Genomic DNA, 57,026 nt, shown 5'->3' on the forward strand with positions numbered 1-57,026 from the left:
AGTCGTTGGGTCAGACCCGGCCGGGAGGCGCTCATCTACATCATCACTGTCAGTCGTCGTCTTGTGCCTCCCACTGCTCGTTGCGCTCGCGTGCGTGCTGGAGGGCGTTCGCGGCCTCGGTCTCGGTGGCGTACGGGCCCATCCGGTCGCGGTCGGGACATCCGGGGCCGTGCTCGACCCGCTTGTGCTTGAGACAGAAGAACCACTCGCCGTCGTCGCTCATCGTCGCCTCCTGATCGACTTGTCATCGTTCCCCTCAGAGGCCACTACACTCCAACACCATGACGACGCAACTCCGTCCTGGCCGCGTCTCGCCGATGCGCACGGTGCCCGCGAACATCCCCCGCCCGGAGTACGTCGGCAAGAAGTTCCCCCGCACCGGTGAGCCCGACGTGAAGACGCCGGAGATCATCGAGCGGATGCGGGTGGCCGGCCGGATCGCGGCGCAGGCGATGGCCGAGGTCGCCAAGCACATCGAGCCCGGCGTCACCACCGACGAGCTCGACCGCATCGGGCACGAGTTCATGCTCGACCACGGCGCCTACCCCTCGACGCTCGGCTACCGCGGGTTCCCCAAGTCGCTGTGCACCTCGCTGAACGAGGTGATCTGCCACGGCATCCCCGACGACACGGTCGTGCGCGACGGCGACATCATCAACATCGACATCACCGCGTTCAAGGACGGCGTGCACGGCGACACCGACGCGACGTACCTCGTCGGCGACGTGGACGAGGAGTCCCGGCTGCTCGTCGACCGCACCCGGGAGGCCCTGACCCGTGCCATCAAGGCGGTGCGCCCCGGCCGGCGGCTCAACGTCATCGGCCGGGTCATCGAGTCCTACGCCAAGCGGTTCGGGTACGGCGTGGTCCGCGACTTCACCGGCCACGGCATCGGCACGACGTTCCACTCCGGGCTGATCGTGCCGCACTACGACGACGCGAACGCCTCGACCGTCATCGAGCCGGGCATGACGTTCACCATCGAGCCGATGCTGACCCTCGGCACGATCGAGTACGAGATCTGGCCCGACAAGTGGACGGTCGTGACGAAGGACCGCAAGCGCACCGCCCAGTTCGAGCACACCCTTCTCGTCACCGACGACGGCGCGGAGATCCTCACCCTCCCGTGAGATAACGCCGCGACGCGGGGTACGCAACGCCGTATGGCGGAACTAGGGACCTACCGCAGCAAACGCGACGCGCGCCGTACGCCGGAGCCGGTCCCGGCGGAGGGTCCGCTGCCCGAGGGCAACGACGACACGTTCGTCATCCAGGAGCACCACGCGCGGCGGCTGCACTGGGACTTCCGGCTCGAACGCGACGGCGTGCTCGTCTCGTGGGCGCTGCCCAAGGGTGTGCCGGACGACCCGAAGGTCAACCACCTCGCCGTGCACACCGAGGACCACCCGCTGGAGTACGCCTCGTTCGCCGGAGAGATCCCGCAGGGCGAGTACGGCGGCGGCCAGGTGATGATCTGGGACCGCGGCACGTACGAGACCGAGAAGTGGACCGAGCGCGAGGTCAAGATCGTGCTGCACGGCGGCCGGGTCTCGGGCCGGTACGTCCTGTTCCCCACCAACGGCAAGAACTGGATGATCCACCGGCTGGATCCGCCGGTCTCCCCCGACGCCGACCCGATGCCCGAGGACGTACGCCCGATCGTGCCGGAGAAGCGCACGCGGCTGCCGCGGCGGCACGACGAGTACGGTTACGAGTTCGCCTGGGGCGGCCGGCGGCTGATCGCCTACGGCGAGCGCGGGCCGGCGCGTGTCGTCGCCGCGGACGGCAGGCCCGCGAAGGCGCCGCGCGGGCTCGGCGAGGCGCTCGGGTCCCACCGGGCGGTCCTCGACGGCGAGCTGACCGACGCCGGCGGCGAGACGTACATGATCTACGACCTGCTCTACCTGGACGGGCGGTCGCTGCTGGACGAGCCGTACGAGCGTCGTCGCGAGCTCCTCGGCGAGCTGGGTCTGTCCGGTCCGCACTGGGAGACCGCGCCCTGGTTCGACGACGGCGAGGCGGTCCGGGAGGCGGCGCGCGAGCAGCGCCTTCCCGGAATCGTCGCCAAGCGCCTCGACGCGCCGTACCGGCCGGGTAAGGCCGACTGGCGCCTGATCCCGATCGGCGGCTGACACCGCCCCAGCGCCCTCGCCCGGCCCCCGCTGCGACCGAAATCTGACGAATTCCGCTGACACACGGTGAACGTCCGCATGTGTTCCGGCGCGTCGCGCAGCGTGGAGGGCCTCCGGCCCGTTACAGTCCGCGCGTGGTTATTACGCGGGCAAAGCGAGTGATGTACGCATGATGGGGCATACCCACGCCCTAGCGGGGGCTGTCGCGTGGCTGGGCCTCGTGCCCTTCCTCGCGGACTACGGAATGAAGATGACGCCCGGCGAGATCGTCGCCGGCTCCGTCGTCTGCGCGGGGGCGGCGCTGCTGCCCGACATCGACCACCACTCCGGCTCGATCGCCAACGCGCTCGGGCCGGTCACGAAGGTCGTGTGCAAGGGCGTCGCGTGGATCTCCGGCGGGCACCGCCACGCGACGCACTCCCTGTTCTTCATCGTGTTGATGACGTTCGGCACCGACCTGCTCGCCCAGTACTTCCGGCCCGGCTGGTGGGTGGAGCTCTTCCTGCTCATCTGCCTCGGGCTGCGCGGGGTCGGCATCCACGTCCCCGAGCGCGAGCACTTCAACGTGATCATCAACGGCGCCCTCGCGCTGGGCCTGACCTTCCTCATGATCGGCATGCACTTCGCCGGCCCGGGGATCGACCTGTTCATGGGTCACTACTACCTGGGCTGGGCGGGCCTGTCGGTGGGGCTCGGCTGCTTCATGCACATGTTCACCGACTGCCTCACCCCGGAAGGCTGCCCGGTGTTCTGGCCGTGGAAGAAGCGGTTCGAGATCCCGATCGTGCCGCGCACCAACGGCGTCGTCGAGAAGTGGGTGGTCACCCCGATCCTCACCCTCGGCGTGGTCGTCCTGGCGATCCGCACGTCGGCGGGCGGCTTCGCGGTGAACTGGCTCCAGCACAACCGCGGCTGAGCGCGAAACCGGCCCATCTCCCTTCTCCGGCAAAGGATGGGCCGGTCCGGCGTGCCGTAGGGCTTGCCGCCCGAGGCTGCTGGGAACAGCAGTGTGCGTGACTCCTCCGCTTCCTGATGGGAGCGGCTTCTCGCTAAGCCGCTTGCGCAGCGTCGCGAAGGGCAAGCCCTGCCCTCAAGATGTTGATCGCCGCGTTGACGTCGGCGTGCGCGGTATGCCCGCACGCCGTACACCCGAACACGGCCTGGGTGATGCGGTTCTCCTTCGCGCAATGCCCGCATTCGGCGCACGTGCGGGAGGTGTTGGCAGGGTTCACCGCGATCAGCTCCCGACCGGCGCTTTCAGCCTTGTGCGACAAGATCGTCAGGAACACCCCCCAACCCGCATCCAAGATCGAACGGTTCAGCCCGGACTTCGCGGCGGCGCCGTTGGGCAGGTGGCCGCCGCCGCCGTCCGGCTTGGGTGCTGCCCGTTCGGTCATGTCGGTGACCTTGAGCGCTTCGTCCGCGATCACGTCGTGGTCGCGGACCAGCCTCAGCGCGGCCTTGTGCGCACTGTCGAGGCGTTGCCGCCGCACCTTCGCGTGCAGGGCGGCGACACGGGCGACGGCCTTACGCCGCCGCCCAGCGGGCACATCGTCACACGACAGCACGACGAACCAGCGGGCGCCTTCCCGCCTCACGCCGATCGTCTTGACGGTGCCCAGCACACGCCGGTGCCGATGGACCCGCACATGCCCGACGCCCTGCAACCGCACGTAGGTCACGGTCGGGTGGTGGGGCCGGGAGTCCCACCGAGCCTGCTGGGAAGAGAACGACCACCGGCCCTGACCATCAAGGTCGTCGGCGCGGATGTGCTTCAACTCCGCCGACTGATCGCCGTACCGCACCCTCACCCCGGCTTTGCGGCAGGCCGTACGGCGGTGTTCCAAAGCGGCGTTGCACAACTCCCGGTGGTCCTCCAGGCACTGCGTGAGCGCGACGGCCTGCTTGCCGGTGGGGCGCAGCAGGAACTTGAACGACCTGCGCACACCCACCCCCTCACGCTCGGTAACGACAACACCACGCTATCGACTCGCACCGACAAAAACCGCAAGGAAATCTATGATGCGCAGACCTGACAGGCCAAGACACACCCGGGCCCTGGCGGCCCGCCCGCTCCCGATCCCCCCGTCGCCCAAAGGCGACGGTCCCCTCAGAAGACTCTGATGATGGAGCGACACACGCGGTCCGTCCTGGCGGTGCTCGCCGGGCTGGCGCTGATCGCGGGCTGCGGCACCAGGGCGCGCCGGGACACCCGGCCCAGCGCGGCGAGCGCGGGCACGCCCGTCACCGGCACCGTGCTCGAGCAGCAGTTCGAGCAGGTCGTCAAGAAGGTGCTGCCCTCCGTCGTGCAGATCAACACGGACTCGGGCCTCGGGTCGGGGATCGTCTATGACAACAAGGGCGACATCGTCACCAACGACCACGTCGTGGCGGGCGCACGGCGACTGCAGGTGACCACGCCGAGCTCCAAGAGGCCGCTGCCCGCCACGCTCGTCGGGGAGTTCTCCGCGAACGACCTCGCCGTCGTCCGGGTCAAGAACGCCCCGCTGACGCCGGCGACGTTCGGTGACTCCGCGCGGCTGGCCGTGGGCCAGATCGTGCTGGCGATGGGCAACCCGCTGGGGCTGTCCGGGAGCGTCACCAACGGCATCATCTCCGCGCTGGGGCGTACGGTCAGCTCCCAGCGCGAGGGCGCCTTCCCCGGCGCGACGATCGCCGGCGCCGTGCAGACGAGCGCGCCGATCAACCCGGGCAACAGCGGCGGCGCGCTGGTGACCCTGGCCAACCAGGTGGTGGGCATCCCGACGCTGACCGTCTCGGACCCGCAGATCGGCGGGGCGGCGGCGGGCATCGGATTCGCCATTCCGAGCAACACCGTCAAGCTCATCGCCGACCAGCTCATCGCCTCGGGCCGGGTCAAGGAGTCCGGACGCGCCGCGATCGGCGCCAAGGTGCGCACGGTGGTCGACCTGCGGGGCGAAGTCGAGGGCGTCGGCGTCGTCTCGGTGACGCCGGGCGGCCCCGCGGAGAAGGCCGGTATCGCCGCGGACGACGTCATCCTCTCGATCAACGGCGTCCGCACGCCGACGACGACGGCCCTGGCCGAGGCGCTCGCCGCCCTGAAGCCCGGCCAGAAGGTGAAGGCCCAGATCATGCGCCCCGACGGCGCACGGGAGACGGTGACGATCACCCTCGGGCAGCTCCCCGGCTAGCGCTTGTGTGGTGTGCACCGGCCGCCATCGGAAATCCCACTGAGGTACAGAGGCTCTCGCCTCGATTCGCTCAGCGGGGCTGGATGACCAGCTTGTTGTGCCGGAAGTCCAGGATCACGTTGCCGAACCGGCACAGCTCGTCCGAGCCCAGCAGGCCGGCCACGCCGATGCCGAGGTCGACGACCGACAGCGACCTACCGTGCATGGGCAGGCCGCCGAGCGTCCAACGGTGGACGCGGACGACCGGCACCATGCCGCTGCCCGTCACTCCCTGCACGGGATGCTGTTGCCCGGTGCGCGGCAGGCCCAGCCGGCGCACCAGGCTGCGGTCCACCGAGGAGTTGGAGGAGCCGGTGTCCAGCACGAACTCGTACGGCCCGTGCCCGTTGACCTTCATCGGCACGTAGACGAGCGTGCCTCCGTTCCCGCGGACCACCCGCATCGGCAGCGTGACCTCGCCCGGACGCGCCGTCGGCGAGGACGTCGGTGCCCGTCCGGACGGTGACGCGGCCATCGGATGGCCGGCCGGACGCGGGCTCTGGACCGCGCCGACACGGGAGTGAGCGCAGCCGATGGCGATCTGCAACGCCGCCGTCAGCAGCAGACCGGTGATCACAGTGCGGGACACAGGACGGACGTTCCCGCGTGAGGCTTTCCTTACCCGTGATCGTCAGCCCTGGTCACGTTACCGACGGGGAGGGTCTTCGCTGGTCAGGACGGTTTCGCGAGGGCACGGACCCGTTCGATCACGGGCGCGAACGCGTCCATGAACGGGCCGTGGACGGTGTAGTAGGTGAACCCGAAGCGCTCCCGGTCGCGCAGGATCTGCTCGGCCATCTGCTCGACCGTGCCGATGAGCAGGAAGGGGGTGTCGAGGATCTCCTCGACGGTCATCGTGTGTCCGTACCGCTCCAGCAGGCCCTCGGCGGCGGCCTCGCGGTCGTCGGTCTCCAGGACCAGCTGAATCAGCACGTGCCACTCGACCTGCCCGGCGCGGTCGCCCGCCCGCTCACGGGCGTACCGGACGCGCTCGGCCGCCTCCTCGGCGGTGCCGAGCCGGAAGGTGCCCGGCGGCCGTCCCTTGATCTGGTACAGCCCGGCGACCGCGATGATGTCGGCGTGCTCGGCGGCGATCCGCAGGACCCGGTCGCCCGTACCGCCGACGATCAGCGGCGGCCCGGACCCGCCGAAGCCCTGCCGCTGGACGGGCCCGAACGTCGGCAGGCCCAGCGCCTCCCGCGTCGCCGCGTGCTGCGGGTACCCTTCCGAGGCGAACAGCCGCCCCAGCTCCTCGATCACCTGTTCCAGCCGGTCCGCGCGCGGGCCGAAGGACTCCCACGGGATGCCGGCCTCGTCGAACTCCCACTTCATGTGCCCGGAGCCGAGACCGACTTCCAGGCGCCCGCCGGTGAGCACGTCGGTCGTGACCACCTCGCGGGCCAGCAGGGCCGGATTCCAGAACGCCGCGTTCAGCACGAGCGTGCCGACCTTCAGCCGTTCGGTGGCCGCCGCCGCGGCGACCAGGGCCGGGAACGGCGCGGCGAACCCCAGGTGGTCGGCGGCGAACACCGTGTCGTACCCGTACGCCTCGCCGCGCCGGCAGGTCTCGATGAACCGTTCGCGGGAGCCGACGTCGAGAAGGTCGAACGAGAAACGATAGTCAGCCATGTCCGTTACGCTGCCGCACCCCGCGGCCCGGCGCCATGGCCGTACGCCGGGGGGCGGAATCGCCGGAAGCGGAAAGACCGCGGATGAGCCATCCGGGCTGAGATCGCGCTATTCCTGCGGCGGAGACGCGGAGGCCGATGGAGGGCGCTTGTCGAGCGAGGCGAGGTAGGCGTTGTACTCGGCCAGCTCGTCGTCGGTCTGCGCCGCCTCGGCCCGGTCGGCCCGCCGTTCGAGCCGCCGCGCCAGCCGCTGGTCGTCGGCGTACCACTGGAACACCATCGCGATCAGCACGATGAAGGTCGGGATCTCGCCGAACGCCCAGGCGATCGCGCCGCCGGTGTGCTGGTCGGCCACGATCGAGGTGCCCCACGGACGGTGCAGCGCGGTGTACCACCCGGCCGCGAGCGGCTTGCCGAGGTTCATCAGCGCGATGCCGAAGAACGCGTGGAACGGCATCGTGACGAACAGCAGGAGCATCTTGGCCACGTACGGCAGCTTGCGCGGCGTCGGGTCGACGCCGATCAGCACCCAGAAGAACAGGATGCCGGAGGCGAGGAAGTGCACGAGCATCGCCAGGTGCCCGATGTGGGCGCGCATGAGGTAGCCGAACAGCGGCGTGAAGTACACCGTGTACGTGCTGGCGATGAAGATGACCGTGGCCGTGGCGGGATGGCCGATGAACCGCAGCGTCCGGCTGTGCAGGACGATCGTCAGCCATTCGCGCGGCCCGCGGTCGCCGCGGATCGCGGCGGGCTTCAGCGCGCGCAGCGCGAGCGTCACCGGGGCGCCGAGCACGAGCAGGATCGGGCTCAGCATCGACAGGACCATGTGCTGGATCATGTGCGTGCTGAACAGCACCGGGGAGTACGTCGCCATCCCGGTCATCGTGACCGCGACGATCGTGACCAGGCCGAGTCCCCAGGAGATCGTCCGGCCGACCGGCCAGGCGTCGCCGCGTGCGCGCAGCCGCGCGACGCCCGCGGCGTACAGGCCGGCGAGCACGATGACGAGCACGGCGAAGAACAGGTCCGGCCGCCACATCGTCGCGAGCCGCCCGACCGTGATCGGCGGCGGCATCGGGAATCCGATGACGCTGGTGACCGCGTCCTCGTTGGTGGTCACGGCGGGCGGGGCCGTACGGGCGAGCGCGACGGCGACGCCGAGGGTCGCGGCCATGACCATGATCTCCACCCCGGCGAGGCGGACGAACGCCCACGGCGGGCGGGTCACGGCCGGACGGGCGTAGCCCTTGGGGTTGTGCGCCATGAGGGCCGGCAGGGTGCGCTCGCGGTGCAGGTAGCCGAAGACCCCCAAGACGACGAACAGGGCCAGCTTGACCAGGACCAGCCGCCCGTAGTCGGTGGTGTAGAGCAGCGACGGGTCGGGCAGCCGGGAGACGGCGTTGGCGGCCCCGCTGACGCCCACGGCGACGTAGCACCACAGGGCCATCCGGCTGAACCGCCCGGCGGCGACGCCGAGATGGTCCCCGTCGTGCGTGGCGTGCCAGACGAGCGCGATCAGGCCGCCCACCCAGGGCGACAGCGCCAGGATGTGCATCGCCAGGCCGCTGATGGCCAGCTCGTGGTTGGGCGAGGACGAGGAGTGCCCGGTGAGCGGGGGCGGCAGCAGCGCGACGAGCGCCACGACCAGCAGGCCCGCGGCGCTGCCCGGCGTGGCGGCGGTGCGGGCCAGCAGCGCGATGAGCGCGGCGAGCAGCACCACGAACATCAGCGCCGTGCCCTGCGGGATCTGCCCGACGTAGCTGGACAGCTCACTGCCGCCGACGATCTTTCCGGCGGGTATGCCGAGGATGTCGGACACCGTGAAGATCAGCGTGGCGGCGGCGCCGGCCGCCCAGGCCGCGGCGATCCACGAGGCGCCCCGCAGGTAGCGGACGGCGTGCGGGTCGAGCACGCCGCGCGTCGACGGGAGCAGCACCGCGGCGCCGAGCAGGACGCCGACGGTCAGGGTGCCGCCGGCCTCCATGACGAAGCGGGAGACGGGCAGCCCCCAGCGGGTCAGCGTGCCGGCGTCGCTCAGCCCGGGGATCACCTGCTCGCGCAGCGCGCCGCCGGCGAGCCCGGCGACGACCATGACGCCGATGCCGATGATCGCGGCCGCCGCCGCGATGGCCACGCCCGGCCTACGCATGGAACCCGGCCTCGGGAGCGCGGGGGGTGCGACGGGCCGGTTCGCCGGCCCCGTTCGTAGCGCGACCGGACGGCGGGCCGATGAGACGCCCCCGGGTCGCGGGCACGCGGCGCGGTCGGCGCTCGGGCCGGTGAAGGTTCGTCATGGAGGCGAGGTCGATCTCTCAGAGGTGGACGGGCACCACGGACGTTCCCACCTTATTCACCACCGGGCAACGGCCCGCGCCGACTGGCCTTTTCGACGCGAACACTTGGTGATTTCGCGCCCCGCGCGCCGCGCCGGCCACTGCCGGCCTCACCGGTCGCCGGCGGCGCACCGCGGGGTGTCCGGACCGTAGGTCACAGGCCCGCGCAGTTCAGTGCGTTCCGGTACGCCTCGGTGCGGCGTTCTTCGTCACCGGTCTGCGACAGCAGCTCGGCGAGGTTGAACCAGCCCTCGGCCGCCTCGCGGGAGGGCTCCATCCGCCGCAGGCACTCCATGGCCCGGTCGAGCACCTCGACCGCGGACTCCGCGCGGTCGAGGCGGATGCGGGCCTCCGCCAGCACGATGAGCGCGCCGGCGGTGGCCGGACGCGGCTCGTCGCCGAGCAGGTCGAGGGCCTCAGTGGCGCGGTCGGCCGCCTTGCGCGGCTGGCCGAGCGCGAGCTCGGCGCGGGCCAGCTCGGTCAGGCACCGGGCGATGTCGATTCCGCCGGCCGCCGTGGCGGTCATCTCCCGCGTCGCCCGCTGCAGCTCGTCGCGGGCGCGTTCGGCGTCGTCCGGACGGGCCAGGAGCATCAGCGTGCCGTACTCGCCGCGCAGACGGCTGAGGTTGCGCAGGTCGGCGGCCTCGCCGAGGAGCGCCAGGGCGCGCTCGCCGTACGTCACGGCCTTCTCGAAGTCGGCCTGGTAACGGGCGACGATGGCCGCCTCCCAGTAGGCGGCCATGCGGGCGGCCGGGCTGCCGATCGCGTCCGCCTGCTCGATCAGGCGCTCGGCGAGCTGCCCGCCGCTGACCAGGTCACCGCGTTCGAGGTAGGCGCCGACCAGCGTCGCGCCGAGCTTGACCGCCTCGTCGCTCCACGGACCGGACCGTCCGGTGACGCGCGCGAAGGCGCCCTCGGCCACGGCGACGCTGCGCGCGGCGTCGCCCTTCTCCCGGTGGCAGCGTGACATCGCGATGTTGAGCCGGATCCATTCCTCGGTGTCGTAGTCGGGTGACAGCACCGCGGCGAGGGCGGCGAACTCCCCGATCGCCTCGTCGAGCTCGCCCGTCGCCTCCAGCGCGAGCGCGTGCGCCCAGCGGGCCCGGCGGGCGTACTCCGGCAGTGAGGCGAGGTCGGGGTCGGCCAGCAGCTCGGTGAGCCGGTCACGGGCCTCCGCCGCCTCGCCGTTCTGCAGGGCGATCTCGGCGTACTCGAGCGTCACGCGCATCTGGTCCTGGACGTGCTCGTCGATGCCGCTGGACAGGTACGAGGGCGAACAGCCCAGCTTGCGGGCCAGCAACCGCACGACGTCGGGCGTCGGTATGCGCTTACCGCTCTCGATCAGGGAAACGTAACTATCGGACAGCTCCGGGAGGGCCAACTGCGCCTGTGACAGACCCTGACGAATCCGCGTCATCCGGATTCTTTGCCCGAGTGTTACTTGACTGTCCACATTTACCTGCTTTTACTCGAACGCTTAATGGAGGCCGTTCGCATGAACCGACTCATGAGAGCCGTGACCATGCTCGTGGTGGTAACCGGTATTTCGCTCGGCGCCGGGAGCACGCCCGCGACCGCCGCCGTCATCAGCGCCGGCCACTCCGGTCCACCCGGAGTGTTCCACTGCTGCTGACGTCCTTCTCTTAAAAGGATAGTTTTCTCCGGCTTCTTCCAGAAGCATCTGGCGAAAGATGGCGGAGGCGCGTCCGCGGGGCCCGCCGACATCGGCCCCGCGGACCGACTCATATGCGGCATATCGGGAGATCTCGCCAAAGAGCGCCGCCGGTTTCGTGAGATCGTCCCAGTCTCTTTCTCCTCCGCGCCTGCTCTACTGCGCTGAGTGGCGGGTAGAGACGGGAGGTGGGCGTCGTGACGCAGCAGGACGGTCCGTACGCACGAGAGGGCGCACCGGTCACCGGGCGCTCGTTCGCGGGCGGCGTCGGCGACAGCGCGGTCCGCCCGGACGGCGTGCTGAAGGTCCGGGGCGCCTTCGCCTACTCCTCCGACCTGTGGATGGACGGCATGCTGTGGGGCGCCACGCTGCGCAGCCCGCACCCCAGCGCCGCGATCCGCGGCATCGACGTCACCGAGGCGCTCCGGCTCCCCGGCGTGTACGCGGTGCTCACCCACGAGGACGTCCCCGGCGCCAAGCACTACGGCCTGGAGCTGAAGGACCAGCCCGTCCTCGCCATCGACCAGGTCCGCTACCAGGGCGAAGCCGTGGCGATCGTGGCCGCGGACCACCCCGAGACCGCCCGCCGGGCCTGCGACCTCATCGAGGTGGACTACGAGGTACGCGAGCCGGTGACCGACGCGCGGGCCGCCGCTCTCGACCCCGCCTGCCCGAAGGTGCACGAGCGCGGCAACGTCGTACGGCACCAGCCGGTGCGGACCGGCGAGGTGTTCACCGCCGACGTGGTCGTCACCGGCGAGTACGAGGTGGGCATGCAGGACCAGGCGTTCCTCGGCCCGGAGTCGGGGCTCGCCGTGCCGGCCGAGGACGGCGGCGTCGACCTGTTCATCGCCACCCAGTGGCTGCACGTCGACCAGGAGCAGATCGCCCCGGTGCTGGGCCTGCCGCCGGAGAAGGTCCGGCTCACCCTGTCGGGCGTGGGCGGCGCGTTCGGCGCGCGCGAGGACCTGTCGATGCAGGTCCACGCGTGCCTGCTCGCACTCCACACGGCCCGCCCGGTCAAGATCGTCTACGGCCGCGAGGAGTCCTTCTCCGGCCACGTCCACCGCCACCCGGCGACCCTGCGCTACGAGCACGGCGCCGATCGGGACGGCCGGCTGGTCTACGTCAAGGCCGAGATCATCCTCGACGGCGGGGCGTACTGCTCGTCCACGCCCGCGGTGGTCGGCAACGCCGCCTCGCTCGGCGCGGGCCCGTACGACGTGCCGAACGTCATGATCGACGCCTACGGCGTGTACACCAACAACCCGCCGTGCGGGGCGATGCGCGGCTTCGGCGCCGTGCAGGCCTGCTTCGCCTACGAGTCGCAGATGGACCGGCTCGCCGAGGCGTGCGGGCTGGACCCGGTCGAGATCCGGGTGCGCAACGCGCTGTCGGAGGGCTCACGCCTGCCGACCGGGCAGGTCGTCGACATGCCCGCGCCGCTCACCGCCATGCTGCGCCGCGTCCGTGACTTCCCGATGCCCCCGCCGCCCGACACCGGCGACCTGCGGAACCTCCCCGGCGGCGTGTCCAACACGACGCACGGCGAGGGCGTCGTCCGCGGCGTCGGGTACGGCATCGGCATCAAGAACATCTGCTACTCCGAGGGGTTCGACGACCTGTCCACCGCCCGGGTGCGGCTGGAGGTGTCCGGCGGCGAGCCGGTCGTGCTGGTGCACACCGCCGCCGCCGAGGTCGGGCAGGGCCTGGTCACCCTGCAGGCGCAGATCGCCCGGACCGAGCTGGGCGTCGACCGGGTGACCGTCGCGCCCGCGGACACGACCGTCGGCTCCGCGGGCTCCTCCAGCGCGTCGCGCCAGTCGTACATGACCGGGGGTGCCGTACGCGCCGCCTGCGAGGCCGTACGGGAGCGGGTGCTGCGTCTCGCCGGGATGCCCGGCGGCACGCTCCGCGGCGGGCACGTCGTCGCCGGCGACGCCGCGGTCCCGCTCGCCGAGGTGCTCGGCGGCCGGGTCGTCGAGGAGACGCGGGAGTTCCACCACCGGCCGACGGCGCCGCTGGACCCGCGCACCGGCCAGGGCGACTCGCACACGCAGTTCGCCTTCTGCGTGCACCGGGCGGTGGTCGACGTGGACGTCGAGCTGGGCCTGGTCAAGGTGGTCGAGCTGGCCGCCGTGCAGGACGTCGGCAAGATCCTCAACCCGGTCGCGCTGGAGGGCCAGATCCACGGCGGCACGGCCCAGGGGCTCGGCCTCGCGCTCATGGAGGAGATCCAGGTGCGGGAGGGGCGCATCCGCAACCCGTCCTTCACCGACTACCTCATCCCCACGATCCTCGACATGCCGCCGATGCGCCTGCGCGTCCTCGAACATCCCGACCCGCACGCGCCGTACGGGCTGCGGGGCGCCGGTGAGCCGCCCACGCTGTCCTCGACGCCGGCGATCGTGGCCGCCGTGCGCGACGCCTGCGGCGCGCCGCTCACGCGGGTGCCGGTGCGCCCGGAGCACATCGTGGGCGCCTACGGCGGCGTCCGCGAAGTCCTGGCCTGAGACGGCGCCGTCGGGGGATTCCTTTACTCTTCTCCGCGTCACCCCCCGATCGGAGGTTCGCAGTGCTCGTACACCCCTGGGATTCGGCCGAAGACGACGAATGGCGCGCCTGGCTCGCCGAGCGTGACTTCGGGCAGCTGATCGCGGGCGGGCGCGACCGCGACCTGCCGGTCGTGGTGCCCACCCACTTCGTCTTCGACGGCGAGCGGACGGTGTGGCTGCACCTCGCGCGGCCCAACCCGGTCTGGGAGCCGCTCGAAGAGCGTCCGCGCGCCCTGCTCACCGTGATCGACGACTACACCTACATCCCCTCGGACTGGAACACCGCGCCCGGCGGCGCGGTCGAGCGCGGGGTGCCGACGTCGTACTACGCGACCGTGCAGCTGGCCTGCGACGTCCGCGTCGTCGACGACCCCGCGGAGAAGGCCGCGATCCTCGACCGGCAGCTCGCCCACTTCGAGCCGGGTTCGGCGCGGCTCCCGGTCGCGGCCGAGGAGGACCCGGACCGGCGGCTGATGCCCGGCATCCGCGGGCTCCAGCTGACCGTCACCGGCGTGCGGGCCAAGTTCAAGTACGGCGGGAACAAGGACGCCGCCCATGTCCGGGAGATCGCCGACCGGCTCGAGGAGCGCGGGACCCGGGCCGACATCGCGGCCCGCCAGCACGCGCTGCGGCGCCGGTAAGAGCCCGTGTGGACAGGGGCGCGCAGGAGCGGAGTTCCCATCCGCGCGGGCTCTGAATACCGCCCGGAAGACATATTTAGGTAGCGTTAAGAACTGGTGTGCCGGGAAGTCTGGTCGGCGCTGTCCTTGGTGACCCTCGGGGAAGGCAGTGCCATGACCGACGTCGAACCCTTCGGCCGGGCCGTTCTGCTGGTCGCGCTGATCGGCACGATGGCCGTGCTGTCGAGCCGGTTCGGCGAACGCCTGCGGGTGCCGGGCCCGGCGATCTTCCTGGTGGGCGCGGCGGTCGCCTCCGCCCTGTGGCCCGGCCTCGGCACCGTCGGGATACCCGCCGTCGAGGAGATCGTCACCGTCGCGCTGACCGTGATCCTCTTCGACGGCGGCATGAACATCGGCCGCCGCCGGTTCCGCTCGGCGCCCGGCGCCACGCTGTGGCTCGGCGTGGCCGGCACGCTCGTCACCGCCGTGGCCACGGCGGTCCTGGCCCACGAGGCGTTCGGCCTCGACTGGCGCATCGCGATGCTGCTCGGCACCGCGCTCTCCCCCACCGACCCGGCCGTGGTCTTCTCCGTGCTGGGGAGGCGGGAGATCGCCGGGCGCACCGGCACGCTGCTGGAGGGCGAGTCGGGCGCGAACGACCCCGTCGGCATCGCGCTGATGGTGGCGCTGCTGGGCGCGGGTGGCGCGAGCTGGCACTCCGCCGGAGAGGTCGTCGTCGAGTTCTGCCGGCAGATGGTGATCGGGGCGGCCGTCGGCATCGCGGGCGGCCTGCTCCTGCTGGCCTTCATGCGGCGCGTGCCGCTCCCCGCCGCGGGCCTGTACGCGCTGCGGGTCCTCTTCGGCGCTCTGGTGATCTACGGCCTGGGGACCCTCGCGCACGGCTCGGGCTTCCTGGCGGTGTTCACGGCCGGCATCGTGCTGGGCGACGAGCGCGCGCCGTACAAGCGGGAGATCGAACGGTTCCACTCGTCGCTGGCGAGCCTCGGTGAGATCGTCGCGTTCATCATGCTCGGGCTGACCATCAGGGTCCGCGACCTGCCGCACGGCGGGGCGCTCTGGATCGGCCTGCTGCTCGCGCTGGCGCTGGCCTTCGTCATCCGCCCGGTCTTCGTCGGACTCGTCCTGCTGCCGGTCCGGCTCCGGCGGTCCGAACGGGTCTTCGTGCTCTGGACGGGGTTGAAGGGCGCGGTGCCCATCCTCCTCGGCACCTTCATCCTGCAGGCCGGGGTGCCGGACGCCGAGCGGGCGTACGCGATCATCTTCGTGGTCGTGGCGTTCTCGGTGATCGTGCAGGGCGGGACGGTGCCCACCCTCACGCACCGGCTCGGCATACCGCTGCGCGTGGTCGAACCCGAGCCCTGGAGCCTGGGCGTACGCTTTCAGGAGGAGCCGGAGGGGCTGCACCGCTACCAGGTCGCGCCGGGCTCCCCCGCCGACGGAGCGACCGTCGACGACCTTCCGTGCGGCGAGGACGCCTGGGTGAGCTTCGTGATCCGGGAGGGCCGCCTGGTCCCGGTACGCTCCGGCACCGAGATGCAGGCCGGCGACGAGGTGCTGGTCCTGGCGGACGACGCGCCGCATCTCGAAACCGTCTTCACGAAGGCGGACGACACGCCCAGGACGTGACAGTGTGTCAGCATCCTTGGGGATAGCAATACATGCTGCTCATCGCGATTCTGGTCGTCCTCGTCGCACCCTTGGTGAGGAACATAATTGAGGGAGGCATCGTGAGGGTCGGCGTACCGCGCGAGATCAAAAATAACGAGTACCGCGTCGCCATGACGCCGGCCGGCGCGCACGAGCTGGTGCGCCACGGCCACGACGTCTTCGTCGAGCGCGACGCCGGCGCGGGCTCGAACATCCCCGATGAGGACTACATCGGCGCCGGGGCCAAGATCCTTGAGACCGCCGACGACGTGTGGGAGACCGGCGAGCTGATCCTGAAGGTCAAGGAGCCGATCGAGCCGGAGTACCACCGGATGCGCCGGGGGCAGACGCTCTTCACCTACCTGCACCTCGCCGCGTCGCGCGCCTGCACCGACGCGCTCCTCGGCTCCGGGGTCACCTCGATCGCCTATGAGACCGTGCAGCTGCCGAACCGCTCGCTGCCGCTGCTCGCGCCCATGTCCGAGGTGGCCGGGCGGCTCGCCCCGCAGGTCGGCGCGTACAACCTGATGAAGTTCAACGGCGGGCGCGGCGTGCTGCCCGGCGGTGTCCCCGGCGTGGCTCCGGCCAAGGTCGTGGTCATCGGCGGCGGCGTCTCCGGCCTGAACGCCGCTCAGATCGCCGTCGGCATGGGCGCCGACGTCACGATCATGGACGTCAACATCGACCGGCTCCGCCACATCGACTCGATCTACCAGGGCCGCCTGAAGACCCTGATGTCCAACACGTACGCCATCGAGCGTGCCGTGCTCGACGCCGACCTGGTCATCGGCGCGGTGCTGATCCCCGGCGCGAAGGCGCCCACGCTGGTCTCCAACCACCTGGTCGCCCGGATGAAGCCCGGCTCGGTGCTGGTCGACATCGCCATCGACCAGGGCGGCTGCTTCGAGGACTCCCGTCCGACGACGCACGACGATCCGACCTACACGGTGCACGACTCGGTCTTCTACTGCGTCGCGAACATGCCGGGCTCGGTGCCCAACACCTCCACGTACGCGCTGACCAACGTCACCCTGCCGTACGCCATCGCGCTGGCCGGCAAGGGCTGGCGGCAGGCCGTGACCGACGACCGGGCGCTGGCGCAGGGCCTCAGCACGCACGAGGGACGCCTCACCAGCTACCCGGTCGCCGAGGCTCACGGGCTCGACCACGTGGAGCTGGACGAACTTCTCGTCTGACCGGCACTCCTCCCTGAAGGAGGACGTCCCGTAGTGTGCCGCATATGGGGGAATTGATCCTGCTGCGGCATGGTGAGACGGAATGGGCCCGTGAGGGCCGGCACACGGGCCGTACCGACGTGCCGCTGACGCCCAAGGGCGAGGAGCAGGCCCGCGCGCTCGCGCCCCTGCTCGCGGGCCGGCGGTTCGCGCTCGTCCTGACCAGCCCGGCCCAGCGGGCCCGGCGCACCGCGGAGCTCGCCGGGCTCACCGGGACGGAGACGGACGAACGCCTGTGGGAGTGGGACTACGGCGCGTACGAGGGCCGGAGCACGCCGGAGATCCGCGAGGAGCGGCCCGGCTGGTACCTGTGGCGCGACGGTGTGATCGACGGCGAGACGGTCGAACAGGTCGGCACCCGGACGGACGCGGTCCTGGAGCGCGTACGGCCGGCCCTGGCCGACGGCGACGTGGCACTCGCCGCGCACGGACACGTCCTGCGCGTCCTGACCGCCCGCCGCCTGGGCCTGCCCGCCGGCGACGGCCGGCTGTTCCGGCTCGACACGGGCACGCTCTCCGCGCTCGGCACCGAACACGACCAACCGGTGATCGCCTCCTGGAACGTCCCCCCGAGCTGACGATGGACGAACCGTTGATGATCGACGTCGGCGGCGTACGGCTCGCCTGCCGCGTGGCGGGCGTGGAGACGGCGCCTCCCGTCGTGCTGCTGCACGCGCTCGGCGAGGACGGGTCCGCGTGGGCCGGGCCGATGCGCCGTCTGGCCGAGAAACGCCGAGTGTACGCACCCGACCTGCGCGGACATGGGAAGAGCGACCGGTGCGCGGAGTACTCCTTCGAGCTGATGCGCGACGACGTCCTCGGCCTGCTCGACGCGCTCGGCCTGGACCGGGTGACCGTGGTGGGCCACTCGATGGGGGCCGTCGTGGCGTACCTGCTGGCGGGCGGGCGGCCGGAGCGGGTGGACCGGCTGGTGCTGGAGGAACCACCGCCGCCGGTGCCCGCCGATCCGCCGCGCACCGTCACCGACGAGGAGCGGGTCGAGCCGGCGCCGTTCGACTGGGAGATGGTCGCGGCGATCCGGCGGCAGCGCAACGACCCGGACCCGGCCCACTGGAACCTCCTGGCCGCGATCACCGCGCCGACCCTGATCGTCGCGGGCGGCGCGACGAGCCACCTCCCGCAGGAGGCGATCGCACGGATGGCACGCGTGATCCCGGACTGCCGCCTGGTCACGGTCGACGCGGGCCACCTGGTACACGAGGCGCGCCCGGAGGAATTCGCCGCACACATCGACGCCTTCCTGGCCTGAGACTTCCTGGCCTGAGACGCGAGCCCCGGCGAACCATGCCGGGGCGCTCACGCCCGGACCCGCCACCGCTCGGACACCCCGAACGCCGCCCGACCAGGAACACCCGCACCGGCGCTCCTGCCGCGACCGAGTCAGGCTCCATCGTCCAGCGCCGCCGCGGTGCCGCGGAAGGTGCGGGAACCGGCTGTGGACGACCGCGGTGCACGCACGGTCACATCGCCGGGGAGCGCTCCGCCGCCCATGCGTTCAGACCGTCCTCGGTGAGGACCTGGTCGAGCGCGGAGGCCGCCGCTCCGTGGAGGGCTCCGGTCTCGCCGAGCGCGGCGGCGACCACCGGAGGCGGGGCGGCGCGGCGGAACCGCATGAGCCCGTCCGTCAGCGCGGCGGTGAACCGCGGCTCGGCCGCGGCGCGGAGCGGCTCCGCGAGCCCCCCGAGTACGACGACGTCCGGGTCCAGCGCGTTGACCAGGCCGGCCAGCCCGCCGCCGAAGGCCTCGGCGGCCCGCCCCACCGCGGACCGTACGGCCGCCTCGCGCGGTGCCCTGCGGAGGGCCTCCAGGCCATAGCCGCGGGGGGCGCGAGGCGGAGGATCGCCCAGGTGGCGGGCGATGGCGCGGCCGTCGACCGTCAACTCCCAGCAGCCGCGGGCCCCGCACGGGCAGCGGAGCGCCGAGTCGCCGAACGGCAGGTGCCCGAACTCGCCGCCCGCGCCGGTCGCGCCGTCGACCGCCCGGCCGTCGACGACGAGGGTGCCGCCGACGCCGACCTCGATCGTGACGTACAGGGCCGCGGCGGCGCCCGCGGCGGCGCCCCGGCGTGCCTCGGCCACGCCCGCGAGCGTCGCGTCGTTGCCGATCAGCAGGGGAACCCTCAGGTCGGCCGTGAGCGCGCGCAGGTCGACCGCGTCCCCCCAGCCGAGCGTGGCGGACTGGACGACGCCGCCGTTCCGTACGGTCGCGGCGACCGCCACCGAGACCGCTCTGACGCGATCGCCGTGACGGTCGTGGACGCGGCGCACCGCCTGCGCGATGGCGGCGATCGAGGCGTCCGGGTCGCCGTGCGTGTGCGCCTCGGCCTCCGCGACGACCGGTGCGCCGTCGAGTGCCGCGACCGCGCACCGCCAGTCCTCCTGCCGGATGTCGACCGCGACGACCAGCGGGCCCTGCGGGTGCGGGCCGAGCACGGTCGTCGGACGGCCCCGTCCGGATGTCGCGGCCTGCGTCTCGGTGAGCAGCGCGAGGTCGCGCAGCCGGGCGGTGATCTCGGTGGCCGATCCGGTCGTCAGGCCGAGCCGGCGCGCCACCGCGGCGCGGGTCACTCCCGGTTCGCGGCGCATCTCCTCCAGCACGGCGAGCGCACCGCGCCAGCGGGCGTTGCGGGCACGGATCGCCCCCTGCCGAAACGCGGGGCTTGCCATCGATGCCACTCCCTCGTTTATGCTCGTCGCACGAGTTTATTACGGGGAGGCATGGTGGAACAGGGACGGCTGGACCTCGCGAGCGTCGAGGCCGTGCTCCTGGACATGGACGGCACTCTGGTCGACTCCGACGGCACGATCGAGCGCGCCTGGGCGGCCTGGGCCCGCGAGCACGAGTTGGACGTCGAGACGGTGCTCGCGGTCGCGCACGGCCATCCGGCGATCCGTACGATCCGAAACCTCCTGCCCGGACTCGGCGAGGAGGCGGTGACGGCCGCGGCGCGGCGCCAGGAGGACCTGGAGTACGACGACGCCGCCGACGTCACCGCGACCGCCGGCGCGCACGACCTGCTCGCGGCACTCGACCGGGCGGGCCTCGCCTGGGCGGTGGTGACGACCGCCGACGACCGGCTGGCCGAGCAGCGGCTCAAGGCGGCGGGCATCGAACCACCGGTGCTGGTCACGCTCGACGACGTACGCGCGGCCAAGCCCGACCCCGAGGGCTACCTGCGCGCCGCCACCCTGCTGGGCGTCGCGCCGTCCGCCTGCCTCGTCGTCGAGGACTCCGCGCCGGGCCTCGCCGCCGGGCGTTCCGCGGGAATGCGCACCGCGGCCCTGCGGGGGCTCGACGGCGACCTCCGGCTGCCCGATCTCGGCCGCCTGGCCCACCTGCTGGAGCGCTCGCGCGTGCGGCCGTGACGGACGGGAGTGTCAACGAATCCTTGACATCCGAACGGTGTCAATGAATCCTTGACACCATGACACGTCAAGCCTCCGGTACCCCGTTCTCCGGGATCGCGGCCACGTCCGGCCTGCTGCTCCTCACGGCGTTCCTGCTGGCGATGCAGAGCATGTACGACAGCCTGGCGTTGTGGATCCTCTTCGCCGTCAGCGCGTTCACGACCTTCGTCGTCGGGGTGGTGACGGCGGCCTCCACACTGCGCGCGCAGGCCAGGGACGCCGCCGACGCCGCCCGCCTCGACGAGCTGGAGCCGCTTCCTCCGGCCACCGGCGACGAGGGGGACACTCAGTGAGCCATCTCACGGACGACCAGGCGAACGCCATCCGCGAGGCCGTCGCCGAAGCCGTGCTGACCGCCTGCGAGCAGGGCCGTGAGGGGCTCGAGGACGACCCGGACGCCCACCTGCTCATGGTCGCCGCGTCCACCGTCGCCGCGGAGGAGACCAGCCGTCTGCTGCGCCAGTCGATCACCGGCGCCCGCACCGCAGGCCACAGCTGGGAGGCCCTCGGGCGGCTCCTGGGCATCAGCCGCCAGGCCGCCCAGCAGCGCTTCGGCCTCCCGGCCACCGAGCGCACGGACTCCGCCCCGGGCGACGGCCCCGCCCGCAGAGTGCTCAAGCCGCTGCACGCCTTCAACGAGATGGAGGCGCTGGAGAAGGAGGGCCGGCGCGGCTGGCACGTCGTCGACTACGGCTACCTCTTCCACCTCGTCGAGGCTTCGCCCCGGAAGTGGGAGCACCGGCGGCTGTGGTGGCCCTCGCGCCGCCGCCGGCGCCTCCTGGAAGAAGAAGGGTGGCAGCTCATCGTCCCGTCCGACTTCGACTCGCCCTGGGCCTACTACAAGCGCCGCCTGAACGAACCCGCCGAACAGTGAGAACTCAGGAGGCGGCGGCCAGGTCCGCGCCGCTCTCGCGGGTCAGCTCGCGCGCCCGGCGGGCGTCCGGGGAGTAGCGCCACGCCTCCGGGACGACCTGCGTGCCCCGGTACAGGGCCTTCAGCCAGGTCGTCGCCCACAGGTCCTCGAACGGCGTGGCCGGCAGGCCGTACATGCGGCGGGCCCAGCGCGGCAGGGTCGCCACGACGAGCGTCGCGATGCCCGGGGCGGCCAGCTTGAGCGGTAGCCACTGGCGGGGCACGGTCGGGTTGAACAGCCGCCGCAGCCCCTCCTTCGCCTCCCGGCAGGCATAGATCTTCGGCCGCATCTCCGCGTAGTAGTCACGCATCTCGGCGACCGACGCGGGGATGTCCGCCGGGTCCAGGCCGACGACCGCGCCGGACCGGCGCTGTTCGTCCACGAACATGTCGGCGTCCGCCCGCGACAGCGGGACGCCGGCGCGCAGCGCCACGTCGAGGTAGGAGTCGACCTCTCCCATGTGCACCCACAGGAGGTTCTCCGGCGCGTCGACCGGGAACACCTCGCCGGTGTCCATGTTGAGGCCGCTCAGCCGTGAGTGCAGGTTGCGCACCCGGCGGCCGACCCGCTCGACCTCGGCGTGCGTGCCGTACGTGCGGACGCGGACGAACTCGATCGTGCGGCCGAGGCGCGCCCAGGCGGCGTGCGGGTCCATGAGCTCGGAGTTCTGCGCGGTGCCCCACATGGACGGCGGGTGCAGCGCCTGCAGGATGAGGGCGCGGAAGCCGCCGATCATCTGTACGGGCTCGGCCATCACACGCCAGGTCACGGAGCCGGGACCGAACAGGCCGTAGTCCTCGCTCACCGCTCACCGTCCTCGAGGGCAGACGCCGACGAAACATTGATAAGTACTGACTTATTACCCTCTCATGGCAGGCGTCACACCCCGACCGGCCCCCAGAGGATCAGCTCACCCGGTCGTCTGCTCCCGCACCCAGGACAGGTATTCGGCACTGCCCGCCACGACCGGAGTCGCGATGATCTCGGGCGTGTCGTACGAGTGCTGTTCGGTGATCTGGGCGGCCAGGTCCGCGAAGCAGTCGGTGGTGGTCTTGAACAGCACCATCCATTCTTCGGCGGACTCGATCTCCCCCTCCCACCAGTACGTGCTGGCGATCGGGCCGACCAGCTGGGCGCAGGCCGCGAGACGCCCGGTGACCGCCGCCCTGGCGAGCTCGGCGGCCTCCTTGCGCGAATCGGTGGTCGTCGTCACCTGGACGTACGCCTCGGCCATACAGCGACTCCTTCCCCGCTGATCGTAGCTCCGTGACCAGGTCCGATCCCGCGGCGGGAGATCGCACGCGACGGCCTCACTCCCGGACGCCGGGCGGCCCCGGGGTCAGCGGGCGGGGACGGCGACCAGCGCGCTGCCGCCGTGGCGGCGGACCTTCTCGGCCACCGCCTCCACCTTGCCGCCGCCGAGGAACTCCAGGGCCGCGGCCGAGCCGATCACGCCCGCCGGCGGGCCGGGGAACAGCACGAAGTCCTGCCCCTTGGCCTTCAGCGCCGCGCCGTACTTGTCGATGAACGCCTGCTCGGCGGCGGTCTGGGCCGTGTTGCGCTGGGTGGCGCGCGGCGCCTCGACCGCCTCCGGAAGCGTCATGCCGAGGTCGATGCGGTTCATCAGGATCTGCAGCACCGTCGTGATGATCGTCGAGCCGCCCGGCGAGCCGACGGCCAGCAGCGGGCGGCCGTTCTTCAGCACGATCGTCGGCGCCATGCTGCTGCGCGGCCGCTTGCCGGCGGCGGGCAGGTTCGGATCGGGGAAGCCCGCCGGAGTCGACGACGTGAAGTCGAAGTCGGTCATCTCGTTGTTCAGCAGGAACCCGCGGTGCGGCACGGTGAGCCCGCTTCCGCCGAACTGCTCGATCGTCAGCGTGTAGGAGACGACGTTGCCCCACTTGTCCGTGGCGACCAGGTGCGTGGTCTGCGGACCCTCGTACGGCAGCCGCTGGCCGGAGCCCGACGGGGTCGTGCAGCCCTCCCCGTTCAGGTCACCGGGGGCGACCGGCGGCGTCAGCGCCTGGCCGGGCTTGATCAGGCAGGCGCGCGAGCGGGCGAACCGGTCCGACAGCAGCGTCTTGAGCGGGACGTCCTCGTACGCGGGGTCGCCGACGTACGCGCCGCGGTCGGCGTAGGCGAGCTTGGACGCCTCGAGGTAGACCTGCAGCGCGTCGACCGGGTCGGTGGGCTTGAACTGCTTCATGATGTTCAGCGCCTCGCCCACGGTCGAACCGCCCGAGGAGGAGGGCGCCATGCCGTAGACGTCCAGTCCGCGGTAGTCGACGTGCGTGGGGTCGCGCCGGACGACCTTGTAGCGCGCCAGGTCGGAGGTCTGCACCACGCCGGGCCGTACGTTCCGCGTGGCGTTCGGGTCGACGGGCGGGTGCTGGACCGTGTTCGCGATCTCCTTGCCCAGCTCGCCGCCGTAGAACCAGCCGAGCCCCTTCTTGGCGATCTGCTCGTACGTCGCGGCGAGGTCGGGGTTGCGGAACGTCGAGCCGACCGCGGGCGGTTCGCCGCCGGGCAGGAACAGCTCGCGCGTCGGCACGATGTCCTTGAACCGGTCTTCGTTGACCGTGGTCTGGTCGACGAACTCCTGGTCGACCGTGAAGCCGTTCTTCGCCACCTTGATCGCGGGCTGGAGCAGGTCGCCCAGGCGGCGGGAGCCGAAGCGGCGCAGGGCGGAGTCCCAGGTGGCGAGCGTGCCCGGCGTGCCCACGGACAGCCCGCTCGTGACGGCCTCGTCGAACGACAGCGGTTTGCCGGTCTTCGGGTCGATGAAGAAGTCCTTGGTCATCTTCGCCGGACCGGTCTCCCGGCCGTCGAAGGTGTAGACCTTGCGCGTGCGCGCGTCGTAGTAGGTGAAGTAGCCGCCTCCACCGATGGCCGAGACGTACGGCTCGGTGACGCCCAGCGTGGCCGCGGTGGCCACGGCGGCGTCGACGGCGTTGCCGCCGTGCCGGAGCACCTCGATGCCGCTCCTACTGGCGTCCAGGTCGACGCTGGAGACCGCTCCCCCGTACCCGACCGCGACCGCCTGTTTCTGGTCCTTGGGCGCGTGGGCGGCGGGCTGCCGCGCCTGGGCGGGCACCACCAGCGTCGCCAGTGCGGCGGTGGCGAGTGCGATGACGGCGGCGGGTCGGCGCATTGCGTCTCCTGATCGTCCGGCGCTTCTCGAGGAACGCGCCCCCCACTGTGCCATCCCGTGGGCCGGAGATCTACGAGATCACCGACCTACCCCTCGTCGCGGTCCGGAACAGGCCAAGAGCGGCGTTCCGCCGCCAACTACCGCAAAAACGGGCTCGACACACGATCTCCCTCTGACGTACGTTGTTCTCAGTTAGAGATTGACTCAGATTGAGAAGGACTCATGGGTGACGAGGAGTTCCTGGCGTCGTACGACCCGCGGGCCTACGACCCCGTCGCGGTCGCCATCGACGTGGTGGCGCTGACCATCCGCGACGGCGCGCTGCACGTGCTGCTCGTCCGGCGCGGCGTGCCGCCGCAGGAGGGCCGGTGGGCGCTGCCCGGCGGATTCGTCCGGAGCGGCGCGCACGCCGAAGGCCTCGACGCGGCCGCCGCGCGCGAGCTCGCCGAGGAGACCGGCGTCCACGCGGACGCCCTGGACCGGGTCCACCTGGAGCAGCTCGCGGCCTACGGCGCGCCGGAGCGCGACCCGCGCATGCGCGTCGTCTCCGTCGCCTACCTGGCCTTCGCCCCCGAGATGCCCGAGCCCCGGGCGGGCAGTGACGCCGCCGACGCGGCGTGGACGCCCGTGCCGTCCCTCGGGCTGACGGGGCACGGCTCACAGCGGCCCGGCACGACCCGGCGGCTGGCCTTCGACCACGCGGCCATCCTCACCGACGGGCTCGAGCGGGCCCGCTCGAAGCTGGAGTACACCGCGCTCGCGACCACCTTCTGCGCGCCGGAGTTCACCATCCCGGAGCTGCGGGCCGTCTACGAGACCGTCTGGGGCGAGGAGCTGCACGCCGGCAACTTCCACCGCAAGGTCCTGTCGGTGCCCGGGTTCGTCGAGAGCACGGGCGCGACCTCCGACCGCGGTGGCCGCCGCGGCGGCCCGCGCGCCCGGCTCTACCGCGCCGGCGACGCCCGCCTGCTCCACCCGGCCCTGCTGCGGCCCTCGCGCGAGGAGGAGATCCGATGATCCGGGCCGAGGCCGTGCGCCTCATCGAGACCGCGCGGACGCCCGCCGACCTCTTCGGCGCCGACGGCCCCCGCGCGTACCGGCGGCTGGTCCGGCTCGTCCACCCGGACGCCGGCGGCCCGCGTGAGGCCTTCGACCGGCTGACCGCGCTGTGGCGCGCGTACGGGCCGGTGACGATCCGCACGCGCCGCGCGTCGTACGCGCTGGGCGCCGCGCCGGTCCGCGGCGACCTGGCCAACCTGTACGACGCGGGCGACGCGATGGTCAAGATCCCGCGCGACCCGGGCGTGAACGACCTGCTCGAACGCGAGGCCGTCGCGCTGCGGCAGCTGCCCAAGGACGGCGACGGGCGGTTCCTGCCGTACGTCCCGCGCCTGCTGGAGAGCTTCCGGCACCGCGACGAGGCGACGGGCACCGAACGCCGCGTCAACGCCACCGCCCGCCTGGACGGCTTCCATCCGCTCACCGACGTGCGCGCCGCCCACCCCGGCGGCGTGGACCCTCGGGACGTCGCGTGGATGTGGCGGCGGCTGCTGGTCGGGCTCGGCTTCGCGCACCGGGCCGGCGTGCTGCACGGCGCGGTGCTGCCCGAGCACGTGCTGATCCACCCTGAGGAGCACGGCCTCGTGCTGGTCGACTGGTGCTACGCGGTGCCCGGCTGCCACCCGGACCGCAGCGGGCGGGTGCCGGCCATGGTCCCCCGCCGGGCCGGCTGGTATCCGCCGGAGGTCCCCGCGCGCGAGCCGGCCTGCCAGGGCACCGACATCTTCATGGCCACCCGCTGCATGACCTACCTCATGGCCGATCGCGCGCCCAGGGCGCTGCGGGCGTTCGCGCGCGGCTGCCTGCTCCCCGCGCCGCACCGTCGACCCCAGGACGCCTGGCGGCTGCTCGCCGAACTCGACGAACTGCTCGAACGGCTGTACGGCCCGCGCCGTTTCCGGCCGTTCCACCTGCCTGCCACCACCTCGACGGAAGGAACCTGAACCATGGGAAGCGGAAACTGGTCCACCGACGTCTTCAACGCCAACGCCCACTACCGGGCGGCCAACGGCATCAGCGCGTTCGCCTACAGCGACGGCGGCGCGCGCGCCGTGCACGAGGACCTCGACCCGTACGGCGTGACCGTGCGCGAGAGCCGCGACAGCGACGAGCACCCCGAGTCACTCGCGCTGGCCGTGCTGTTCGACGTCACCGGGTCGATGCTGACCGTGCCGCGCACCCTGCAGTCGAAGCTGCCGGACCTGCTCGGCCTGCTGATGCGCAAGGGGTACGTCGAGCACCCGCAGATCCTGTTCGGCGCCGTGGGCGACGCCACCTGCGACCGGGCGCCCCTGCAGGTCGGCCAGTTCGAGTCCGACAACCGGATGGAGGACGACCTCGGCAAGATCCTGCTCGAGGGCGGTGGCGGCGGCCAGATGACCGAGTCGTACGAGCTGGCCATGTACTTCATGGCGCGGCACACGGCCATGGACTGCCTGGAGAAGCGGGGGCGGCGCGGTTACCTGTTCCTCATCGGCGACGAGCTGGCCTACCCGAAGGTGAAGGCGCGGGAGATCGGACGCGTCATCGGCGGCGAGCCGGGCGAGGACGTCCCGCTGGCATCGATCATCGCCGAGCTGAAGCGCAAGTTCGAGGTGTACTTCATCATCCCCGAGGGCGCGAGCCACTCCCGCGACGGCCGCCTGCTCGACTTCTGGCGCGGCCACCTCGGCCAGAACGTCATCCGCCTGGACGACCTCGACGCCGTCTGCGAGACGATCGCGCTGACCGTCGGCCTCGCCGAGGACGCGGTCGACCTGGACGAGGGCCTGGATCACCTGCGCGAGTTCGGCTCCAGCGCCGGCGACTCGGTCTCCCGCGCCCTCGCCCCGCTGAGCGCCGGCCGCGGCGCGGTCGCGGTCGCGCCCGCCCCGACCGGCCTCGACCCGGCCGACACCGACGTCACGCGCCTGTGAGCGAGCGAGTCACCCGCCCGGTCCCTCCTCCGGCGAAGGAGGATTCGGGGGCCGAACATGTGATCGTCGTCGATCTGGGGTACGGGGACGCGGGCAAGGGCACGGTCGTCGACTGGCTCTGCGCCCGCGGCCCGTACGCCGCGGTGGTGCGGTTCAACGGCGGCGCGCAGGCGGCGCACAACGTCGTGACCCCCGACGGGCGGCACCACACGTTCGCCCAGTTCGGCTCGGGGACGTTCACGCCGGGCGTGGTGACGCACCTGTCCCGGTTCATGCTGGTGGACCCGCTCGCGCTGGCGGCGGAGTCCGCTCACCTGGCGGCCGTCGGCGCCGGCGACGCGCTGGAGCGGCTGACCGTCGACCGCGACGCGCTGCTCACCACGCCGTACCACCGCGCGGCGAACCGGGCGCGGGACACCGCGCTGCGGCACGGCTCGTGCGGCATGGGCATCGGCGAGACCGCGTCGTACGCCCTGGCCAGTGAAGAGGCCCCTCGCGTGGGCGACTGCCGCTCCCCCGCGCGGCTGCGCCGCCGGCTGGGCCTCCTGCGCGACCACCTCTTCGACGAGCTCGGGCCGCTCGACGTGCCGGCGGTCGATGACTGCGTCACCGCGTTCACCGCCTTCGCGTCCCGGGTGCGGATCACCGGGGAGGACCTCCTGCCGGGGCTGCTGCGCCGCGGTCCCGTCGTGTTCGAGGGCGCGCAGGGCGTGCTGCTGGACGAGCGCTTCGGCTTCCACCCGTACACCACGTGGTCGACGACGACGTTCGCGAACGCCGAGACGCTGCTCGACGAGGCGGGTCCCTCCGCGCGCGGTGGGGGCGTACGGCGGGTGGGCGTGCTGCGCGCGTACCAGACACGGCACGGGCCGGGCCCGTTCGTGACCGAGGACCCGAAGCTCGACCGGCCCGAGCCGCACAACCGGCACGGCCGGTGGCAGGGGGAGTTCCGGACGGGGCACCTCGACGCGGTGGCGCTGAGGTACGCGCTCGCGGTGTCCGGTGGCGCGGACGCCCTGGCCGTCACGCACCTCGACGCGCCCGCCCCGCTCATCTGCGGTGCCTACGACATCGGCGACCGGATCGCCCCGGCCGCGGACCTGGCCGGCCAGGCGCTGCTCAGCGAACGGCTCCTGACCGCGCGCCCTCACTACGAACCGCTGGGCGACGATCCGGCCGGTGCGATCGAGGACGCCCTCGGCGTTCCGATCTGGATCCGATCCCACGGTCCGACGGCGTGGGACAAGGCCGCGTCGACCAGCGGAGTCTCCGCGGTGCGGCGGGTTCAGGCGGTCGCCTGACGCGTCGGCGTGGTCGGCACATCGCTCTCCGTCCGCGATCATTGACCCATGACGACGACCGCCGTCACCGCCCCTGTCCGACGTGACCGTCAAGCGCGGCTGGCGGTGGCCGTGACCTTCGGTCTGCACGGTGTGGCGGCGGGCAGCTGGGCCGGCCGCGTCCCCTGGGTCAAGGAGGCGCGGCACCTGTCATCCGCCGGGCTGGGCGTGGCGCTGATGGGGGCCGCCGTCGGCGGGCTGGTCGCCGCGCCGCTCGCCGCCTGGCTGATCGCGCGGTTCGGCAGCCGGGGCATGACGCGGATCGGCGGCATCACGATGGCGGTGAGCGTTTCGCTCATCGCGTTCGCGCCCTCGCTGCCCACGATCTTCGCGGCGCTCGTGCTGTTCGGCGCGACCAGCGGCGTGCTCGACGTCGCGATGAACGCCAACGGGGTCGTCGTGCAGGAGAGGTACGGGCGTTCGATCATGTCCGGGCTGCACGGCATCTGGAGCATCGGCGGCCTGACCGGCTCCGGACTCGCGGGCCTGGCCGCCCGTGCCGACATGGGTGCCCCGACGCACCTGCTCATCGTCGGCATCGTGCTGGGCGTGATCAGCCTCGTGTCGGGGTTCTGGCTCATCCCGGCGCCGCGGGCGGCCGCCGGGAAGGTCTTCGCGATCCCCGACCGCGGGCTGCTCCTGCTCGGCGCGGTCATCTTCTGCGGACTGTTCGCCGAGGCCGCCGCCGCGGACTGGAGCGCCGTGTACCTCCACACCGCCGCGAACGCGACAGAGGACGTCGCCGCCTGGGGATACGCCGCGTTCTCCCTGGCCATGGCCGGCACCCGCCTGCTGGGTGACCGGCTCGTCGAACGGGTCGGTTCGGCCCGGCTCGTCCGCGCGGCGGCGCTCACCGGTGCCGGCGGACTGGCGCTCGGCCTCCTGGTACCGATGACGGCGGTGGTGATCGTCGCGTTCGCCATCCTCGGGATCGGCATGGCCACGGTGGTTCCGCTGACGTTCAGCGCCGCGGGCGGCACACCGGGTCACGACCCGGGCACGGCGGTCGCGGCCGTCGCCACGGTCGGGTACGCCGGCTGGCTGCTGGCCCCGCCCATCATCGGCTTCGTCGCACAGGGCACGTCCCTGGCGGTCGCGCTGACGCTCGTCACCGTGATGACCGCGCTCATCGCCGTACCCGCTGGCGCCCTGCGGGCGGCCCGCGACTGACCGGAGCGGCCGGTGAGGGACGAGCCGTCCGCGTAGCGAGTGAGGACGCGAGCGCTCGGGCGTGTCGACCCCGTTGGGGGGTCAGGAGTGCGACGGGCGGGTATCTGCCAGGGAGAACATCACTGGTCGCCGGCGGCGGATCACGGACACGCCGGGCCGGCGGTGCCGATCCCGCTTCGGGAGGCGCCGGCCGGGGTGCGCATACGGCCAGGCACCCGACAAACCAAGGAGTGGGCAGATATGACTGTCGTGACCGAGCGCAGCGAGGGAACCGAAAGCACAGCCCCCGTGGTCACTCCCTCCGACGAAGGAGGACTCATGACCGCGCAGCCGACCGTTCTGGAGACTCTGGTCCCGGCCGCCCTTTTCGACCGGCTCGCCGCGCGCGTCGAGCGCGACGCGAAGGTCGACCGGGAACGCGCCGAGCGCATCATGCGGCAGGCCCTGGCCTTCCTCGTCGCCTGCGCCCGCAATCCGGAGACTCCGCTCGCACCGTCGAAGGCGGTCGACCACGGCTGGCACGCCTTCATCCTGCACACGCGGGAGTACGCCGACTTCTGCGACCGCGTCGCGGGGCACTTCATCCACCACGCGCCCGAGGACGCGCGCGGCGAGCGCGTCGACGCCGCCGCGCGGAACGCCACGACCACCGAGGTCATGCGGCGGTCCGGCGTACCGGTGGACGATGAGCTGTGGGACGTGGACCGGGCCGCCTGCTCGGCCAACTGCGAACGCTGCTGCTCCGGCGGCCACTAGAAGTCAAACGTCTCGGCCGTCCGCATCGAGGAAAGGGGTGAGAAGGCCGGGCAGCGCCTCATCCGCGAGACGGAGCGCCTCGCCGAGCGGGACGTCCTGCACGTCGATCCGCTGACGGCCGGCCGCGGTCGTGGCGACGAGCGTCGCCAGGCCTGCCCGGCGCTGGAAGAAGGACTGCCGCAGGTTCCAGCCGATGATGCCCTCGCACGCGAGCGCGCTCCGGCGCCGTACGAGCGAGCCCCGGCGGCTGACCAGGGTCGCCTCGATGAGGGCGTGGCCCAGCGATCGCGCGCGGTCCCACGCGAGGAACGCGGCGACCGGCAGCAGCACCAGCGACAGACGCCAGACCCACGCCGGCAGCCCGGCCGTCCACGACAGGACGAGGCAGGCCGCGACGGCGAGCGCGGCCAGGCCGACGGCACGCGTGTGGCGGCGGCGCGTCGCTCGCGGTCCGTGCGCGGTGAGCGGCGCGGTCACCGGCGCGGTACGGCCGAGGACGAGCGTCCCGACCCGTTCGGCCTCGGCGCGCGGCGCCGGAGGCAGCAGGAGCGACCCGCCGCGTTCGGCCCCGCGGCCGACGCGCAGGCCCGTGGTGATGGCCAGGCAGCGGGCGCCGCGAACGGCGCGGAGCAGCAGTGGCTCGCTGATCTCGACGCCGTGCAGCCGCCGCTCCTCGATCGTGATCGAGCGGGTGGTGATGAGCCCGCGGGTGACGTGGACCGTGCCCAGGGCGTTGCGCTTGAGCCGGAACCCGTAGAACGCCAGGACGTAGCCGAGCGTCGAGGCGACCGCGACGGCGACGACGAGCACGGCCACCAGCACCGCGATCTCGACCGGCAGCCCGGCGTTCTCCCAGCGGTTCAGCAGCTCGCTCACCGGCCCCAGCCGCCCGGGGTCGAGGTGCGCCTCGTTCACGGCCCGCCCGAAGACACCGGCGATCACCCCGACGGTGACCAGGCCGGTCAGCGTGAACGGGCCGTACCGTACCCACGCCGCGGGCACGCTCGCCAGCAGCGCCTCGCGCGGGGCCGCAGTCTCCTCCCGCGCTGCGTCCTCTCGCGCCGTATCGCGCCGCGCCGGTGCGCGGTGGAGGAGTTCGGCGCGCAGACGCGTGGCCTCGGCGACGTGCAGCGCGTCGAGCTTGACCGCCTCGTCCTTGCGGTCCGTACGGCCGGTGCCGACCTCCACCTTGGCCAGCCCGAGCGAGCGGTGCAGGAGGTTGGCCGTGACGTCGACCGTACGGATCCGGTCGCGGGGGACGGTCAGCAGCTGCCGCCGGAACAGGCCCCTGCGCACCTGGACCTGCTCGGCCGAGATCCGGTAGGTCGTGGTGAACCAGCGCAGCATGCCCGCCGCGACCACGGCGATGGTCCCGGTCAGGCTCCACCACGAGCCCTGGCCGCCCGCGGTGCCCGCGAAGACCAGGCCGACCAGCACCGGCCAGGCGCGCAGCAGCTCCTGGATCGGGTGGATCACCAGCATCCGCCCGGACAGCCGCCGCCACCCGTCCGTCTCGCTCATGTCGCGTCGCTCCGGTCGGCACTGGTGCCCTCGGTGAGCTCGTCGACGAGCCGCTGCGCGGTGTCGCGGTCAAGGCCGTGGATCTTCAGCGGGCCGGCCGCCGACGCCGTGGTCACCGTGACGTTGGCGAGCCTGAAGAGCTGCTCGAGCGGCCCGCGCTCGCTGTCGACGGTCTGGATGCGCGAGACCGGCGCGATACGCCGCTCCTGGTTGAACCAGCCGGACTGGGTGTAGACCGCCTCGGGGGTCGACTCCCACCGGTGCACGCGGTAACGCCACTGCGGCATGACGGTCACGTGCGCCGCGGCCACGACCACCGTCAGGACGAGCCCGGCGACGTGCGCGCCGAGACGCGCCGTGTCCTCGGCCAGCCAGACGATCTCGGCGGCGAGCAGCACCAGCCAGCCGGCCGCGGCGCGGACCGCCCAGTAGGCAAGGGCCCGCCGGCTCACCCGGTGCCGCGGTGGCCGGAGGCTCACCTCCGATGACTCCATGTCGTCGATCCTGGCAGAGCATGCCGTCTCGCTGAACAGCGGCACGTCCCTGATTAGACCATTACAAATGTCACGAGTCGCCGTCGAACGCGCCGAAGATCACGGCACGCTTCTCTCCGGGGAACAAGACGTGCATGATGGCGATCACCTGCGGAGACATCACCGCGGCGGGCCAGGCCCTGGACGACCTGGAACAGGATGACCCGGAACAGGATGAGCAGCCCTGCGCCGGGTCCGAGCCCGCGGGAGTGAACGATGCGTGACGGGGCGGATGCCAGGCACACGCTGGGGCGCCGACTCAGCTTCGCGGCCAAGGCCACGCGAGGCCATCTCGAACAGCGGCTGGCCGCCGCCGGGTCGAGCTTCGCCGTGTGGACGGCGCTGTTCGCGCTGAAGGCCCGGGGCCCGGTGATCCAGCGGGAGCTGGCCGGGATGCTGAACGTCGAGGGCCCCACCCTGACCCGTCGCCTCGCCCGGATGGAGGCCGAGGGGCTGATCGAGCGGCGCCGTACGAACGCGGACCGCCGGGCGGCCGTCGTCCGACTGACCGAGTCGGGGGAGGCGATGTACTCCCGGCTGTCGGACATCGTGAGCGCGGGCCGCGACGCCGTGTTCAAGGGCTTCTCCCCGCGGGAGATCGAGGAGTTCGTGGGTTATCTCGACCGCGTGATCGAGAACATCGAGTCGGCGAGCCCGTCGCGCCGCCAGGCGTCCACCCGCCGCTGAACACGGCACGTCGAACCCGCGGCGCCGGTTGGCGATTACATTCTCTGCATTTACCTATTTGCAGATTAATCAGCTAGCTAGTTGACAACGAGAGTCATAGTTAGTTAACAGATATGATATAATGGCAACGCAGGACCTTCTCTCGTGCTTTCGCGGAGGCCCCCCGGGATGAGCAGCACGATCTCGTACGGCGACGCCGTGAACGACGCGCTCGACCGGCTGCGGGGCGTGGGATTCGAGTTCGGGCCCGGTTTCGTCAACCACGCCCCGATGGTCGCCGAGACCCTGGCCACCGTCGGCTGCCGCGACCTCGTCGCCACCTGGGTCGAGCGGAACAAACGGCTTCGCGCCTACCTCGACCCGCCGGCGGGCGGCACTCCCCTGTCCGGCGACGACCCCGGCGAATGGCGGCCCGCGCTCGGCGACTTCCGGCGCGTGCTCGACTGGGTCGACATGTTCGACGCCCGGCTCTCCAGCAGGCCGTGGCCGGAGGTCCTGCTCGAGTGGTGGCCACGCCTGCTGCCCGGCATGTACGGCATGCTCACCCACGGCTTCATCCGCACCGCGCACGCCGTCCGCAGCCTCGCCGCCACCGACGAGCCCGGCCCATTGCAGCTGCGCGAGCTCGCGCACGGGCTGGGCTACTGGGCGGCGCGCCACACGCCGGTCCCGGCGGCCTCGGAGAAGAGCCTGCGGCTCCTGCCGGCCGCGCGTGAGGACATCGGCCTGTCGCTGAGCGCACTGACCGTCACCACCGCCGGGCTGTACGCCGAGCATGTCCCACGCCCCTCCGTCCCGCTCGTGCACTCGGTGACCGCGCCGGCGGCTCTCCGGCTGTTCCTCCCGCTGCTCCCGGCCGATCTCCACCGGCCCGCGTACGACACGCTGCGCCAGGCCGCCGCGGCGATGTGGGACACCTTCCCGAGCGGAGGCGGCGACGCCCCGGCGTCGGCCCCCGGCTACGAGCCGCCCTCGACCGAGCGCCTCCTCGTCGACGCCGTCGACTTCGGCGACGAGCACACGATCAAGCTGGCCGAGGCGTGCAAGCGGGAGTACGCCCTGCTGCCCGACCCCCGCTACCGCGCCGCCGCCGACATGCTGCTCCACCGGATGAAGACCGACGGACTCTGATCCCCTCCCCCGTCCACGGACGGGACGCGCGACGTCTCTACCGAAGGGCGATTCGCCCGGGTCCTCACCTCCTGGTGTAATCAGCGGAGCCATGGCGAAATGGTTTTCCCGCCAGGGCTGTTCACCGGTGGTAATCAATGGCAGACTCTGCCCGCGTTGTGGTGATCGGAGGTGGCGTCTTGGCGGTCGCGGCCCATTCGGCGAACCGTCCCACCGTCCGCCGCCGGATCGTGGGCGCACAGCTGCGCCGGCTGCGCGAGTCCTGCGGACTCGACCGGCGTCGGGCGGCCGACTGCATCGGGGTCGGCGAGTCGCGGCTGAGCCGGGTCGAGACCGGCCGTGCCGGTCTCGACGAGGACGACGTCAAGCGGCTCCTGGAGCTGTACGGCATCGACCGTCAGGAGGAGCGCGACGCCCTGCTGGCCCTGGTACAGGAGGCGAACCGGCCCGGGTGGCTCCAGGCCTTCAGCGGCGCGATGCCCGCCTGGTTCCGGCCGTACGTCGACCTGGAAGAGGCCGCGCAGGTCATCCGCACGTACGAGGTGCAGTTCGTCCCCGGTCTGCTGCAGACCGAGGACTACGCGCGCGCCGTCATCTCCCAGGGCCGGTCGATGTTGTCGGCCGAGGAGGTCGACCGCAGGGTCGAGCTGCGCCTGCGGCGCCAGCGCATCCTGACCGCCTCGAACCCCACACGCCTGTGGGCCGTCATCGACGAGGCGGCCCTGTGGCGTCCGATCGGCGGCCCGGAGGTGACGCGCGCCCAGCTGCGGGCGCTCCTGGACGCCGCGCGGCTCCAGCACATCACGGTGCAGGTCATGCCGTTCCACGTCGGCGGGCACGCCGGTGAGGCCGGGGCGTTCAGCATCCTGCGCTTCCCCGAGCCCGAGCTGCACGACATCGCGTACGTGGAGCAGCTCACCGGCGCGATGTACCTCGAACGCGACGACGACATGGACAGCTACGGCGCCACGATGGAACGCCTGTGCGTGCAGAGCGCGTCGCCGCAGGAGTCGATGGACCTGATCAGCAAGATCATCCGAGAGATCTGAGCCGGATCCCCGCGCGCTCCTTCGCGATCAGCCCGGCTCAGGGTGACTCAGGTCTCCTTGAGGATGCGGTTCAGCGTGTCGCGGATCGCGGTGGCCGGCTCGGCGTCGATGCAGAGCCGCTCCATGACCGCGAGGTAGTGGTCGACGTCCTCGCGCTTGTCGAGGTAGAGCGCGCTGGTGAGCTGCTCGAGGTAGACCACGTCGGGCAGGTCGCGCTCGGCGAACCGCAGGATGCTGAACGGCCCTCCCGCCGCCGCGTGCCCGCCCAGCTCGAAGGGGACGACCTGCAGCGTGACGTTCGGCGACTCGGTCATCTCCAGCAGATGCCGCAGCTGCTTGCGCATGACCTGCGCGCCGCCGAGCGGGCGCCGCAGCACGGCCTCGTCGACGACCGCCCACAGGTGCGGGGGCTCCTCGGCCTCCAGCAGCGACTGCCGCCGCATCCGCAGGCCGACGCGGCGCTCCACCTCGTGGCCGGGCGCGTCCGGGTGGCCCAGCAGCGTGACGGCGCGCGCGTAGTCCTCGGTCTGCAGCAGGCCGGGGACGAACTGGACCTCGTACGCGCGGATGCGGGACGCGGCCTCCTCCAGGCCGATGTAGACCTCGAACCAGGACGGGAGGATGTCGGAGTAGCTGTGCCACCAGCCGGGCTCGTTCGCCTGGTCGGCCAGCGCGAGCATCGCCTGGCGCTCTTCCGGGCCGGTCACCCCGTACAGCGTGAGCAGGTCGGCGACGTCGCGGCGCCGGAACCGTACGCGGCCGAGCTCCATGCGGCTGATCTTCGAGTGCGAGGCACGGATCGCCTCCCCCGCCTCCTCGCAGGTGATCTGCCGCTGTTCACGCAACCGGCGCAGCTGGGAACCCAGCACGATCCGCAGCACGGTGGGACCACCACGGTGATGACCGAACATGTTGGTGACGGCCGCATCGCCGCCGGGCTGGGACCCGATCATGTGCTTTCCCCTATGGACACTGGAATCGGCCTAGTGTCCCACTCACCGTTACCGATGCAACCCCCAAGGTAGCGTCGCTGCGTCAGCGGGATGTAGAACGTTCAACGAGCGACGGAGCCGCGCGGCCGACGCGCCCACGGGCCGGCCATTCCGGCGCGGACGGCCCGCGAGTCGAGCGCCGCACCTCACACACGTGGCGAAGCCGCAAGCGATCCGCATTTCGGCACTTTGCAGCCAGTTGACCGGTCAGTCCGAAATTTTCCGCCACTGGCCGAATCCGGCCATTGGAACGCGCCACAACGCGCGTGCACCTGTCGCGCGTACGTATGCCCGCATCCTGCCATCAGGCCGTCGCGGGTGACATCTGAACTGCCATTTCGTCTTCTCCGGGATCGGCGTGGCTCCCGTCGATCACGGAGAGCTGTTGTTCAATTACAGCAGGTGCTCGGCGGGATTGAGGGGGTGTTTTCGGACTCAACTCCCGCCCGAGAACAGATCGCAATCAAGGAGAAGGATCATGCCTCGTAGTCCGCAAGTCTCCCGCCTGGTCAGGGCCCTGCCGCCGGTCTGCGCCGCCGCACTGTCCATCGCCGCCGCCGCACCGGCCGCACAGGCCCGCACCGCGCCGGCTCCGGCGCCGGCCCTCGTCAACGGTGGATTCGAGGCACCGGCCATCCCGGCCAACGCCTTCATCCGGTACGGCACCGGAAGCACGATCGGCCCGTGGCGCGTCACCCAGGGGAACGTCGACCTGACGGGCGCCAGCTTCTGGCAGACCGCCGACGGCCGCCAGTCGCTGGACCTGGAGGGCAGCGAGTCCGGAACGGTCGAGCAGCGCCTCGCGACCCGCATCGGAGGCTGCTACACCGTGACCTTCGCACTCGCCGGGAACCCGGACGGCGGCCCGACGGTCAAGCGCGGCTACGCCCGGGTGGTCCAGCACACACTCGCGCACCCCACCGTCCAGAAGAACTTCATCTTCAACACGGCGGGCAAGTCGCGGACCAACATGGGCTACGTCGCGGAGCGGTTCCGGTTCCGCGCCTTCGCGTCGAACTCGACGCTCACCTTCGCCAGCACGACGGGCGGCGGTTACGGCCCGGTGATCGACGCGGTGAGCGTCGTGCAGTCCAACCCGGCCGACTGCCGTCTCGTCCGCCCGTAACGAACCGCCGGCGACACAGGCCCTTGCCCACCGCACCGGGTGGACAAGGGCCTACCGCTTTTCCACGGCGGGCGTCCCGAGCCGAGCGACAGGGCGAATGGGGGGTCCAAGGATCGCGGGGAGTCGTGATCCCTACCATTCGGGAGTTGCGTTCCGTGGCGGTCGCAGGGGAATCGCATGGACATCCGGTCACTTCGTGTGGACGCGGTGGACGCGCTCCCCGAGCCCCGCCGCCGGACCGAACCCGACCAGGAAGGCCCGACCATCGACATCTTGGGAGGTGTGCCCCTTCGCCGCGCCCCCCGGCCAAGCCCACCGACACCGACCTGAAACTCCCCCCTTGTAAACGAGAACTCGCCCCGACAACTACGGCCCACCCAGGCCCAACCCTGACAACTCCCGAAACAAGACCAACCCCCAAGCCACGTGGGGATGCAGAGGCAAAACCCCACAGAGGCACAGGGGCGAAGCCCCCAGACGGGGACGCGCATGGGGACGCGGGAGGCGAAGCCCCCAGAGGGGGGCGCGGGGGGCGAAGCCCCCGGACGGGGGCGCGGGGGGCGAAGCCCCCGGACGGGGGCGCGGGGGGCGAAGCCCCCGGACGGGGGCGCGGGGGGCGAAGCCCCCGCATGGGGGCGTGGGGGCAAAGCCCCCACATCGGGGGTTCCAGGGGGTCGCCCCCCTGGGCAAAATGAACGCGACGACCAAGGCCCGCAAGGGCATACGTCGCCAGAGTCCGTGGGGCGGGTGGGACTCGAACCCACGACCCAAGGATTATGAGTCCTCTGCTCTGACCGGCTGAGCTACCGCCCCGAACGTAGGTGTATCAAGCCCCCCTACCTTGCCCGGCGGGTCATGCCCGGCGCAACTCGGACACACCGGCCCCGCCCACGGTACGCCGAACGGCCGGACGTGGACGCATCCCGCACGAAGATCGCGTGACGGCGGTCACATTCGCCGCCGATCACCTTGCCCGTTTTGTCCGCCATCACCGCGACCACCAGTGCATTCAAGTCACACAAGTCCACCCCGCCACCAAAACGAGCGAGCAAATGCACGTGCATCTGGGTGTGCATTAGTTCTTGCATCCCTCTCGCGGACGGAGGAAGATAACCGATCTAGCCACTCGGTCCCGCCCCGAGTCCGTCTGGAGGCCCGCCAGATGCCCGTGTACAGCACAGCGTGCAGTTCCGGCATGGACGGCCGCCCCGCAATGAGGCGTCCGCATGCGGTACCGCGCGGAAGACCGCATGTGCTGCCGCCCCTCACGGTCTTCGAGCCCGGCGCGGACGGGGCCGACGGAGCGGTCTGCGCACTGCGGCCGACGAGCACCTCCTCCCGTCAGGCCCGCGAGTTCGCCACCACCACCCTGCGGGGATGGGGACTGGACGATCTCGTCGACGACGCCACCGTGATCATCTCCGAGCTCGTCACCAACGCCGTACGGCACGGCGTCCCCCCGTACGCCGCCGCGGCCGGAGACGCGCCGATCAAGCTCAGCCTCGTACGCCAGGGCGCGTTCGTCGTGGTCATCGTGTCCGACCCTAGCGAGGACGACCCCAAACAGCGCCCCGCCGACGACGTCTGCGAGAACGGCCGCGGCCTGCACGTGATCGAGGCGCTCAGCCGCGCCTGGGGGTGGACTCCGCTTCCCGGGATGGGCAAGGCGGTGTGGGCCGCGCTCGCGGTCCACTGATCCGGGCGAGAGCCCACGGTCCTCTACAGGACCGGGAAAGACCGCGTCCGCCAGGAGCGTTCCCGCCGCTGCCCGGAAAACGGACTCTGCACAGAAGCGGTCATAAATAGTCATGCTTTTGGCACAGGACGTGACCGTTGAGTCTCGGTAAACTGCCGCTGACCAACCCTCGGACTTCGGTATGCCCGCGGTACCCGCCACCATAAGGATTCCTATGCATTGGCGTGCCAGCGGACCGACCGGTGCACCGTCGGCAGCGGGCCGGCAAGCGAACCCCCCGCTGGTCGGGCGCCGCGAGGTCCTCGCCGAATTCGGCCGGCTCCTCGACACGATCGGCGACGGTTCCGCGCTGGTCGGCCTGTTCGGCGAACCGGGCGCGGGCAAGACACGGCTCCTCGCCGAGCTGGTCGCCGGCGCGCGGAGTCGCGGCATGGTCCCGCTGTCGGGACGCGCGGCCGAGTTCGAGCAGGAGATGCCGTTCGGCATGGTGATCGACGCGCTCGACGACCGCCTGGAGGAGAAGGGCCTGCCGGACGGCATCGACGAGGGGCCCGCCGCCCTTCTGGCCACGATCTTCCCGGCGTTGTCCGGGGAGAAGCCCGTGACATCGGCGGGCGACACCGACCTGACGGGGCTGGCACGCTACCGGCTCTATCGGGCGGTGCGGCAGTTGCTCAGCGAGCTGGCCGCCGAGTCGGGTCTGGTGCTGATCCTCGACGACGTGCACTGGGCCGACGACAGCTCGGTGGAGCTGCTCGACCATCTTCTGCGGCACCCGCCGCACGGCCCGGTGCTGATCGCCGTGGCCTATCGCCCCGCGCAGGCATCGGCGCGGCTGCGGGCGCTCATCGAGTCGCACGGCCACCAGATCACGGTGGGGCCGCTCAGCGAGGCCGAGGTCGCGGAGTTCCTCGGCCCCGACACGAGCCCGGAGCTGCGGCAGCGGCTGTACGAGGACAGCGGCGGCAACCCGTTCTACCTCGAGGCGCTCGCCCGCATGGAACAGGGTCCGCCCGACGCACGGCGGTCCGAGGCCGGCAGCGACGACCAGGACGATCTGCCCGCGCCCGTGCGTGCGGCGCTGCAGACCGAGCTGGGCGGCCTGTCGGACAACGCGCTGCTCGTGGCGCAGGCGGGCGCGGCGGCCGCCGACGAGTTCGAGCCGGCCGTGGCCGCGGCCGCCGCCGAGAAGCCGGAGGACGTCGCGCTGGAGGCGATCAGCGAGCTGGCCGCCCGCGACATCGTGCGGCCCGCCACGCCCGGCCGGTTCCGGTTCCGTCACCCGCTGGTCCGCAACGCCGTGTACGGGTCCGCGGCGGCCGGGTGGCGCCACGCCGCGCACGCGCGGATCGCCGCCCACCTGACCCAGCTCGGCGCGACCGCCGCCGTACGGGCCCGCCACGTCGAACGCTCGGGCGCGTTCGGCGATGAGAGCGCGATCGCCACGCTCATCGACGCGGCGCGCGCCGCCGCGCCCCAGGCTCCCGCCACCGCGGCGCACTGGTTCAAGGCCGGGCTGCGGCTGATGCCGACCGACCACGAGGCGCGGCCGGAGCTGTTGCTGGAGCTGGCCACCGTCCAGGCGGTGAGCGGCCAGATCACCAGCGGCCGCGACATGGCGCGCGAGGCGCTGCGCCTGCTGGCGCCGAACGACATCTCCCGGCGGTCGCGCGCGGCACGCGTCTGCGCGCTGATGGAACGCATGCTCGGCCGTCCGCACCAAGGCCGTACCGTGCTCCTGGACGAGTTGCACCGGATCTCCGACCCGCGCTCGGCCGCCGCCGTACGCCTGCGGCTGCGGCTCGTCGCCGACAGCCTGATCCGCAGCGACTTCCGGGCCGCCAACGCCGTGCTGGAGCTGATGCCCGACAGCGCGCCGGAATGGGAACCAGGGCTGGAGATGGCGACCGCGTCGCTACGCCCGCTGCCGTCGCTGGCCGCCGGGCGCATCGCCGAGGCGGTGCGGCACATCGACCGGGCCGATCGCCTCGTCGCCGCGGCGCCCGACGAGCACCTCGCCGAGTGGATGGACATCATCACCTGGCTGTGCTGGACCGAGACCATGATGGGACGGCACCAGAGCGCCCGGCGGCGCTTCGACCGCGCCATCACGGTCGCCCGGTCCACCGGGCAGAGCTACATGGTCCCCCACCTGATGGCCGGCCGGGCGCGCGCTCTCGTCATGCTCGGCCGGCTCGCCGACGCGGCGATCGCCGCCGAGGAGGCCGCCGGGGTAGCGCGGCTGCTCGGCACGGGCCAGGAGCTCGTCATGGCGCTGACCCAGCAGTGCCTCGTGGCGAGCTGGACCGGCGACGACGAGGAGGCCCTGCGGTTCGGGGAGCAGGCCATGGCCATGTCCGCCGACACGGTCGAGTGGTGGGGTGCGATGGCCCAGTACGTCCACGCACTCGCGCTCGTCAACTCCGGCCGGGTCGACGAGGGCGCCGAGGCCCTGGTGACGGCCTGCAACGGATTCGTCCGGCCCAAGATCGATCCGGCCGCGCTGATGGCGTGCTGTGAGGTGATGGCGCGGATCGAGGCCGAGCGCGCGCGGTGCGACGAGGCGCGGGTGTGGGTCGAGCGGGCGGCCAAGCTGGCGCATCCGAACGTCCCGGCCGGCGTCGGCCTCGCCACACTGGCACGCGCCCACCTTCAGCGGCCGGACGATCCGGCCGCCGCGGCCGAGAGCGCCCGCGAGGCGGCCGAGGTGCTCGAAGGAGCCGAGCTACGGGTCGACGCCGGCCGCGCCCGGCTGACCGCCGGCCTCGCGTACGCCGAGGTCGGCGAGCGCGAGCGCGCCCGGGAGGAGCTGCGCGCCGCCAGCGCCTTGTTCGAGGCGTGCGGGGCGCGCGCGCTCCAGGCCCAGGCCATCCGGGAGCTGCGGCGGCAGGGCGTACGGGTGCCCGGCGCCACCGGCCGTGGCGCCCACGGGCTGTCCCGGCGCGAGTACGAGGTCGCCGCGCTGGTCGCCGAAGGCCACACCAACCAGCAGATCGCCGAGAAGCTCTTCATCAGCGTCCGCACCGTCGAGACCCACCTGTCCCGGATCTTCACCAAACTCTCCGTCACATCGAGGGTCGGCGTGGTCAACGCGCTCGCCCGGCTCACCGAGGACTGAGCACGCGTAAGCACCGCGCTACGCGCCCTCGTCGGCGGCCGGAGCGCAGGTGAGGGCGGAAGTCAGGGTTTTCCACGACACGCGCGATCGACCGCGCTCGGCATGATGATGACCGTCCGCCCACGGGAGGGACCAAGACCATGGAGAAGCGCATCGCCCGGTTCACGCTGGAGGGCGTGCCGGACGCTCGGATCACGATGCATCCGTTCACGACCGAGGACGGCCTCGGCCTCTACCTCACGCGGTTCCACCGCGCCGACTGCGATGACGTCGTCCTGCTTCTCCACGGCCTGACGGCCTCCAGCGACATGTTCATCATGCCCGAGCACCGCAACTTCGCCACGTTCCTCCTCGACGAGGGCTTCAGCGACGTCTGGGCGCTCGACTTCCGCATGAGCAGCCGCTTCCCGTACGACGCCGAGACGCACCGCTACACCTTCGACGACATCGCCGACTGGGACTTTCCGGCCGCACTCGCCGAGCTGCGGTCGCACATCGGCGACCGCCGGGTGCACGTCGTCGCGCACTGCACCGGCGGGATCGCGTTCTCCATGAGCCTGTTCGGCGGGGCGGTCGACGACATTGCCAGCTTCACGAGCAACAGCGTCTCGCTGACGCCGCAGCCGCCGACCTGGTCGCGAGTGAAACTCGCGATCGCCCCGGCGGTGCAGGAGTACCTCCTGGGCCTGCCGTTCCTCGACCCGCGCTTCAGCCACGCGCCGACTCTCACCCGCGCGTGGCTGCTCTCCCGGCTGGTATCGCTGTTCCACCGCGAGTGCGACGTGAGCTCGTGCCACATGGCGAGCTTCATGTGGGGCAGCGGCCACCCGGCCCTGTACGAGCACGAGAACCTGCTGCCGGTCACCCACGAGCGGATGGCCGACCTGCTGGCCGCCACCGGCGCGCACTACTACCGGCACATCCGGAAGATGGTGCGGGCGGGGCACGCGGTCAAGTACGACCCGTCCGACCTCCGGCACGCCGGCCTGCCCGACGACTACCTCACGAACGCCGCCGAGATCACGACGCCGATCCTGTTCCTCGCCGGCGACCACAACCACGTGTTCCCCGGCTCCAACGCGCACTGCTACGGGCTGCTGGAGAAGATCACACCGGGATTGCACGAGTTCGCGACCCTGCCCGGCTACGGGCACATCGATCCGTTCATCGGGAAGAACTCGCACGTCGACGTGTTTCCCAAGATCGTCGACTTTCTCAAGCGGAAGGCCGCCTGACGTGGGGGCGGCCGAACACGTCGACGCGGTCATCGTCGGGTCGGGCTTCGGAGGCTCCGTCGCGGCCTACCGGCTGGCCGAGGCCGGCCGGTCCGTGGTGGTGCTGGAGCGTGGCCGCGCGTACCCGCCCGGCGGCTTCGCCCGTACGCCGGCCGAGATGAGCCGTGCGTTCTGGGACCCTGCCGAGCAGCTCTACGGCCTGTTCGACGTGTGGAGCTTCAGCGGGTTCGACTCGGTCGTCTCCAGCGGGCTGGGCGGCGGTTCGCTGATCTACGCCAACGTCCTGCTGCGCAAGGACGAGCACTGGTTCGTCAAGGAGGAGGCGCTGCCCGACGGCGGGTACGAATGCTGGCCGGTGAGCCGGGCCGAGCTCGACCCGCACTACGACGCGGTCGAGGCCATGCTCGGTGCCACGCCGTACCCTCTGGACCATCCCGCGTTCGCCTCCACGCCCAAGACGCACGCGATGCAGGACGCCGCGGCCGAGCTCGGGCTCGACTGGCAGCTGCCGCCGCTGGCGGTCAGCTTCGCGCCCGAGCCGGGGGCCGCGCCGGGCCTGGGCCTGCCGCTGGCCGACCGGCCGTACGGCAACCTGCACGGCGCGCCGCGTGTCTCCTGCCGGTTGTGCGGCGAGTGCAACATCGGCTGCAACGACGGGTCCAAGAACAGCCTCGACCACACCTACCTGTCCGCCGCGAAACACCACGGCGCCGACCTGCGCACGCTGCACGAGGTGCGGTCGATCCGGCCGCGGCCGGAGGGCGGCTACGAGGTCGACTACGTCGTGCACGACCCGCAGGACAAGGCCCGCAAGCCGCCGCCGCACACCATCTCCTGCGACCGTCTGGTGCTGGCCGCCGGCACCTACGGCACCTCCTACCTCCTGCTGCGCGACCGGGAGCGGTTCCCCGGGCTGAGCCAGGCGCTGGGCACCCGGTTCTCCGGCAACGGCGACCTGCTCACGTTCCTGCTCCGGGCCAAGGACCGCGCCCGCATCCGCCCGCTCGACGCGAGCCACGGGCCGGTCATCACCAGCACGATCAGGCTGCCCGACGAGGCCGACGGCGCCACCGGCCGCGGCGCCTACATCCAGGACGGCGGCTACCCGTCCTTCGTCGACTGGATGGTCGAGGAGGCCGACGTCACGCACGAGATCGCCCGCGCGGTCCGGATGCTGTTCGAGCGGTTCCGCGGGTTCATCTCCCACGCGCCGGAGACCCGCACCTCCAAGGAGCTGTCGGAGCTGATCGGCGACGGGGCGCTGTCGGTCAGCTCGCTGCCGCTGCTGGGCATGGGCCGCGACGTGCCCGACGGCGTGCTCCGGCTGCGGGGCGGCGATCTCGACGTCCGCTGGAGCGCCGAGACCAGCGACGCGTACTTCACCCGGGTCCGGGCCACGATGCAGCGCATCGCCCACGTGCTGGGCGCACGCTACGCCGACAACCCGATCTGGTTCCGCAAGCGGATCGTGACCGTGCATCCGCTGGGCGGCGCCCCGATGGGCCGCCATCCGGGCGAGGGGGTCTGCGACCCGTGGGGTGAGGTGTACGGCCATCCGGGCCTCTACATCGCCGACGGGGCGGCGCTGCCGGGCTCGGTGGGCGCCAACCCGTCACTGACCATCGCGGCGCTGGCGGACCGCATGTCCACCCGCCTGCTCGAGACGACCGGCCACGCTCGCGTGAGCCCGGTCGGGGGGACGGTGAACGGCAGGGCGCGCGAGCCGGAGAAACCTGGGGGTTCCCCGGATCGCACGTCGCTGTCGTTCACCGAGGAGATGAAGGGGTTCTACACCGACGGGGAGAACGCTCCCGGAGCCGGAGAGGCAGCCGGACGGGAGGCCGGGCGCACGCTCGGTTTCCGGCTGACCATCACGGTCGACGACGTGGAGCGTTTCTTGAAGGAGCCCGAGCACACCGCTCGGGCCGAGGGATGGATTGACGCCGCTGGCTGCGGGGGCCGGCGTCAAGTCGAGCGGGGCTGGTTCAACCTGTTCTCGCCGGGAGACGCACCGGATCGCCGCCTGATGCGATACCGCCTGCACTTCACCGACGACAAGAACCGGCCCCGCACCCTTTCCGGCTGGAAGGACATCCGCCACCACCCGGCGAGCCGCGTCTGGCCCGACACGACCACCCTCTACTTCCGCCTGCTGGAGGGCCACATCCCGGACGGCGGTGACGACGAGGCCGCCATCGCGGGCGCCGGCATCCTGCACCTGAGCGTGGAAGACTTCGCCCGCCAGCTGACGACGTTCCACACCACCGGCCCGCACGGCCTGAGCGCCCTCGAACGCTTCGCCGGCTTCTTCCTCGGCGAGCTCTGGGACCTCTACCGCCCGACGGTTTAGGTCCTGTCGGCGAAGAGGAGGAGCTCAGCGTGCCGTCGACGGCTCGACGGCGAAGACCTTGCCGGGATTGAAGATGCCCGCCGGGTCGAGGGCTTGCTTGATCGCGCGGTGCATGTCGAGGACGACGGGACCGGCCTCCGTCTCCAGGCCACGGCGCTTCAACAGACCGACGCCGTGTTCGCCGGTGACCGTGCCGCCGAGGCCGATCGCCTCGTCGACGATCCGCTCGAACGCCGCCTGAGCGCGGACGCGCGCGGCGTCGTCGTCCGAGGGGGTGATCATCAGGGGGTGCAGGTTGCCGTCGCCTGCGTGGGCGACGTTGGCGATGTGGATGTCGTATTCGCCGGCGATGCGTTCGATGCGTGCCAGCATCTCCGGGACCAGCATCTTCGGCACGCAGATGTCCTCGGTGAGCACCGGGCCGAGGCGTTCGACCGCCGGGTACGCGAGGCGGCGGGCGGCGAACAGCGCCTCGGCCTCCTCCGCGTCCGTCGACCGGGTGGTCCACGTCGCGCCCGCCGACTCGAAGCAGCCCAGCATCGCGTCGGCCTCCTCCTCACCGGCCTGGCCCGGAGCGTCGCACCGGCCGAGCAGGAGCACGTCCCCGCCGTCCGCGAGCCCCATGTTGCGCCACTCGTCCACCGCGCGCAGGCAGTGCCGGTCGATCAGTTCGAGCGCGCTCGGCACGATGCCGGCGGCGGCCACCGCGGCCACGGCCTCGCCCGCGGCGACCAGCGAGTCGAAGTACCCGACGACCGTACGCTCGGCCGCCCGCATTCCCCGCAGCCGTACGGTGATCTCGGTGATGATCCCGAGCGTGCCCTCGGAGCCGACCATCAGCCCGGCCAGGTCGTACCCGGCCACTCCCTTCGCCGTCCGCCGCCCGAGGCGTACGACGTCACCGCGCCCGACGACCGCCTCCAGGCCCAGCACGTAGTCACGTGTGACGCCGTACTTCACGCAGCACAGCCCGCCCGCGTTCGTCGCGACGTTGCCGCCGATCGTCGACCACGGCGCGCTCGCCGGGTCCGGCGGGTACCACAGCCCGTGCTCGGCGCACGCGCTCCGCAGGTCGTCGTTCACGACCCCGGGCTGCACGACGGCGAGCCGCTCATCCTTGTCGATCTTCAGCACCGCGTTCATCGCCTCGAAGGAGATGACCACGCATCCGTCGAGAGCGTTGGCCCCGCCGGAGAGCCCGGTACCCGCTCCCCGGGCGACGACCGGAACCCCGCGTGCGGCGCAGCGGGCCACCACCTCACGGACGTCGGCCGTCTCGCGTGGCCGCACCAGCGCCGCCGGCCGGCCGTACGGCGCCCATTCCGCCTCATCGTGCGCGTACGACGCCAGCACGTCGGCGTCCCGGACCACCCGCCCGCCGGGCAGCGCACGTTCCAGCTCGGCCACCACTTCTTCGGACATCACCGCCATAAGTGGACACCTTATTGGACCGGCCCCGAATCTGGGCGGGCGCCACTTCGCCACGGGACCACAAGCGGCCGATCCCCTGGCGCACAGCCGCAGGCAAACCCACGCCGCTGATCGACGTACGGAGCCGGCGGCTGCGGCTCTTCGGCAGCGGCCTGCACGGCTCCCCCACGCTCGACCGCGCCGCCGCGTTCTCCTATGAGGACCTGCTCGGCCTGCCGTCCCGGGAGATCAGCGCCTTCATCGAGTGCACCGGCAACGGCCGCGGCTTCTACAGCACTCAGCAGAACCAGCAGGTCAGTGGCACCGCGTGGAAACTCGGCGCCGTCGGCATCGCACGCTGGCGCGGCGTTCCGCCGTCGGTCGTGCTCGAACGCGCCGACCTGACGAGACACGCCGTCGACGTCATGCCGCGCGGCCTGGACGCCGACTACGGCGACGCGGGCACGAACCACGGACGGGTACGCCGCCCGATCCCGGTCGCCAAGGCCCTGGACGACGTACTCCTCGCGTACGAGATGAACGGCCGGCCCCTGCCGCCCGACCACGGCTTCCCGGTACGCGTGGTGGTGCCCTCATGGGTGGGCATCTCCTCGATCAAATGGGTCGGCGACATCGAGGTGTCCGACGCCCCGCTGTTCTCCCCGTGGAACACGCGGTACTACCGCCTGTTCGGCCCCGGCCATCCCCCGAGGGCAGCGCGCCGCTGACGCGCCAGGTGATCAAGAGTGCTTTCTAGCTACCGTGGGACGCGACACTGAGCGCGGGCCGTACGACCGTGCTCCACGGCCGATCGTGGTCCGGCCACGGAACGGTCCGCCAGGTAGAGGTGAGCACGGACGGCGGCGCGAACTGGCGACAAGCCCGCACGCACGGACCGGGCAGACCCGGCGGGTGGCTCCGCTGGGAGTTCCCACGGCACCCCGACGGCACCGGCCCGCACACGCTGCTCGCCCGCGCGACGGACACCACGGGAACGACCCAGAACACCGCCCGTTACAACACGCTCGGCTATCTCTTCGACGCGGTGGTGAGGCCCCCGGTCACAGTGTCCTGAGCCGCGAAAACGACCGGCGACACCACCGAACCCACCAGCACTCGACCTCCGCCGCCTTAGGCGAAATGTCACCGAGGCCCAAGCATGAGTGCCGATCCCCGGCACCCTCATACGTCCACCGGGCGCGGGGTCGGAGACTCTCGATTGTGAGGGGCCCCCACACCATGCCAGAACCAGGTGAGGGTGCCCCTCACACAACCGGCAACCGGCAACCGGCAACCGGCGAGTGCGCACATGGCGTCAGGGTGTTGTGAACGCCGGGTTGGTGCGCAGTCGGCCGACGCGGCGGGACTTGCGCCCGGGGGCGCTGCTGCGGACCTCCGGAGCCCGGTGCTCGAGCGCGGCGGCGGCTGCCGCGCAGTGGCGTGCAGGCGCTGATCGACCGGACGCCGGCGCACCTGCGGCGCGCGGCGACCCACCGAAGCGGCGAACCCACGCTCCAGAGAGAGGCGCGGTCACCGAGGCCCAAGCGTGAGCGCCGATCCCCGGCACCCTCATACGTCCACCGGGCGCGGGGTCGGAAACTCTCGATTGTGAGGGGCCCCCGCACCATGCCAGAACCAGGTGAGGGTGTCCCTCACACAACCGGCAACCGGCAAACCGGCAACGGGCGAGTGCGCCCATGGCGTCAGGGCGTTGTGAACGCCGGGTTGGTGCGTAGACGGCCGACGCGGCGGGGCTTGCGTCGGGGGGTGCTGCTGCGGACCTCCGGAGCCCGGTGCTCGAGCGCGGCGCGGAGTTGAGCGCGACCGCGGTGGATGCGGCTGCGCACGGTGCCCATCTTGACGCCCAGGGTCGCGGCGATCTCCTCGTACGACAGGCCCTCGATGTCGCACAGGACCACCGCCGCGCGGTATTCCGGAGCGAGGGCGTCGAGTGCCGTCTGGATGTCGCCGTCGAGATGCTGGTCGTCGTACGCCTGCGCCGGGCTGGGCTCACGGCCGCGCAGCCGCTCGGCCGCGTCGTCGGCGAGACCTTCGAAGCGGATGCGCTGCTTGCGGCGGACCTGATCGAGGAACAGGTTGGTCGTGATGCGGTGCAACCAGCCCTCGAACGTGCCGGGTGTGTAGTTCGACAGAGAACGGAACACCCGGACGAAGACCTCCTGCGTGAGGTCCTCGGCGTCGTGCTGGTTTCCGGTCAGCCGGTACGCCAGGCGGTAGACGCGCGCGGAGTGTTCACGCACGATCCCGTCCCAGCTGGGCGGCGTCCATGCCGCCGAGTCAACCTTCACCTGTCACCCCCGAGAGTGGTGTGTATTTCAGAGTCTTGCGGGTGGGAGGTAAGAGCGATGTAAGGCCGCCGATCCCGTCTCACGATCTCAAGCATGGCAGCGCGCACCTCCTCGAACGTCGCCCGTCAGACGGGTCTTGGGTGGCACCTCGTCCACCGCGGGGCGGAGAGGGGCACCCGCCGCTTCATCCTCTGGAAGTAGAGGCACGCACATCCTCACCACTCCTTGATACGCCCGGAGTCCGCAAAAGGTTCACCGACTCGTGATCGAACTTTGACACAAGAGCGCCTCGACACTCGAGCAAACCAAGGCAACGACGTACCCAGGCAAACGAAACCCATGCCAGAAACCCCAGCGAATCCCAGAACCAACCCCGCCGCCCCCACCCAGCCACCAGGAGACGGCCACGAAAGCCACCACATGACCACCGCGACGACAACCCAATGTCACGACCTGGACAACCCACCGACCAACGCAGGACCCAGCACACCACGAACCCACACCGAAGATCCCAGCCAGATCGCCCGAGCCGACAGACGCAGAGGCCAACCCGAAGAGCCGAAGACGGCGAGCAACCACCGGAGGGGGCGCGGGGCAAAGCCCCGCATCGGGGGTTCCAGGGGGTCGCCCCCCTGGAAAAACACAAGCGGGCCCAGGCGAAGCCACCCCAGAGGGGATGGCGAGCAGCCTGACCCGCCTCGGCTCCCCCGACTGGACTCGAACCAGTAACCTGCCGGTTAACAGCCGGCTGCTCTGCCAATTGAGCTACGGAGGATCGCGCGACGGCCGCTTCGTGCGGTCGTCCCGACGGCTTCCAAGGTTAGCGTATTCCAGGGGTGCTCGTTTCCTCCCCGACTGTCAGAGCGGACGGGGGGTATGTCTAACTCGACCGGCAGAGGAGATGGCCATGAAGTATCGCTTTGGGTTCCTCACGGGAGCAGCCGTCGGATACGTGCTGGGCACACACGCGGGGCGAGAGCGCTACGAGCAGATCAAGCGGCTCTCCCGGCGTGTCGCGGAGAACCCCACCGTCCAGGAGGCCGCCGGCATCCTGCGCGCCCGGGCCGGCGAGCTGGCCGGCACGGCCCGGCAGAAGGTGGGCGACAAGGTGTACGACAAGGTCCCCGGCATGCACCGGGATCGCCAGGACACCGCCGGCATCAGCTGACCCGAAGCCACCCCGGCCGGTGGACCCCCACCCGGTCGTTCCTGATCCGGCAGGCTCACCGGTCGGATCGGCGATCCGTAGCGGTCCCGTGGCGAACCGTCATGCGCACGCCCGGCGCCCAGGCGACGTCGGGCACCCTCCTCGGTGGGGTCCGAGACCCCCACCGGCCAGCGTCCGAAGAGGCGTGTCACGAGGGCCGCCGGCTCCCACCGTTCGGCACCCGGACACGAAGGTGATCGGCGCACATCCTTGAGCGACACCAGGGATCGTTGAGCTGATCAGAGACGCTCGGGAAGGAGCCGGCGCGGGATACCGGCCCACCCCACCATCAGCCGATCCGGCGGACGCGGCACGTACCGGACCACGACCCGCCCCGGCAGGCTCGAAGAGGACCGATGCCCTCGGCCGCAGGCCTCTACCGGCCCGCTTCACGCCGAACGGCCACCGCGCCCCCACTGAGCCCATGAAGATCACCCGGGGCACCGGAGGCGCCCGCCGACCGCCGTCGGCGGTCAGGGAGGCTCACAGGCCCGTCTGGCGGCGAATCTCCTCCATCGCCTGCTCGGCCTGGGCGAGCAGACCCGGGTCGGAAGGGTCGAGGCCCGGGTCGAAGACGAGTGTCCAGCGGGGTTCGCCGCCGCCTTTCGCCGGGCGCCGGGCGGCGATGCGGACGCCGCCACCGCCGGGCAGCTTCACGTGGGTGCTCACCACGACCGTCGCGGTGACCCGTTCGCGTACCGCCTCCGGGACCGAGCCGGGTTCGGACAGGTGGACGGAGTGCCGCGCGCCGCCGACCTCGCGTACGACGAGGACGCCGTCCCTCCACGCGGCCTGCTCGACGCGTTCCCACGGCAGGCGGGTGAATCCGGCGCCGTCCTGGAAGTGCAGCGCGGCGTCGGTCGCGACCGTCTCGCCGCTGACCGCCAGAACCCGTTCTCCCCTGCCGAGGGTCAGGCCGTCGGGCAGATTCCGCCGCCGTGTCAGTCGCATGCGATCACGCTACCGCCCCATGGACGTCCCATTACCGGCGCGAGCGGCGATCCACGCCGATCCCGCCGCCAACGTCGAGCGGGGTTCCGCCCGCCGGACCGGGCGGCCGCGCCACGTCATGGGCATCGCCGCGAGCCGAGCAGGTCGAGGACGAGCGCGGCGGACCAGCTGAAGTCGTGGCTGCCACGGCCGGTGCCGTCGAACGGGTCGAAGCACTCACGGAACCCCGACTGGCGTACGAGGCGCAGGGTCGAGCCCAGCAGCAGGTCCGCGACCGCGTCCAGGTGGTGGGTGACCGCGCCGAGCCACACGAGCCAGTTCGTGTTCACCCAGGTCGGGCCGCGCCAGTACGCCCCGCGGTCGAACACCGCCGACTGGACGTCGCAGGTCGGCACCGGATAGCCCGTCGCGCCGGCGAACCGCGCGGACAGCAGCAGGTCGGCCAGGCTCCGTACGATCGCCGCGGGCAGCTCCGGGTCCAGCAGCGGCACGAACCCCGAGATCGTCGCGGCGGGGATGAGCTCGTCCGTACGGACGTCGCGGGCGCGGAAGCACCCGCCGTCCCACAGCCGGTCGACCATCGCGCCGTGGATCCGCTGCGCGGCCTCGCGGTGCGGACCCGGGTCGGCGCCGGCGAGCTCGGCGACCTCGGCCAGAGCGTGGGTCGAGGCGAGAAGGACCGCGTTGAACAGCGGATCCTCCACGACGAACGGGTGATCGTCGCGCAGGTACTCCGCCCGGTACCCGGCGTCGCGCATCGACCGCATGAGCAACACGTGCCGGTCGGCGACGGCCCCGTCGGCGCTCTGCTCCCGCGCGTACGGCGACAGGGGCGGCTCCACGGCCTGGAGCGGCCGGTCCCAGGCCGGGCTGTTCTCCAGTCCGGACTCCCACGGATGGCAGAGGCTGACCAGCCCGAACCCGGCGACGTCGCGCTCGCGTTCGAGGTAGGCGTGCTGGGCGGCGAGCCGCGGGTACAGCCGCGTCAGGAACGCCCGGTGCTCGCCCGCGCCGGAGCCGGGGCTCTGCGCGAGCCGCAGCGCGGCGAGCGCCTGCAACGGCGGCTGGGCCAGCCCGGAGGTCTCCACGCCGCGCGGGGCGTCCGGCTGGGCGCGGCTGCGCCAGAACTCCGGCCCCGGGAAGAACGCGTTGCCCGCCACGCCGGAGCTGAACACGATGTGCGGCACGAGGCCGGTCGCCCACTGCCCGCGGAACACCGACAGCAGCTCGCCCCGGGCCCGCTCGGGCCGGTGCCGGGCCAGGCCCAGGCTGACGAAGGCCGAGTCCCAGCTCCACTGGTGCGGGTAGAGCCCGGGCGAGGGAACCGTGGCCGTGCCGGTCCAGTTCGCGTCGAGCACGCGTGCGGCGGCCGCCCAGACGGTCGCCTCGTCACCCATGAGCCGCAGCCCCATTATCACAGCGTACGGAACGCCCGCACCGTCGGCGATGCCTGTATCGCCCGAAAACCGGGCGATCCAGTAGTCCGGCCGTAAAGGATGATCTTGTTGATGGGGGTGCTGGACGAGCGGCACAGACCAGGGCCCCGGCCGCCGCGCGGAGTTCTTGTCATCAGCACGGCGGGCCAGGGCCTGGCCGACTCTCCTCGGTCCGCGCGCCCGAAGGAGCGAGCGAGTCAGGAAAGCCAGTCGGCGTAGCGGGTGGGGGCGAGGTGAGCGTTCTTGTCGGTGAGGACGTCACCCTTGACGGCGGCGAACATGCCGGCGGTGGGGTCGGTGACGACCGTACGCTTGTCGCCCTTGTGGGCCAAGGTGATCCGGCCCAGCTCGTCCAGGGAGAAGATCTCGGGGCCGCCGATGTTGCGAATGCCGTTCAGCGGGGCTCCCGCGGCGACCTCCGCCACCGCCTGGGCCACGTCCTTGGCGGCGATCGGCTGGATCGGTGTGGCGGGCAACCGGACGGTGTCGCCGTCGCTGGTCCAGGACATGGCGGCGTCGATGAACTCCATGAACTGCGTCGCCCGGACGATCGAGTAGGGGATCGGCCCGGCGGTGAGGATCTCCTCCTGGAGCACCTTGGCGCGGTAGTAGTCCAGCTCCGGCACCTGATCCACCCCGACGATCGAGAGGATGACGACGTGGCCGACGCCGCCCTTCCGAGCCGAGGCCAGGAGGTTGTCCATCGAGGTCCTGAAGAAGGCCGGGGAGGCTTCGTCGAAGGTCGGAGAATTCGTCAGGTTGACGACGACGTCTGCTCCGGCCACCGCCTCGTCCAGTCCCCGGCCGCTGATGACGTCGACTCCGGTGGACTGCGAGTGCGGCACCGCTTCGTGCCCGGCGGCGTTGAGGTTCTTGACGACCTGCGACCCGATCAGCCCGGTACCGCCGATGACTGCGAACTTCATGACATGCCTTTCGATGGTGGGATAGGTGTGCAACGTGGCGCATGGACAACGATGTGGAGCGGCGAAAGACAGGGTTGTGATCAGCCGGCGGCCGGCGGCTTCAGTGACCGTCGACGAACGTGACCGTCTCGTCGAGCGGCGCCCGGCCCATACGGGCGTGATCCACCGTGACATCCTCGAACCCGATCGACATGCCGCAGAACAGGATGAGTTCGTCCGGAGGTGACAGGGCCTCCGCGACGCTCCTGCGATATTTCGCCCATGCCATCTGCGGGCAGCTGTGCAGCCCTTCAGCACGGAGCAGCAGCATGACGGTCTGCAGATACATGCCGACATCGGCCCATTGAGGCAAGCCCAGGCCGCGGTCGATGTAGCAGAACAGAGCTGCGGGCGCGCCGAAACACTCCCAGTTCGCGGAAGCGGCCCTCTGGCGGGCCTCCAGGTCCTCGCGCGCAATGCCGAGTGCACCGTAGCGCTTCTCGCCGAAGTCGGATCGGCGCTCGCGGTACGGGGACTTCAGCTCGGTCGGGTACTGGTCGTACTCCGGCTCGTCCCAGGGGTCTCCAGCGGCCAAGCGCTCGCCGGCGAGTCTCTTGACCTCGGCCAGCGGTCCGCCGGTCAGCACGTAGACGCGCCACGGCTGAATGTTCGATCCGGACGGCGACCGGGCCGCCGCGGACAACACGCGCTCCAGCGTCTCCCTCGGGACCGCCCGGTCGACGAACCCGCGTACCGCCCGTCGGCTCAGGACCGCCTCATAGACGTCCATGATCGCCTAAGTCCCGCCTGCTCGACATAGTCCATCTTGTCACACTCGATATAGTATCACTCGATACCATATTGAGTGTAACTAGATCCTGCGCTTACGCCCCACCGTCCGCAGGATCGGCGATACGGGTCAGCAGGTCCGTCAGTCGCTCGTGCTCACCGGGCTCCAGTTCGGCGACCAGGTGCTCCGCCAGCGGCTCCGCCGCAACATGGGCGCGGTCGAAGATCTCGAGTCCCTGAGGAGTGATCTCCACCGCCCGCGCCCGCCGGTCCCCCGGAACGGTCTTGCGTACGGCCAGCCCTCTACGCTCCAGGTCGTCCACGACGCGCATGATCGCCGCCTTGTCCGATCCCGTGGCCGTAGCCAGGTCCCGCTGCACCGTGGGCCCGCGGTTGACCAGGACGATCAGCACGGCGAAATGCCGCAGCTCCAGGTCGAGCGGCCGGAGCGCCTCCGTGAGCACGGCGGCCGCGCGCGCGTGCGCCCGGCGCAGCAGCAGGCCGAGAGCGAACGGCGACTCATCCCCGGGGCGGTCGGTCGCACGCGCGGTGGCGGCGCGGTGCGGAACGTCGGCGGCCATAAGGCCACACTACTGCTGGCCGTTCATTCGATACCATTTCATTTGAAACTAGATGCGACCGGCCGTGGCCTTCTCGCGCCCGCCGATCCCGCCTGAGACGCCGCGGCCGACGCCCCGAACGTGGTCGCACGGCGTTCTAGGCGAAGAGCGTCTCGCCCCAGTAACCGCCCTTGCGCGGGCCCGGCGGGCAGGCGAAGACGCCGGAGCCGACGTGCTCGATGTACTCGTTCATGTGGTCGTTGCCGGCGAGCCTGTTCTGCAGCGCGACGAACTGCTTGCGCGGGTCCCGCTGGTAGGCGATGAAGAACAGGCCGGCGTCGAGACGGCCCAGCCCGTCGCTGCCGTCGGTGAACGAGTAGCCGCGGCGCAGGATCCGTACGCCGCCGTTGCTGTCGGGGTGGGCGAGGCGTACGTGCGAGTCGGCCGGCAGCTTGGCGAGCGGCACCGGATCGTGCTCGTGCTCGGCACCGTACGGGTTGCCCTCGCCCTTCGTGCGGCCGAAGGTGTCCTGTTGCTCCTTGAGCGAGGTGCGGTCCCAGGTCTCGATGTGCATGCGGATGCGGCGGACGACGACGTAGGACCCGCCGGCCATCCAGGGCGTGCCGTCTTTGGCCGAGGCCCAGACGTGCTCGTCGAGCGCCTTGTGGTCGTCGCCGGAGATGTTGCGGGTGCCGTCCTTGAAGCCGAACATGTTGCGCGGCGTCTGCTGGTCCGGCGTCGTGGAGGAGGTCTTGCCGAAGCCCAGCTGGGACCAGCGCACCGCGACGACGCCGAACCCGATCCGCGCCAGGTTGCGGATCGCGTGCACCGCCACCTGCGGATCGTCGGCGCAGGCCTGGACGCAGATGTCGCCGCCGCTGCGGTCGGGGTCCAGAGCGTCGCCCGGGAAGTGCGGCAGGTCGGCGAGGGCGGCCGGGCGCCGCGCCTTGAGGCCGAACCGGTCCTTGCCGTCCTTCTCGAACAGCGTGGGGCCGAAGCCGACGGTGAGGGTGAGGCGCGACGGGGGCAGGCCCAGGGCCTCCCCGGTGTCGTCGGGCGGCGACTCCGGCAGGCCACCCGCGGCCGAGCCGTACGGGCGGCCGGCGGTCAGCGCGGCGCCGGCCGCCGTCCACTCCTTGAGCATGCGGATCAGGCGGTCGCGGTCGTCGGTGACGACGTCGAAGGCGGCGAAGTGCAGGCGGTCCTGCACGGGCGTGGCGATGCCGCTCT

General features: G+C 71.7%; 52 protein-coding genes and 2 tRNA genes (1 of these 54 running past the window's edge). 31 read left to right on the forward strand and 23 right to left on the reverse strand.

Translation table 11 applies throughout. From position 1 onward, the window contains the following. Positions 1-49 precede the first annotated feature (49 nt). Entirely contained in the window at positions 50-223 is a 174-nt protein-coding gene (locus tag ABEA10_RS12850; protein ID WP_329257579.1) for a hypothetical protein, read from the reverse strand. A 58-nt stretch (positions 224-281) separates the two neighbouring features. Between ABEA10_RS12850 and map the strand changes: the two genes are divergently transcribed. The 3 genes from map to ABEA10_RS12865 all read left to right on the forward strand — a co-directional run bounded on the left by map (position 282) and on the right by ABEA10_RS12865 (position 3,048). After that, positions 282-1,130: a type I methionyl aminopeptidase gene (gene map, locus ABEA10_RS12855; RefSeq protein WP_345462254.1), complete on the forward strand. Its 849-nt coding sequence runs from the start codon at positions 282-284 to the stop codon at positions 1,128-1,130. A gap of 33 nt (positions 1,131-1,163) precedes the next feature. Further along, entirely contained in the window at positions 1,164-2,132 is a 969-nt protein-coding gene (locus ABEA10_RS12860; RefSeq protein WP_345462257.1) for a DNA polymerase ligase N-terminal domain-containing protein, read from the forward strand. A gap of 172 nt (positions 2,133-2,304) precedes the next feature. Further along, positions 2,305-3,048: a metal-dependent hydrolase gene (locus tag ABEA10_RS12865; RefSeq protein WP_345463065.1), complete on the forward strand. Its 744-nt coding sequence runs from the start codon at positions 2,305-2,307 to the stop codon at positions 3,046-3,048. Between the two features lie 133 nt (positions 3,049-3,181). On the opposite strand, the gene ABEA10_RS12870 is transcribed toward ABEA10_RS12865, so the two are convergent. After that, positions 3,182-4,078, reverse strand: a complete 897-nt coding sequence (locus ABEA10_RS12870) for an RNA-guided endonuclease InsQ/TnpB family protein (protein WP_345462260.1) — start codon at positions 4,076-4,078, stop codon at positions 3,182-3,184. A gap of 177 nt (positions 4,079-4,255) precedes the next feature. Between ABEA10_RS12870 and ABEA10_RS12875 the strand changes: the two genes are divergently transcribed. Next, on the forward strand, positions 4,256-5,305 hold the full coding sequence (locus ABEA10_RS12875; protein WP_345462263.1) for a S1C family serine protease: 1,050 nt from the start codon (positions 4,256-4,258) through the stop codon (positions 5,303-5,305). Positions 5,306-5,375: 70 nt separating this feature from the next. Here the strand turns inward: ABEA10_RS12875 and ABEA10_RS12880 are convergent, their stop codons facing one another. From ABEA10_RS12880 to ABEA10_RS12895, 4 genes are all read right to left on the reverse strand, one after another. Further along, a complete protein-coding gene (locus ABEA10_RS12880; protein ID WP_345462266.1) occupies positions 5,376-5,933 on the reverse strand; it encodes a retropepsin-like aspartic protease in 558 nt (185 codons plus the stop codon). Positions 5,934-6,016: 83 nt separating this feature from the next. Then, positions 6,017-6,973 (reverse strand): TIGR03621 family F420-dependent LLM class oxidoreductase, encoded by a 957-nt coding sequence (locus tag ABEA10_RS12885; RefSeq protein ID WP_345462269.1) that lies wholly within the window; start codon positions 6,971-6,973, stop codon positions 6,017-6,019. 108 nt (positions 6,974-7,081) lie between these two features. Beyond that, the gene (locus tag ABEA10_RS12890; protein WP_345462272.1) at positions 7,082-9,124 is read right to left on the reverse strand and encodes a bifunctional copper resistance protein CopD/cytochrome c oxidase assembly protein; all 2,043 of its coding nucleotides are present in this window, start codon (positions 9,122-9,124) and stop codon (positions 7,082-7,084) included. 338 nt (positions 9,125-9,462) lie between these two features. Continuing rightward, positions 9,463-10,761, reverse strand: a complete 1,299-nt coding sequence (locus ABEA10_RS12895; protein WP_345462275.1) for a helix-turn-helix domain-containing protein — start codon at positions 10,759-10,761, stop codon at positions 9,463-9,465. Positions 10,762-11,276: 515 nt separating this feature from the next. Here ABEA10_RS12895 and pucD point away from each other — a divergent pair. The 6 genes from pucD (at position 11,277) to ABEA10_RS12925 (ending at position 18,328) form a co-directional block, all read left to right on the forward strand. Next, a complete protein-coding gene (gene pucD, locus ABEA10_RS12900; RefSeq protein ID WP_425550905.1) occupies positions 11,277-13,493 on the forward strand; it encodes a xanthine dehydrogenase subunit D in 2,217 nt (738 codons plus the stop codon). Positions 13,494-13,555: 62 nt separating this feature from the next. After that, positions 13,556-14,176, forward strand: coding sequence for an FMN-binding negative transcriptional regulator (locus ABEA10_RS12905; RefSeq protein ID WP_345462281.1), 621 nt, complete (start codon positions 13,556-13,558; stop codon positions 14,174-14,176). A 153-nt stretch (positions 14,177-14,329) separates the two neighbouring features. Beyond that, the gene (locus ABEA10_RS12910; RefSeq protein WP_345462284.1) at positions 14,330-15,802 is read left to right on the forward strand and encodes a potassium/proton antiporter; all 1,473 of its coding nucleotides are present in this window, start codon (positions 14,330-14,332) and stop codon (positions 15,800-15,802) included. A gap of 101 nt (positions 15,803-15,903) precedes the next feature. Next, positions 15,904-17,019, forward strand: coding sequence for an alanine dehydrogenase (gene ald / locus ABEA10_RS12915; RefSeq protein ID WP_345462287.1), 1,116 nt, complete (start codon positions 15,904-15,906; stop codon positions 17,017-17,019). Between the two features lie 44 nt (positions 17,020-17,063). After that, a complete protein-coding gene (locus ABEA10_RS12920) occupies positions 17,064-17,636 on the forward strand; it encodes a histidine phosphatase family protein (protein ID WP_345462290.1) in 573 nt (190 codons plus the stop codon). 2 nt (positions 17,637-17,638) lie between these two features. Next, on the forward strand, positions 17,639-18,328 hold the full coding sequence (locus ABEA10_RS12925) for an alpha/beta fold hydrolase (protein ID WP_345462293.1): 690 nt from the start codon (positions 17,639-17,641) through the stop codon (positions 18,326-18,328). Positions 18,329-18,539: 211 nt separating this feature from the next. Here ABEA10_RS12925 and ABEA10_RS12930 read toward each other — a convergent pair whose 3' ends face one another. Then, on the reverse strand, positions 18,540-19,745 hold the full coding sequence (locus ABEA10_RS12930; RefSeq protein WP_345462296.1) for an ROK family transcriptional regulator: 1,206 nt from the start codon (positions 19,743-19,745) through the stop codon (positions 18,540-18,542). A gap of 51 nt (positions 19,746-19,796) precedes the next feature. On the opposite strand from ABEA10_RS12930, the gene ABEA10_RS12935 reads away from it, so the two are divergent. Genes ABEA10_RS12935 through ABEA10_RS12945 form a run of 3 tightly spaced genes read left to right on the forward strand, consistent with a single transcriptional unit; the run spans position 19,797 to position 21,360 of the window. Beyond that, positions 19,797-20,444: an HAD-IA family hydrolase gene (locus ABEA10_RS12935; protein WP_345462299.1), complete on the forward strand. Its 648-nt coding sequence runs from the start codon at positions 19,797-19,799 to the stop codon at positions 20,442-20,444. Between the two features lie 59 nt (positions 20,445-20,503). Beyond that, positions 20,504-20,779, forward strand: a complete 276-nt coding sequence (locus ABEA10_RS12940) for a hypothetical protein (protein ID WP_345462302.1) — start codon at positions 20,504-20,506, stop codon at positions 20,777-20,779. Next, positions 20,776-21,360, forward strand: a complete 585-nt coding sequence (locus ABEA10_RS12945; protein ID WP_345462305.1) for a hypothetical protein — start codon at positions 20,776-20,778, stop codon at positions 21,358-21,360. Before ABEA10_RS12940 ends, ABEA10_RS12945 begins: the two co-directional genes overlap by 4 nt. A gap of 4 nt (positions 21,361-21,364) precedes the next feature. Here the strand turns inward: ABEA10_RS12945 and ABEA10_RS12950 are convergent, their stop codons facing one another. The 3 genes from ABEA10_RS12950 to ggt all read right to left on the reverse strand — a co-directional run bounded on the left by ABEA10_RS12950 (position 21,365) and on the right by ggt (position 24,550). Continuing rightward, positions 21,365-22,204, reverse strand: a complete 840-nt coding sequence (locus ABEA10_RS12950; protein ID WP_345462308.1) for an oxygenase MpaB family protein — start codon at positions 22,202-22,204, stop codon at positions 21,365-21,367. Between the two features lie 105 nt (positions 22,205-22,309). Next, positions 22,310-22,633, reverse strand: a complete 324-nt coding sequence (cutA, locus tag ABEA10_RS12955) for a divalent-cation tolerance protein CutA (protein WP_329257515.1) — start codon at positions 22,631-22,633, stop codon at positions 22,310-22,312. Positions 22,634-22,738: 105 nt separating this feature from the next. Next, positions 22,739-24,550, reverse strand: a complete 1,812-nt coding sequence (ggt, locus tag ABEA10_RS12960) for a gamma-glutamyltransferase (protein ID WP_345462312.1) — start codon at positions 24,548-24,550, stop codon at positions 22,739-22,741. A 222-nt stretch (positions 24,551-24,772) separates the two neighbouring features. Between ggt and ABEA10_RS12965 the strand changes: the two genes are divergently transcribed. The 6 genes from ABEA10_RS12965 (at position 24,773) to ABEA10_RS12990 (ending at position 30,791) form a co-directional block, all read left to right on the forward strand. Beyond that, entirely contained in the window at positions 24,773-25,567 is a 795-nt protein-coding gene (locus tag ABEA10_RS12965; RefSeq protein ID WP_345462315.1) for an NUDIX hydrolase, read from the forward strand. Beyond that, positions 25,564-26,553: a molecular chaperone DnaJ gene (locus ABEA10_RS12970; RefSeq protein ID WP_345462318.1), complete on the forward strand. Its 990-nt coding sequence runs from the start codon at positions 25,564-25,566 to the stop codon at positions 26,551-26,553. Before ABEA10_RS12965 ends, ABEA10_RS12970 begins: the two co-directional genes overlap by 4 nt. Positions 26,554-26,556: 3 nt before the next feature. Beyond that, positions 26,557-27,525 (forward strand): hypothetical protein, encoded by a 969-nt coding sequence (locus ABEA10_RS12975; protein ID WP_345462321.1) that lies wholly within the window; start codon positions 26,557-26,559, stop codon positions 27,523-27,525. A 59-nt stretch (positions 27,526-27,584) separates the two neighbouring features. After that, a complete protein-coding gene (locus ABEA10_RS12980; protein WP_345462324.1) occupies positions 27,585-28,826 on the forward strand; it encodes an adenylosuccinate synthetase in 1,242 nt (413 codons plus the stop codon). A gap of 48 nt (positions 28,827-28,874) precedes the next feature. Continuing rightward, positions 28,875-30,035 (forward strand): MFS transporter, encoded by a 1,161-nt coding sequence (locus tag ABEA10_RS12985; protein WP_345462327.1) that lies wholly within the window; start codon positions 28,875-28,877, stop codon positions 30,033-30,035. 318 nt (positions 30,036-30,353) lie between these two features. Continuing rightward, positions 30,354-30,791, forward strand: a complete 438-nt coding sequence (locus ABEA10_RS12990; protein WP_345462330.1) for a glycine-rich domain-containing protein — start codon at positions 30,354-30,356, stop codon at positions 30,789-30,791. Between the two features lie 3 nt (positions 30,792-30,794). On the opposite strand, the gene ABEA10_RS12995 is transcribed toward ABEA10_RS12990, so the two are convergent. Both ABEA10_RS12995 and ABEA10_RS13000 read right to left on the reverse strand, forming a co-directional pair. Continuing rightward, positions 30,795-32,312, reverse strand: coding sequence for a PH domain-containing protein (locus tag ABEA10_RS12995; RefSeq protein WP_345462333.1), 1,518 nt, complete (start codon positions 32,310-32,312; stop codon positions 30,795-30,797). Beyond that, positions 32,309-32,806 (reverse strand): PH domain-containing protein, encoded by a 498-nt coding sequence (locus ABEA10_RS13000; RefSeq protein WP_345462336.1) that lies wholly within the window; start codon positions 32,804-32,806, stop codon positions 32,309-32,311. The genes ABEA10_RS12995 and ABEA10_RS13000 overlap by 4 nt, the downstream gene beginning before the upstream one ends. Positions 32,807-32,940: 134 nt before the next feature. Between ABEA10_RS13000 and ABEA10_RS13005 the strand changes: the two genes are divergently transcribed. The 4 genes from ABEA10_RS13005 to ABEA10_RS13020 all read left to right on the forward strand — a co-directional run bounded on the left by ABEA10_RS13005 (position 32,941) and on the right by ABEA10_RS13020 (position 35,712). After that, complete coding sequence (locus ABEA10_RS13005) at positions 32,941-33,069, forward strand: hypothetical protein (RefSeq protein WP_329257490.1); 129 nt, start codon at positions 32,941-32,943, stop codon at positions 33,067-33,069. After that, positions 33,062-33,532: a MarR family winged helix-turn-helix transcriptional regulator gene (locus ABEA10_RS13010; protein ID WP_345462341.1), complete on the forward strand. Its 471-nt coding sequence runs from the start codon at positions 33,062-33,064 to the stop codon at positions 33,530-33,532. Before ABEA10_RS13005 ends, ABEA10_RS13010 begins: the two co-directional genes overlap by 8 nt. Positions 33,533-33,700: 168 nt before the next feature. Then, the gene (locus ABEA10_RS13015; RefSeq protein WP_345462344.1) at positions 33,701-34,663 is read left to right on the forward strand and encodes a questin oxidase family protein; all 963 of its coding nucleotides are present in this window, start codon (positions 33,701-33,703) and stop codon (positions 34,661-34,663) included. 179 nt (positions 34,664-34,842) lie between these two features. After that, positions 34,843-35,712 carry a helix-turn-helix domain-containing protein gene (locus ABEA10_RS13020; RefSeq protein ID WP_345462347.1) on the forward strand — a complete coding sequence of 290 codons (870 nt, stop codon included), beginning with the start codon at positions 34,843-34,845 and terminating at the stop codon, positions 35,710-35,712. Between the two features lie 47 nt (positions 35,713-35,759). On the opposite strand, the gene ABEA10_RS13025 is transcribed toward ABEA10_RS13020, so the two are convergent. Further along, positions 35,760-36,665: a helix-turn-helix domain-containing protein gene (locus ABEA10_RS13025; RefSeq protein WP_425550899.1), complete on the reverse strand. Its 906-nt coding sequence runs from the start codon at positions 36,663-36,665 to the stop codon at positions 35,760-35,762. Positions 36,666-37,182: 517 nt separating this feature from the next. Here ABEA10_RS13025 and ABEA10_RS13030 point away from each other — a divergent pair. Further along, positions 37,183-37,830: a choice-of-anchor C family protein gene (locus tag ABEA10_RS13030; RefSeq protein ID WP_345462350.1), complete on the forward strand. Its 648-nt coding sequence runs from the start codon at positions 37,183-37,185 to the stop codon at positions 37,828-37,830. A 739-nt stretch (positions 37,831-38,569) separates the two neighbouring features. Here the strand turns inward: ABEA10_RS13030 and ABEA10_RS13035 are convergent. After that, positions 38,570-38,643: transfer RNA gene (locus tag ABEA10_RS13035), tRNA-Ile, on the reverse strand. Positions 38,644-39,082: 439 nt separating this feature from the next. Here ABEA10_RS13035 and ABEA10_RS13040 point away from each other — a divergent pair. From ABEA10_RS13040 to ABEA10_RS13055, 4 genes are all read left to right on the forward strand, one after another. Beyond that, positions 39,083-39,526: an ATP-binding protein gene (locus ABEA10_RS13040; RefSeq protein ID WP_345462353.1), complete on the forward strand. Its 444-nt coding sequence runs from the start codon at positions 39,083-39,085 to the stop codon at positions 39,524-39,526. 214 nt (positions 39,527-39,740) lie between these two features. Beyond that, the gene (locus ABEA10_RS13045) at positions 39,741-42,644 is read left to right on the forward strand and encodes a helix-turn-helix transcriptional regulator (RefSeq protein ID WP_345462356.1); all 2,904 of its coding nucleotides are present in this window, start codon (positions 39,741-39,743) and stop codon (positions 42,642-42,644) included. Positions 42,645-42,784: 140 nt separating this feature from the next. After that, positions 42,785-43,879: an alpha/beta hydrolase gene (locus ABEA10_RS13050; protein ID WP_345462359.1), complete on the forward strand. Its 1,095-nt coding sequence runs from the start codon at positions 42,785-42,787 to the stop codon at positions 43,877-43,879. A gap of 1 nt (position 43,880) precedes the next feature. Then, on the forward strand, positions 43,881-46,229 hold the full coding sequence (locus ABEA10_RS13055) for a GMC oxidoreductase (RefSeq protein ID WP_345462362.1): 2,349 nt from the start codon (positions 43,881-43,883) through the stop codon (positions 46,227-46,229). A gap of 24 nt (positions 46,230-46,253) precedes the next feature. Here ABEA10_RS13055 and ABEA10_RS13060 read toward each other — a convergent pair whose 3' ends face one another. Beyond that, positions 46,254-47,660 carry an FAD-binding oxidoreductase gene (locus tag ABEA10_RS13060; RefSeq protein WP_345462365.1) on the reverse strand — a complete coding sequence of 469 codons (1,407 nt, stop codon included), beginning with the start codon at positions 47,658-47,660 and terminating at the stop codon, positions 46,254-46,256. 14 nt (positions 47,661-47,674) lie between these two features. On the opposite strand from ABEA10_RS13060, the gene ABEA10_RS13065 reads away from it, so the two are divergent. Continuing rightward, positions 47,675-48,367, forward strand: a complete 693-nt coding sequence (locus ABEA10_RS13065; protein WP_345462368.1) for a molybdopterin-dependent oxidoreductase — start codon at positions 47,675-47,677, stop codon at positions 48,365-48,367. Positions 48,368-48,486: 119 nt separating this feature from the next. Beyond that, on the forward strand, positions 48,487-48,714 hold the full coding sequence (locus ABEA10_RS13070; protein WP_345462371.1) for a hypothetical protein: 228 nt from the start codon (positions 48,487-48,489) through the stop codon (positions 48,712-48,714). 628 nt (positions 48,715-49,342) lie between these two features. Here ABEA10_RS13070 and sigE read toward each other — a convergent pair. Next, the gene (sigE, locus tag ABEA10_RS13075) at positions 49,343-49,948 is read right to left on the reverse strand and encodes an RNA polymerase sigma factor SigE (RefSeq protein ID WP_345462375.1); all 606 of its coding nucleotides are present in this window, start codon (positions 49,946-49,948) and stop codon (positions 49,343-49,345) included. Positions 49,949-50,650: 702 nt separating this feature from the next. Further along, positions 50,651-50,723: transfer RNA gene (locus ABEA10_RS13080), tRNA-Asn, on the reverse strand. A 132-nt stretch (positions 50,724-50,855) separates the two neighbouring features. On the opposite strand from ABEA10_RS13080, the gene ABEA10_RS13085 reads away from it, so the two are divergent. After that, positions 50,856-51,116, forward strand: a complete 261-nt coding sequence (locus ABEA10_RS13085; protein WP_345462378.1) for a YtxH domain-containing protein — start codon at positions 50,856-50,858, stop codon at positions 51,114-51,116. A 522-nt stretch (positions 51,117-51,638) separates the two neighbouring features. On the opposite strand, the gene ABEA10_RS13090 is transcribed toward ABEA10_RS13085, so the two are convergent. The 6 genes from ABEA10_RS13090 to efeB form a co-directional block, all read right to left on the reverse strand. Beyond that, on the reverse strand, positions 51,639-52,106 hold the full coding sequence (locus ABEA10_RS13090) for a hypothetical protein (RefSeq protein ID WP_329257456.1): 468 nt from the start codon (positions 52,104-52,106) through the stop codon (positions 51,639-51,641). 116 nt (positions 52,107-52,222) lie between these two features. Next, positions 52,223-53,518 (reverse strand): MGH1-like glycoside hydrolase domain-containing protein, encoded by a 1,296-nt coding sequence (locus ABEA10_RS13095; RefSeq protein WP_345462383.1) that lies wholly within the window; start codon positions 53,516-53,518, stop codon positions 52,223-52,225. Between the two features lie 221 nt (positions 53,519-53,739). Continuing rightward, complete coding sequence (locus tag ABEA10_RS13100) at positions 53,740-54,468, reverse strand: SDR family oxidoreductase (protein ID WP_345462386.1); 729 nt, start codon at positions 54,466-54,468, stop codon at positions 53,740-53,742. Positions 54,469-54,568: 100 nt separating this feature from the next. Continuing rightward, complete coding sequence (locus tag ABEA10_RS13105; protein ID WP_345462389.1) at positions 54,569-55,237, reverse strand: nitroreductase; 669 nt, start codon at positions 55,235-55,237, stop codon at positions 54,569-54,571. Between the two features lie 94 nt (positions 55,238-55,331). Continuing rightward, positions 55,332-55,817: a MarR family winged helix-turn-helix transcriptional regulator gene (locus tag ABEA10_RS13110; protein WP_345462394.1), complete on the reverse strand. Its 486-nt coding sequence runs from the start codon at positions 55,815-55,817 to the stop codon at positions 55,332-55,334. Between the two features lie 136 nt (positions 55,818-55,953). After that, positions 55,954-57,026, reverse strand: partial view of an iron uptake transporter deferrochelatase/peroxidase subunit gene (gene efeB, locus ABEA10_RS13115; RefSeq protein WP_329257448.1) — the 3' portion only. It continues 148 nt past the right edge of the window; 1,073 of the gene's 1,221 nt are visible here — the last part of the coding sequence; its start codon lies beyond the right edge, outside the window; the stop codon is at positions 55,954-55,956.

Origin of the sequence: Actinoallomurus oryzae, assembly GCF_039541955.1 — a bacterium.
GTDB lineage: Bacteria > Actinomycetota > Actinomycetes > Streptosporangiales > Streptosporangiaceae > Actinoallomurus > Actinoallomurus oryzae.

Bases quoted from the DNA above. Each gene is read 5' to 3' on its own strand.
- ABEA10_RS12850 (WP_329257579.1), bottom strand. From the start codon at position 223: ATGAGCGACGACGGCGAGTGGTTCTTCTGTCTCAAGCACAAGCGGGTC.
- map (WP_345462254.1), top strand. From the start codon at position 282: ATGACGACGCAACTCCGTCCTGGCCGCGTCTCGCCGATGCGCACGGTG.
- ABEA10_RS12860 (WP_345462257.1), top strand. From the start codon at position 1,164: ATGGCGGAACTAGGGACCTACCGCAGCAAACGCGACGCGCGCCGTACG.
- ABEA10_RS12865 (WP_345463065.1), top strand. From the start codon at position 2,305: ATGGGGCATACCCACGCCCTAGCGGGGGCTGTCGCGTGGCTGGGCCTC.
- ABEA10_RS12875 (WP_345462263.1), top strand. From the start codon at position 4,256: ATGATGGAGCGACACACGCGGTCCGTCCTGGCGGTGCTCGCCGGGCTG.
- ABEA10_RS12885 (WP_345462269.1), bottom strand. From the start codon at position 6,973: ATGGCTGACTATCGTTTCTCGTTCGACCTTCTCGACGTCGGCTCCCGC.
- ABEA10_RS12890 (WP_345462272.1), bottom strand. From the start codon at position 9,124: ATGCGTAGGCCGGGCGTGGCCATCGCGGCGGCGGCCGCGATCATCGGC.
- ABEA10_RS12910 (WP_345462284.1), top strand. From the start codon at position 14,330: ATGACCGACGTCGAACCCTTCGGCCGGGCCGTTCTGCTGGTCGCGCTG.
- ABEA10_RS12920 (WP_345462290.1), top strand. From the start codon at position 17,064: ATGGGGGAATTGATCCTGCTGCGGCATGGTGAGACGGAATGGGCCCGT.
- ABEA10_RS12925 (WP_345462293.1), top strand. From the start codon at position 17,639: ATGGACGAACCGTTGATGATCGACGTCGGCGGCGTACGGCTCGCCTGC.
- ABEA10_RS12930 (WP_345462296.1), bottom strand. From the start codon at position 19,745: ATGGCAAGCCCCGCGTTTCGGCAGGGGGCGATCCGTGCCCGCAACGCC.
- ABEA10_RS12935 (WP_345462299.1), top strand. From the start codon at position 19,797: ATGGTGGAACAGGGACGGCTGGACCTCGCGAGCGTCGAGGCCGTGCTC.
- ABEA10_RS12940 (WP_345462302.1), top strand. From the start codon at position 20,504: ATGACACGTCAAGCCTCCGGTACCCCGTTCTCCGGGATCGCGGCCACG.
- cutA (WP_329257515.1), bottom strand. From the start codon at position 22,633: ATGGCCGAGGCGTACGTCCAGGTGACGACGACCACCGATTCGCGCAAG.
- ggt (WP_345462312.1), bottom strand. From the start codon at position 24,550: ATGCGCCGACCCGCCGCCGTCATCGCACTCGCCACCGCCGCACTGGCG.
- ABEA10_RS12965 (WP_345462315.1), top strand. From the start codon at position 24,773: ATGGGTGACGAGGAGTTCCTGGCGTCGTACGACCCGCGGGCCTACGAC.
- ABEA10_RS12970 (WP_345462318.1), top strand. From the start codon at position 25,564: ATGATCCGGGCCGAGGCCGTGCGCCTCATCGAGACCGCGCGGACGCCC.
- ABEA10_RS12975 (WP_345462321.1), top strand. From the start codon at position 26,557: ATGGGAAGCGGAAACTGGTCCACCGACGTCTTCAACGCCAACGCCCAC.
- ABEA10_RS12985 (WP_345462327.1), top strand. From the start codon at position 28,875: ATGACGACGACCGCCGTCACCGCCCCTGTCCGACGTGACCGTCAAGCG.
- ABEA10_RS12990 (WP_345462330.1), top strand. From the start codon at position 30,354: ATGACCGCGCAGCCGACCGTTCTGGAGACTCTGGTCCCGGCCGCCCTT.
- ABEA10_RS12995 (WP_345462333.1), bottom strand. From the start codon at position 32,312: ATGAGCGAGACGGACGGGTGGCGGCGGCTGTCCGGGCGGATGCTGGTG.
- ABEA10_RS13000 (WP_345462336.1), bottom strand. From the start codon at position 32,806: ATGGAGTCATCGGAGGTGAGCCTCCGGCCACCGCGGCACCGGGTGAGC.
- ABEA10_RS13005 (WP_329257490.1), top strand. From the start codon at position 32,941: ATGATGGCGATCACCTGCGGAGACATCACCGCGGCGGGCCAGGCCCTG.
- ABEA10_RS13010 (WP_345462341.1), top strand. From the start codon at position 33,062: ATGCGTGACGGGGCGGATGCCAGGCACACGCTGGGGCGCCGACTCAGC.
- ABEA10_RS13015 (WP_345462344.1), top strand. From the start codon at position 33,701: ATGAGCAGCACGATCTCGTACGGCGACGCCGTGAACGACGCGCTCGAC.
- ABEA10_RS13025 (WP_425550899.1), bottom strand. From the start codon at position 36,665: ATGATCGGGTCCCAGCCCGGCGGCGATGCGGCCGTCACCAACATGTTC.
- ABEA10_RS13030 (WP_345462350.1), top strand. From the start codon at position 37,183: ATGCCTCGTAGTCCGCAAGTCTCCCGCCTGGTCAGGGCCCTGCCGCCG.
- ABEA10_RS13045 (WP_345462356.1), top strand. From the start codon at position 39,741: ATGCATTGGCGTGCCAGCGGACCGACCGGTGCACCGTCGGCAGCGGGC.
- ABEA10_RS13050 (WP_345462359.1), top strand. From the start codon at position 42,785: ATGGAGAAGCGCATCGCCCGGTTCACGCTGGAGGGCGTGCCGGACGCT.
- ABEA10_RS13060 (WP_345462365.1), bottom strand. From the start codon at position 47,660: ATGGCGGTGATGTCCGAAGAAGTGGTGGCCGAGCTGGAACGTGCGCTG.
- ABEA10_RS13085 (WP_345462378.1), top strand. From the start codon at position 50,856: ATGAAGTATCGCTTTGGGTTCCTCACGGGAGCAGCCGTCGGATACGTG.
- ABEA10_RS13090 (WP_329257456.1), bottom strand. From the start codon at position 52,106: ATGCGACTGACACGGCGGCGGAATCTGCCCGACGGCCTGACCCTCGGC.
- ABEA10_RS13095 (WP_345462383.1), bottom strand. From the start codon at position 53,518: ATGGGGCTGCGGCTCATGGGTGACGAGGCGACCGTCTGGGCGGCCGCC.
- ABEA10_RS13100 (WP_345462386.1), bottom strand. From the start codon at position 54,468: ATGAAGTTCGCAGTCATCGGCGGTACCGGGCTGATCGGGTCGCAGGTC.
- ABEA10_RS13105 (WP_345462389.1), bottom strand. From the start codon at position 55,237: ATGGACGTCTATGAGGCGGTCCTGAGCCGACGGGCGGTACGCGGGTTC.
- ABEA10_RS13110 (WP_345462394.1), bottom strand. From the start codon at position 55,817: ATGGCCGCCGACGTTCCGCACCGCGCCGCCACCGCGCGTGCGACCGAC.